The 57,671-nt window shown below is 55.6% G+C and carries 52 protein-coding genes (1 of these 52 running past the window's edge); 32 read left to right on the top strand and 20 right to left on the bottom strand.

Features of this window, described 5'->3' with window-relative positions; translation table 11 throughout:
- Together NC979_RS20195 and NC979_RS20190 are read right to left on the bottom strand one after the other, a co-directional pair.
- Positions 1–1,147 carry the 5' portion of a recombinase family protein gene (locus NC979_RS20195; protein WP_190521069.1) on the bottom strand. The gene continues 167 nt to the left of window position 1, outside the view, so the window shows 1,147 of its 1,314 coding nt (coding positions 1–1,147); the start codon lies at positions 1,145–1,147; its stop codon lies beyond the left edge, outside the window.
- Between the two features lie 3 nt (positions 1,148–1,150).
- Positions 1,151–1,495 (bottom strand): hypothetical protein, encoded by a 345-nt coding sequence (locus tag NC979_RS20190; protein ID WP_190521067.1) that lies wholly within the window; start codon positions 1,493–1,495, stop codon positions 1,151–1,153.
- A 194-nt stretch (positions 1,496–1,689) separates the two neighbouring features.
- Between NC979_RS20190 and NC979_RS20185 the strand changes: the two genes are divergently transcribed.
- Positions 1,690–2,652, top strand: coding sequence for a ribonuclease Z (locus tag NC979_RS20185; protein WP_190521065.1), 963 nt, complete (start codon positions 1,690–1,692; stop codon positions 2,650–2,652).
- 19 nt (positions 2,653–2,671) lie between these two features.
- Here NC979_RS20185 and NC979_RS20180 read toward each other — a convergent pair whose 3' ends face one another.
- Positions 2,672–3,109 carry a hypothetical protein gene (locus tag NC979_RS20180; protein ID WP_190521063.1) on the bottom strand — a complete coding sequence of 146 codons (438 nt, stop codon included), beginning with the start codon at positions 3,107–3,109 and terminating at the stop codon, positions 2,672–2,674.
- A gap of 454 nt (positions 3,110–3,563) precedes the next feature.
- On the opposite strand from NC979_RS20180, the gene NC979_RS20175 reads away from it, so the two are divergent.
- Positions 3,564–4,319 carry a HEAT repeat domain-containing protein gene (locus NC979_RS20175; RefSeq protein WP_190521061.1) on the top strand — a complete coding sequence of 252 codons (756 nt, stop codon included), beginning with the start codon at positions 3,564–3,566 and terminating at the stop codon, positions 4,317–4,319.
- 268 nt (positions 4,320–4,587) lie between these two features.
- Here the strand turns inward: NC979_RS20175 and NC979_RS20170 are convergent, their stop codons facing one another.
- The 5 genes from NC979_RS20170 to NC979_RS20150 all read right to left on the bottom strand — a co-directional run bounded on the left by NC979_RS20170 (position 4,588) and on the right by NC979_RS20150 (position 10,367).
- Positions 4,588–5,748, bottom strand: coding sequence for an LptF/LptG family permease (locus NC979_RS20170; protein WP_313887254.1), 1,161 nt, complete (start codon positions 5,746–5,748; stop codon positions 4,588–4,590).
- 109 nt (positions 5,749–5,857) lie between these two features.
- The gene (gene lptB / locus NC979_RS20165; RefSeq protein WP_190521059.1) at positions 5,858–6,586 is read right to left on the bottom strand and encodes an LPS export ABC transporter ATP-binding protein; all 729 of its coding nucleotides are present in this window, start codon (positions 6,584–6,586) and stop codon (positions 5,858–5,860) included.
- A 198-nt stretch (positions 6,587–6,784) separates the two neighbouring features.
- Entirely contained in the window at positions 6,785–8,032 is a 1,248-nt protein-coding gene (locus NC979_RS20160) for a glycosyltransferase (protein ID WP_190521057.1), read from the bottom strand.
- 145 nt (positions 8,033–8,177) lie between these two features.
- Positions 8,178–9,080, bottom strand: a complete 903-nt coding sequence (locus tag NC979_RS20155) for a hypothetical protein (RefSeq protein ID WP_190521056.1) — start codon at positions 9,078–9,080, stop codon at positions 8,178–8,180.
- 753 nt (positions 9,081–9,833) lie between these two features.
- Entirely contained in the window at positions 9,834–10,367 is a 534-nt protein-coding gene (locus NC979_RS20150) for an LptA/OstA family protein (RefSeq protein ID WP_190521054.1), read from the bottom strand.
- 202 nt (positions 10,368–10,569) lie between these two features.
- On the opposite strand from NC979_RS20150, the gene NC979_RS20145 reads away from it, so the two are divergent.
- A complete protein-coding gene (locus NC979_RS20145) occupies positions 10,570–11,631 on the top strand; it encodes a threonine aldolase family protein (protein ID WP_190521052.1) in 1,062 nt (353 codons plus the stop codon).
- On the opposite strand, the gene NC979_RS20140 is transcribed toward NC979_RS20145, so the two are convergent.
- Positions 11,620–12,156 carry a plasmid pRiA4b ORF-3 family protein gene (locus NC979_RS20140; RefSeq protein ID WP_206755264.1) on the bottom strand — a complete coding sequence of 179 codons (537 nt, stop codon included), beginning with the start codon at positions 12,154–12,156 and terminating at the stop codon, positions 11,620–11,622. The two genes, NC979_RS20145 and NC979_RS20140, sit on opposite strands and share 12 nt — an antisense overlap.
- Positions 12,137–12,493, bottom strand: coding sequence for a VOC family protein (locus NC979_RS20135; protein ID WP_190521048.1), 357 nt, complete (start codon positions 12,491–12,493; stop codon positions 12,137–12,139). Before NC979_RS20135 ends, NC979_RS20140 begins: the two co-directional genes overlap by 20 nt.
- Positions 12,494–12,570: 77 nt before the next feature.
- Between NC979_RS20135 and NC979_RS20130 the strand changes: the two genes are divergently transcribed.
- The 17 genes from NC979_RS20130 to NC979_RS20050 all read left to right on the top strand — a co-directional run bounded on the left by NC979_RS20130 (position 12,571) and on the right by NC979_RS20050 (position 33,224).
- Positions 12,571–13,161 (top strand): chromophore lyase CpcT/CpeT, encoded by a 591-nt coding sequence (locus NC979_RS20130; RefSeq protein ID WP_190521046.1) that lies wholly within the window; start codon positions 12,571–12,573, stop codon positions 13,159–13,161.
- 180 nt (positions 13,162–13,341) lie between these two features.
- Entirely contained in the window at positions 13,342–15,933 is a 2,592-nt protein-coding gene (gene leuS, locus NC979_RS20125) for a leucine--tRNA ligase (protein ID WP_190521044.1), read from the top strand.
- Positions 15,934–16,307: 374 nt separating this feature from the next.
- Positions 16,308–17,642 carry an ABC transporter ATP-binding protein gene (locus NC979_RS20120; protein ID WP_190521042.1) on the top strand — a complete coding sequence of 445 codons (1,335 nt, stop codon included), beginning with the start codon at positions 16,308–16,310 and terminating at the stop codon, positions 17,640–17,642.
- 33 nt (positions 17,643–17,675) lie between these two features.
- Positions 17,676–18,692 (top strand): UDP-N-acetylglucosamine 4,6-dehydratase (inverting), encoded by a 1,017-nt coding sequence (gene pseB, locus NC979_RS20115; protein ID WP_190521040.1) that lies wholly within the window; start codon positions 17,676–17,678, stop codon positions 18,690–18,692.
- 3 nt (positions 18,693–18,695) lie between these two features.
- The gene (gene pseC, locus NC979_RS20110) at positions 18,696–19,862 is read left to right on the top strand and encodes a UDP-4-amino-4,6-dideoxy-N-acetyl-beta-L-altrosamine transaminase (RefSeq protein ID WP_190521032.1); all 1,167 of its coding nucleotides are present in this window, start codon (positions 18,696–18,698) and stop codon (positions 19,860–19,862) included.
- Positions 19,859–20,596, top strand: coding sequence for a cytidylyltransferase domain-containing protein (locus tag NC979_RS20105; RefSeq protein WP_190521024.1), 738 nt, complete (start codon positions 19,859–19,861; stop codon positions 20,594–20,596). Before pseC ends, NC979_RS20105 begins: the two co-directional genes overlap by 4 nt.
- A gap of 2 nt (positions 20,597–20,598) precedes the next feature.
- Positions 20,599–22,113, top strand: a complete 1,515-nt coding sequence (gene pseG, locus NC979_RS20100; RefSeq protein WP_190521022.1) for a UDP-2,4-diacetamido-2,4,6-trideoxy-beta-L-altropyranose hydrolase — start codon at positions 20,599–20,601, stop codon at positions 22,111–22,113.
- A 12-nt stretch (positions 22,114–22,125) separates the two neighbouring features.
- Positions 22,126–23,178, top strand: a complete 1,053-nt coding sequence (gene pseI, locus NC979_RS20095) for a pseudaminic acid synthase (protein ID WP_190521020.1) — start codon at positions 22,126–22,128, stop codon at positions 23,176–23,178.
- 18 nt (positions 23,179–23,196) lie between these two features.
- Entirely contained in the window at positions 23,197–24,894 is a 1,698-nt protein-coding gene (locus NC979_RS20090) for an FkbM family methyltransferase (RefSeq protein ID WP_190521019.1), read from the top strand.
- A gap of 827 nt (positions 24,895–25,721) precedes the next feature.
- Positions 25,722–26,768, top strand: coding sequence for a glycosyltransferase (locus tag NC979_RS20085; protein ID WP_190521017.1), 1,047 nt, complete (start codon positions 25,722–25,724; stop codon positions 26,766–26,768).
- A gap of 176 nt (positions 26,769–26,944) precedes the next feature.
- Positions 26,945–27,415: a cupin domain-containing protein gene (locus NC979_RS20080; protein ID WP_190521015.1), complete on the top strand. Its 471-nt coding sequence runs from the start codon at positions 26,945–26,947 to the stop codon at positions 27,413–27,415.
- Between the two features lie 8 nt (positions 27,416–27,423).
- Positions 27,424–28,539, top strand: a complete 1,116-nt coding sequence (locus tag NC979_RS20075; RefSeq protein WP_190521013.1) for a DegT/DnrJ/EryC1/StrS family aminotransferase — start codon at positions 27,424–27,426, stop codon at positions 28,537–28,539.
- Positions 28,536–29,306: a methyltransferase domain-containing protein gene (locus NC979_RS20070; RefSeq protein ID WP_190521011.1), complete on the top strand. Its 771-nt coding sequence runs from the start codon at positions 28,536–28,538 to the stop codon at positions 29,304–29,306. Before NC979_RS20075 ends, NC979_RS20070 begins: the two co-directional genes overlap by 4 nt.
- Positions 29,303–30,559 carry a glycosyltransferase family 4 protein gene (locus NC979_RS20065; RefSeq protein WP_190521009.1) on the top strand — a complete coding sequence of 419 codons (1,257 nt, stop codon included), beginning with the start codon at positions 29,303–29,305 and terminating at the stop codon, positions 30,557–30,559. Before NC979_RS20070 ends, NC979_RS20065 begins: the two co-directional genes overlap by 4 nt.
- A gap of 7 nt (positions 30,560–30,566) precedes the next feature.
- A complete protein-coding gene (locus NC979_RS20060; RefSeq protein WP_190521008.1) occupies positions 30,567–31,472 on the top strand; it encodes a glycosyltransferase family 2 protein in 906 nt (301 codons plus the stop codon).
- 10 nt (positions 31,473–31,482) lie between these two features.
- The gene (locus NC979_RS20055; protein WP_190521006.1) at positions 31,483–32,403 is read left to right on the top strand and encodes a glycosyltransferase family 2 protein; all 921 of its coding nucleotides are present in this window, start codon (positions 31,483–31,485) and stop codon (positions 32,401–32,403) included.
- A gap of 332 nt (positions 32,404–32,735) precedes the next feature.
- Entirely contained in the window at positions 32,736–33,224 is a 489-nt protein-coding gene (locus tag NC979_RS20050) for a hypothetical protein (RefSeq protein ID WP_190521004.1), read from the top strand.
- 39 nt (positions 33,225–33,263) lie between these two features.
- Here NC979_RS20050 and NC979_RS20045 read toward each other — a convergent pair whose 3' ends face one another.
- On the bottom strand, positions 33,264–35,576 hold the full coding sequence (locus NC979_RS20045; RefSeq protein ID WP_190521002.1) for a ComEC/Rec2 family competence protein: 2,313 nt from the start codon (positions 35,574–35,576) through the stop codon (positions 33,264–33,266).
- Positions 35,577–35,796: 220 nt separating this feature from the next.
- Here NC979_RS20045 and NC979_RS20040 point away from each other — a divergent pair, with 220 nt between their 5' ends.
- From NC979_RS20040 to NC979_RS20020, 5 genes are all read left to right on the top strand, one after another.
- Complete coding sequence (locus tag NC979_RS20040; protein WP_190521001.1) at positions 35,797–37,215, top strand: SPOR domain-containing protein; 1,419 nt, start codon at positions 35,797–35,799, stop codon at positions 37,213–37,215.
- Positions 37,216–37,407: 192 nt separating this feature from the next.
- Positions 37,408–38,103 carry a PspA/IM30 family protein gene (locus tag NC979_RS20035; RefSeq protein ID WP_190520999.1) on the top strand — a complete coding sequence of 232 codons (696 nt, stop codon included), beginning with the start codon at positions 37,408–37,410 and terminating at the stop codon, positions 38,101–38,103.
- Between the two features lie 198 nt (positions 38,104–38,301).
- A complete protein-coding gene (gene codB / locus NC979_RS20030) occupies positions 38,302–39,594 on the top strand; it encodes a cytosine permease (protein ID WP_190520997.1) in 1,293 nt (430 codons plus the stop codon).
- Positions 39,595–39,705: 111 nt separating this feature from the next.
- Positions 39,706–41,028 (top strand): phospholipase D-like domain-containing protein, encoded by a 1,323-nt coding sequence (locus NC979_RS20025; RefSeq protein WP_190520996.1) that lies wholly within the window; start codon positions 39,706–39,708, stop codon positions 41,026–41,028.
- Positions 41,029–41,297: 269 nt separating this feature from the next.
- Positions 41,298–41,768: a GNAT family N-acetyltransferase gene (locus NC979_RS20020; protein ID WP_190520994.1), complete on the top strand. Its 471-nt coding sequence runs from the start codon at positions 41,298–41,300 to the stop codon at positions 41,766–41,768.
- An 11-nt stretch (positions 41,769–41,779) separates the two neighbouring features.
- On the opposite strand, the gene NC979_RS20015 is transcribed toward NC979_RS20020, so the two are convergent.
- Positions 41,780–42,745 carry a branched-chain amino acid transaminase gene (locus NC979_RS20015; RefSeq protein WP_431191097.1) on the bottom strand — a complete coding sequence of 322 codons (966 nt, stop codon included), beginning with the start codon at positions 42,743–42,745 and terminating at the stop codon, positions 41,780–41,782.
- A gap of 254 nt (positions 42,746–42,999) precedes the next feature.
- Here NC979_RS20015 and NC979_RS20010 point away from each other — a divergent pair, with 254 nt between their 5' ends.
- The gene (locus NC979_RS20010) at positions 43,000–43,467 is read left to right on the top strand and encodes a globin family protein (protein ID WP_190520990.1); all 468 of its coding nucleotides are present in this window, start codon (positions 43,000–43,002) and stop codon (positions 43,465–43,467) included.
- A 212-nt stretch (positions 43,468–43,679) separates the two neighbouring features.
- Positions 43,680–43,865 carry a hypothetical protein gene (locus NC979_RS20005; RefSeq protein WP_190520988.1) on the top strand — a complete coding sequence of 62 codons (186 nt, stop codon included), beginning with the start codon at positions 43,680–43,682 and terminating at the stop codon, positions 43,863–43,865.
- Between the two features lie 159 nt (positions 43,866–44,024).
- On the opposite strand, the gene NC979_RS20000 is transcribed toward NC979_RS20005, so the two are convergent.
- The gene (locus NC979_RS20000) at positions 44,025–44,261 is read right to left on the bottom strand and encodes a CDGSH iron-sulfur domain-containing protein (protein ID WP_190520986.1); all 237 of its coding nucleotides are present in this window, start codon (positions 44,259–44,261) and stop codon (positions 44,025–44,027) included.
- Positions 44,262–44,343: 82 nt separating this feature from the next.
- Complete coding sequence (locus tag NC979_RS19995; RefSeq protein WP_190520984.1) at positions 44,344–45,048, bottom strand: pirin family protein; 705 nt, start codon at positions 45,046–45,048, stop codon at positions 44,344–44,346.
- A 180-nt stretch (positions 45,049–45,228) separates the two neighbouring features.
- On the opposite strand from NC979_RS19995, the gene NC979_RS19990 reads away from it, so the two are divergent.
- Together NC979_RS19990 and NC979_RS19985 are read left to right on the top strand one after the other, a co-directional pair.
- Positions 45,229–46,107: a LysR family transcriptional regulator gene (locus tag NC979_RS19990; protein ID WP_190520982.1), complete on the top strand. Its 879-nt coding sequence runs from the start codon at positions 45,229–45,231 to the stop codon at positions 46,105–46,107.
- Between the two features lie 223 nt (positions 46,108–46,330).
- Positions 46,331–46,738 (top strand): L,D-transpeptidase, encoded by a 408-nt coding sequence (locus NC979_RS19985; protein WP_242024092.1) that lies wholly within the window; start codon positions 46,331–46,333, stop codon positions 46,736–46,738.
- A 185-nt stretch (positions 46,739–46,923) separates the two neighbouring features.
- Here the strand turns inward: NC979_RS19985 and NC979_RS19980 are convergent, their stop codons facing one another.
- Positions 46,924–47,046 carry a hypothetical protein gene (locus tag NC979_RS19980; protein WP_255524844.1) on the bottom strand — a complete coding sequence of 41 codons (123 nt, stop codon included), beginning with the start codon at positions 47,044–47,046 and terminating at the stop codon, positions 46,924–46,926.
- Here NC979_RS19980 and NC979_RS19975 point away from each other — a divergent pair.
- Positions 47,045–49,561 (top strand): cyclic nucleotide-binding domain-containing protein, encoded by a 2,517-nt coding sequence (locus NC979_RS19975; RefSeq protein WP_190520978.1) that lies wholly within the window; start codon positions 47,045–47,047, stop codon positions 49,559–49,561. The genes NC979_RS19980 and NC979_RS19975 overlap by 2 nt on opposite strands.
- A gap of 241 nt (positions 49,562–49,802) precedes the next feature.
- On the top strand, positions 49,803–50,660 hold the full coding sequence (locus tag NC979_RS19970; RefSeq protein WP_190520976.1) for a coiled-coil domain-containing protein: 858 nt from the start codon (positions 49,803–49,805) through the stop codon (positions 50,658–50,660).
- A 57-nt stretch (positions 50,661–50,717) separates the two neighbouring features.
- Here NC979_RS19970 and recN read toward each other — a convergent pair whose 3' ends face one another.
- From recN to NC979_RS19945, 5 genes are all read right to left on the bottom strand, one after another.
- A complete protein-coding gene (gene recN / locus NC979_RS19965; protein WP_190520974.1) occupies positions 50,718–52,448 on the bottom strand; it encodes a DNA repair protein RecN in 1,731 nt (576 codons plus the stop codon).
- 272 nt (positions 52,449–52,720) lie between these two features.
- Positions 52,721–55,288, bottom strand: coding sequence for a tetratricopeptide repeat protein (locus tag NC979_RS19960; protein WP_190520972.1), 2,568 nt, complete (start codon positions 55,286–55,288; stop codon positions 52,721–52,723).
- A gap of 9 nt (positions 55,289–55,297) precedes the next feature.
- Positions 55,298–55,762, bottom strand: coding sequence for a hypothetical protein (locus tag NC979_RS19955; protein ID WP_190520971.1), 465 nt, complete (start codon positions 55,760–55,762; stop codon positions 55,298–55,300).
- A 127-nt stretch (positions 55,763–55,889) separates the two neighbouring features.
- Entirely contained in the window at positions 55,890–56,375 is a 486-nt protein-coding gene (locus tag NC979_RS19950) for an REP-associated tyrosine transposase (RefSeq protein ID WP_190520969.1), read from the bottom strand.
- Positions 56,376–56,586: 211 nt separating this feature from the next.
- The gene (locus NC979_RS19945) at positions 56,587–56,844 is read right to left on the bottom strand and encodes a hypothetical protein (RefSeq protein WP_190520966.1); all 258 of its coding nucleotides are present in this window, start codon (positions 56,842–56,844) and stop codon (positions 56,587–56,589) included.
- 220 nt (positions 56,845–57,064) lie between these two features.
- On the opposite strand from NC979_RS19945, the gene NC979_RS19940 reads away from it, so the two are divergent.
- Entirely contained in the window at positions 57,065–57,442 is a 378-nt protein-coding gene (locus tag NC979_RS19940) for a hypothetical protein (protein WP_190520963.1), read from the top strand.
- The last annotated feature ends 229 nt before the right edge of the window (positions 57,443–57,671 follow it).

Genomic DNA, 57,671 nt, shown 5'->3' with positions numbered 1-57,671 from the left:
GCTGAGCAAGCTGCTGGTGCAGAGTGGAAATTTCGCCCCTTAGCTTGTAGCGGCGTAAAGCAGCAGTTTCAGCGTCCAGAACGCCAGATTCTTCTAGGGTGGGTAGCTGGGCGATCGCGGCTTCCTTAGCAGCGATCGCACCCTGCAAACTGGTGCCGGGGGCGGGAGCACCGGGGGGAATTCTGGCCGTGAATTGGGCCACCGCCGGGGGCAACTCCTGACAGATCTGATTCACGATGCGATGCAGGGCGTCGTCGTAGGGAATGGCGGGGCAGCGGGGAGCTTTAGGGCAGCCGCTAGATCGCAGGTAAAGATAGCTTTTGGCCTGGCCCCGGGGAGCGGTTTTTGAAATGGTCAGAGGTTGACCGCATGATTGACAGGTGACGAGGCCGGCTAGCGATCGCGGTGCCCCAGCGGTGCGCGGCGGCAGGGGGCGGTTGCGGCGCAGCAGGCGATCGATCTGGGCCGCCTCTTCGCGGCTGATAATAGCGGCGTGAGTGTCGCGCAGGACATTGCCATCCTGGTATTGCAGGTCGCCCCGATACACCGGGTGGGTGAGCCAGCGCCGCCCGGTAGACACCGAAATTCGCTTGCCCAGCTTGCCCTCGATGAACCGCACTGCCCCCCGCAGCGAGCCGTAGAGCAAGAATTCGTTGACAAAGGCGGTGACTACCGGAGCCGTGGCGCGATCGATCAGGTAACGGCCCTGTCCCCGACGGTAGCCGTAGGGCGGCTTGCCCGGGGGCGGTAGCGCCTGTAGGCGGCTGCGGGCATGACCCTCGCGCAGGCGGCGGCGGCGCTGATCGCTAGCCAAGTTGGCCCCCTGCAAGATGCTGTCTAAATCAACGGCATCATCGGTTAGAGTGACCACTTCAGCCCCAGCAGAGGCCAGTGCCTGCACCCAGTGGCAAATATCTTCGGGATTGTTGCCCAGGGCAGCAAGGTTGTCCACCAAAACCCGATCGGCGGGATTAGCTTGCAGGTCAGCCAGCAGGCGATCGCGCTCTGGCCGATACTCTAGCTCCGTCGGCAATGCTACATCGGTGTATACCCGTTCCACCGATGCCAGCATCTCTGCCCCTAGAGTCTCAAGGAAGGGAGCGGTTGGGGCCTCAATTTCTCGGTAGTAGTAGGCGACAATGCGCATGACCTAGAACGCTTGCTTCAGCGCTTCACGCAGGGCCAGCGCCTGTTCGTCGCTGTCACTGGCTACCACTACCATCACCGTGGTAGTGGCTGGTGGGTTCTCGACACACACAAACATCGCCGTTGCCGTCTCAGAGCGCCCCGCCACGCTGGTGGCATCGTTTTGCACCGGCTCTAATCCCTGAGATTCTAGCGCTTGTCGAGCCTGGCTCAGACACTGGGCAGTATCGATGCCTAAGACCTGCCAGGCGTAGTGCATGCTCGGCGGAGCCGCCTGCATAGCGGGAATCGTGGCCACCAGACCCAGCCCCGTCAGCATCGCCGTCAGCAAATAGGTCATTGAAATCATTGGTGTTTCCTCATCGCTGCGGCTTTGGTTTGTGGCCTTGGGCAGGGATGCCCCCCTGTGTCGATAATACTCTGCGGCTTTAGTTTCATACCGTTGGCTCCGGCCATTGGCTCTGGGTCGTGGCAAGATAGGTGGGTAAGCTGGGGCTATGGGCTTGCCCTCCTAGCTCCTCGCGTTTCCCAGAGGCGATTTCTTTGCAGATTACATTTTTGGGTACCAGTTCTGGCGTGCCAACCCGCGCCCGCAATGTGTCGAGTGTGGCCCTGCGGCTGCCCCAGCGGGCCGAGGTGTGGCTGTTTGACTGTGGCGAAGGCACCCAGCACCAGTTTTTGCGCAGCGAGTTTAAGTCGAGCCAGATTCGCCGCATCTTTATTACCCACATGCACGGCGACCACATTTTTGGCCTAATGGGGCTGCTAGCCAGCTGTGGCCTGGCGGGCAATCGGCAGCAGCGCATCGATATCTATGGCCCCAAACCCCTCAATGACTACCTGCAGGCCAGCCGCCGCTATTCCCAAACCCACTTTTCGCTGCCGATCAAAATCCACGCCGTGGAGCCGGGCTTGGTGTTTGAGGATGACGACTTTCGGGTGACCTGCGACCTGCTAGAGCACCGGGTGCCCGCCTACGGCTATCGCATTGAGGAGCGCGATCGCCCCGGCCACTTCGACGTCAAACGCGCCCAGGCCCTAGGCATTCCCTCGGGCCCCATCTACGGTCAGCTGAAGCAGGGGCAGCGGGTCAAGCTCGATGACGGTCGCACCATCAACGGGGCCGACCTCTGCGGGCCAGATCTGGTGGGGCGCAAGCTGGTGTACTGCACCGATACAATTTATTGCGATCGCGCCGTCACCCTCGCCACCCAAGCCGACGTATTGATCCACGAGGCTACCTTCTCTCACCGTGATGCCGACTTAGCCTACCAGCGGCTACACTCCACCTCAACTATGGCAGCTCAGGTCGCCCTTAGCGCCCAGGCCAAACAGCTAATCATGACCCACTTCAGCCCTCGCTACGCCCCCGGCAACGATATTCAGCTGCCCGACCTACTGGCCGAGGCCCGGGCCATTTTTCCCAACACTAACCTAGCCCACGACTTTCTGGTCTACGACATCCCGCGCCATGACGAGAAGGTGCTGGCGTCCTCTTCCGTCTAGGTCTGGCGAGAGATCAACTCTAGCGATTGGCGGCAGGCTTACTCGGCGCCACATTTAACCGCTGTCTCAACGCTGTTAAATGGTGCTGGTTATCCACCGCGGTGCGGGGCATGGGAATCTCTGTGTTGGGCCAGGTGGCCAGGTCATTGCAGGGGCAGAGCTCCGTCATCGTACCGGCCGTGGGAATAACAATCGGCATTTCACAGCGAGCACAGGGGGCTACATCCCAGGCGGGCGACAGCATCGCCGCAATGCTTTGGCTGGTGCCTTTGAGATAGCAATCTTGGCCACTGGTCACCATAATGCGGTGCCAGCAGTCTTCAAAGGCTTGGCTATATTGACCATTTTGAAAGATCGGGTCGGGCAGCTGTTCGCCTCGACCTTCGGCCAGCACGACTGGTTTGCCCAGCTGAAACCAGTGGGCTAAAAAATTTCTAACTTGGTCCTGGGATGCCATGGCGGTGAGGTTCCTAATTACTTTGGCGGAGGCTTCCTGGGGTCTAAACAGGCATTGATGACCTGACACAATGTGCTTTGCCAGGCAGAATGAAGCGTTGCCAATGCTCCTTTGCGCAGCCCCGGTCGAATGGTCTCATCCTAGCGGCTGCCTGGCTTGGGCCACAGGTATCTACTGATATTCTTCGGAAATCAAATCTGACAAACCTGCTTCGAGGTAGGTTATTTCGCCTCTCCAGGGCTAGAGAATCTACCCTACGGTCTGCTCAATGTAGTTTTTTACATAACAGCTAGAAAATTCAGCTGGCAGAGCTAGACCTGGGAACTGCTGGCGATCGCCCTCCTTAAACCACTGCCCAGCCGCATTAACTATGGCCCTTTGTCCTGCTTAACGAAAGTTTGCAGAGTGCCCTTGCCAGCGCTAAAAGTGCCGCGTAACCGGATAAAGTAGCCCTATGTATGACGACGATCTCTCCACCCTAAACCCCGACCTGGAGTTTGCTGACCCCCTCGATGCCCTGGGCCCCGTAGACGAGGAACAAGCTCCCCAGTTCGACCCCGAGGCGATGCTGCCCCTGCTAACCGCCACCGATCCGCAGCAGCGCATGCTGGCGGCGCGGGCATTTTGCGAGGTAGAAGACAGGCGGGCGGTGGGCCCCCTGACAACGCTGCTGAGCGATCCCTGCCCCCTGGTGCGGGTGAGTGCCGCCTACGCCCTGGGCCGCAACCCTGATCGCTCGGCGGTAGAGCCTATCATTGCCCAGCTGACCACCGACTGGAATGGTTACGTGCGCAAGGGCTTGGTATGGGCCCTGGGCAACGCCCACGATGCGCGATCGCTGCTGCCGCTGATCGAAGCCCTGCGCACCGATATTGCCGCCGTGCGGCTGTGGGCAGCCAGCGCCCTGGCTCAGATGGCCCAGGTCAACTACGAGTCGGTCATTGCCGCCATCCCCCCCCTGATCGAAGGGCTGCGCCGCGACCCAGTTCCGGCAGTGCGTAGCAACTGCGCTTGGACTGTAGGCCAGCTCTGCCGCGAGCTGCCCTCCAACGTGGTCTATCACACGGCGATCGATGCCCTGATCGAAAGCTTCGCCGAAGAAGATGACCTGGGTGTGCGCGAAGACGCCCGCACCGCCCTGCTCAAGGTAGGCGATACGCGCGGTCTACAAACCATCGAAGAAATCGAGCAGGATGGTTTCTTTTTTTAGCAAAGGATCGGATCAGGGGAGATACGTGAACTCAGTAGATCACAAAGTCCCCGCAGCCCTCGTCCTAAATCCCTCTCCCAAGCTGGGAGAGGGACTTTGAAAGTTTTCCGGCTCCCCTCTCCTTCCTGGGAGAGGGGCTGGGGGAGAGGGCTGGATTACGGCAAGAAAGCGTGTTTGTGATTTATTAAAGCTTACCGTTTTAGTTAAAAAGTTAACGGGTTAGAACGTTCCAACCTAAAACCAAATACTTCCTAATCCCGAACGAAGATTACTTAGACGCTCGAAACAGCAGATATAGGCCAATCGCCAACCCCAACAGCGTCGGCAGCCAGGCCGACATAAATGGCGACAGCGCCCCCACCTCGCCCATAGCGTTGGTAATGAACGAGAGCAGGTAGTAGCCAAAAATAATCACAATGCTGATGCCAAAGCTGGTGGCGCGGCTGGTGCGCTGGGGCAGCACCCCAATGGAGGCCCCCACCAGGCCAAACACCACGCAAACAAAGGGCAGTGCATACTTCTGCATAATGCGAATCTGCCAGCGGCGGATCATCTTTTCGTCACCGCTCTGGCGCACCAGTTCTAGTTGCTGGGTGGCCTCAGCAATGTTCATCTCAGTGTCATTTTTGGTGCGGCCTGCCAAATCTAGGGGGGTACGGGGCAGCTGCAGCTTCTGGGTTTCAAAGGTGATGATATTGCGGAAGGATCCGTCGGGAGCTACCACGTAGATAGTGCCGTTGTAGAAGGTCCAGGCGTTGCTCTCCACATCCCAGTTGGCTGACTCGGCGCTGACCACTTGGTTGAGCCCTTTCTGGGAAAAGTCAAGAATAGTCAGCCCGTGCATGGTGGTGCCGTCGAAGCGGCGGGCGTAGAACTGGCGCTTCAGCTCCTGGGCAGCAGGGTCGTCGCTGGCGGGCTGAAACTCCTGGTAAAAGATGTTGCGTTCCTGAAACGGGGGCCGCTCTGACTTCAGCGCCTGCTCTAGGGTGATGGCGGCCCGATAGTTGGCGGCGGGGGTAATCAGCTCGTTGAACACAAAGGTGAGCCCCGTCACCAGCAAGCTGAGCACCACGGCCGGGGTAATAATGCGGCGAATGCTTACCCCCACCCCCCGTAGGGCAATTAGCTCGCTGTCGCTGGAGAAACGGCTGTAGGTCATCATGGTGGCCAGCAGCGTCGACATGGGAAAGGCCAGCACGATGAACTCGGGCAGCTTGAGCAGAAAGATCTGCGCCGCCAGGGTAATGGCTAGCCCCGACTCGGTGATACGGCGAATTAGCTCAAACAGCGCCCCAATCGAAATGCCAATGGAAGAGAATGCCCCCACTCCAAACAAAAAGGGCATGGTCAGCTCTTTAGCGATGTAGCGATCCATCACCGTTAGCAGCGGGGAGCCGAGGCGCTTAAAGGTAGCAGGAGCTGAAGCCATAAGTTAACGGTAAGAGGCCTGACTCTACATTATGGGCAAAGGGGGCCAGGGATGCGTAGTACCCATTGCCCGTTGAGTTTTTGGACCAGGCAGTCGAAGGATGAGGTGGCTAAATAGCGAAGTCTTTGCCCAGGTAGTGCTCACGCACCAGGGGATTGTTGGAGAGATCGTCAGCGTTGCCCGAGGCGAGAATTTGCCCGTCGCTCATGATGTAGGCGCGATCGATAATGCGCAGGGTCTCGCGCACATTGTGATCAGTGATAAGGATACCCATGTCGCGATCGCGCAGTTTAGCCACAATCTCCTGAATCTCGTTGACAGCAATGGGGTCAACCCCAGCGAAGGGTTCATCCAAGAACAGAAAGCTGGGACCTTCGGGGCCAGAGGCTAGAGAGCGGGCCAGTTCTGTACGGCGCCGTTCTCCCCCTGACACCTGAATGCCAAGGGTGTTAGCTACTTTTTCCAGGCGAAATTCCTTGAGCAAATCTTGAAGGCGATCGCCATACTCCTCTGGGGGGACACGTGTCTGCTGCATTACCAACAAAATGTTGTCGGCTACCGACAGGTTGCGAAAAATGCTTGGTTCCTGGGCCAAGTAGCCAATGCCTAGCCTCGCTCGCTGATGCATAGGCAGGTCAGTAATATCGATCTGGTCAAGGCAAACCTTGCCTGCATCGGGTCGCTCCAGGCCAGTCGCCATATAAAAGGTTGTGGTTTTGCCTGCGCCGTTCGGCCCTAGCAGGCCAACAATTTCGCCCTGGGCTACTGACAAGCTAACCCGGTTGACCACCTGACGCTTGCCATAGGTCTTTTGAACGTTGTCAAGTACGATTTTCAAGGGCGCGCCTGGGCCAGTAGAGGTTGATTGAGCTGCATAAATTGTATCAAAGCTCTTCCCTACTCTAGGCAGCGACCCCCGACAAGCCAGTTCAAGGCACTTCGCCGAAATTGCTGGGCTGGGGGCTTTGCCAAGGCGTCCTTGAGAGCCCAGCCCTACACAACTACTGAGGGCCGGAGACAAACTTAGAAAACCTGCCTATCTTTGGCCACTCTCAACAAAAAGCTGGGCCAGATGGGCAGCCTCAAGGTCGACATTGTGCCGCTGCGCGACTTTTGCCATGCCTGATTTGCCCATCGTTTCTAGCTCTGCTGGGGAGGTATCAAGGGCAGTGCGCATAGCCTCGACCAGCGACTCCACCGATCCGGGTACGACCAGCCAGCCGTTGACGCCAGTTTCGACCAGCTCAGGAATGCCAGCGATCGAGGTAGTAATGACCGGTCGTCCTAGGGCCAAGGCCTCCATAATAACGACGGGCAAGCCTTCGGCAAAGCTGGGCAATACCAGCGCCTGAGCTTTGAGTAACTGGGCTTTGACAACTTCACTAGAAACCCACCCCGTAATTGAAACGCAGTTTTGCAATCCGTAGGCAGTAATTAACCCTTCGACCTGCGATCGCATTTCGCCATCACCCGCCAGCACAACGGTAAATCGATAGCCTGTATCGACAAGCTGCTTGACGGCCTCCAGCAGCAGCAAATGGCCCTTTTGCCCACTGAGTCGCCCCACACAGACCAGGTGGCGCTGCTCTGGAATAGGTGTAAACTCTTGGGCTAGAAAGTTTTGATCGAGTCCGCAGTGCACGACGTGGACTTTGGGCCAGTCTTCCAGGGCTGTCCAGCGGTACAGTTGGCTCTTGCCAAAGGAACTAATGGCGACGACAAAGGCAGCGCGCCTGATTTTTTCGGCTAGCGAAATCGCCCTCACTTTGTCAAACTCTTCTGGGCCATGCACCGTAAAGCTGTAGGGTGGCCCGCCTAGTACATGGCACAGCATGGCTACGGTCGTCGAGTTGGTGCCAAAGTGGGCGTGCACATGGTCGATATTGGCAGCTTCAAACCAAGCCAGCAGCACACAGGCTTCGGCCAGGTATGCCAAGTGATACAGCGGCCCCGACTCGTCCTTAAAGCCGAGCTGAAAGGCCAAGCTGAGGGCAGTTACAAACGCTATGGGTCGCTGCAGCACAACCTGGGCGATAGTGAATAGTAGCTCAGACCAGGGATGGTCTAGCACGATCTGAGTTTTGTCTAGCTCTTTGACGTCGTCTGGGTCTACCAGCTCATCAGCACAGGAGCGAATCGAAAACCTAGCTACCGTTAGCCCTTGGGTTTCAAGGGCAGCAATTTCACGGCGAATAAAACTATGGCTAACCTTAGGGTACTGATTAACCAGGTAAGCTATTTTTCTAGGCTCCTGCTCAGCAGCGTCAAGTTGAGCGATCGACATCTCTATATTTATTCCTAACGGATACGCCTTAACAATTGCAGGCAAAAATGATGTTAGCAAACGCCCTATTCTAAAGGTTAGTTGAGAATAATATGGGCCAAGCTCCTGAGGATAAAAAAATTAAGGAGCGCAAACATCACAAACCCTAAAAGTACCAGATGCGGTAGGGGGTAATGCCAAATTCTAGCTGTAGCAGCAGTCGAGGATTTTTGGTGGGTACAGTGCCCTTGTGTAGGCAGTAGGGATCTCCTGCAAAGCCTAGTCCAGCGGCACCGGTAACCACCTGAACGCGATCGCGGCCATAGGTTTGAACCAGGGTTTCGTCATCGATCGCCGCGCAGCGCTGACCCAGCCCCTGGTGGCTAAACTTTCTCGTACGGTGAGTGCCCTGCATATAGACATGGGGGCCTTCGTCCTCGCCCACTTCAGTGAGGTAAAAGAAAAATTTGATCGTTTTAAAGTCATTGATGTCACAGTGGTAAACCCGCGCTGTTTTAATTTTGTCGTCTAGGGTAGCAGGAGCCGGAAACCCCCACGCTAGCTCGCCTCGGAGGTACACCGCTGGGTGGTTGAGGTACTGACTAGCGATCGCTAAAAGGTAAGGATCATGCTTAATTTTTTGATAGGCCTGGCACGATTCATGGCTGTCTAAATAGCCAGCCACCAGCAGCGGTGTGTCCAGGTCTTTAACTATTTTGTCTTTGTTCTGAATGTAAAACGGTTGGGATGGATTGCGGTTGGCATAACAGGGCGTCGTCTTGGCAAAGGTTAACAACCCCTGCAGAATGCTGGGCTGTAGCGAAAACCCAACATAGTAGCCGTTGGTGCGAATCAGTTGTGCCACTTGGCCTGGGCTCATTAGAGGACAGGCCCCCTCCGTTGCGTGAATCACTGTCGCATCGAGCACCGCGGGGGGAAGATATCTACCGCGACGGGCAACCCACTCTCGAATTGCAATGAAACGAGCTAGCCAGCTCATTACTAAAAACTTAGGATCGCCCCAAAAGAGCCGCAGAATAGTCTTTAATTTGTTGAGCGAGCGTTGCATTAGCCTGACGGCAGAAGCTTCCGACAGAAATGGAACGCAAGGAAAGTGGGTAAGCATATCGATTAGCTCAAAGAAATACTATGCGTGACGATTCCTAGGAGTAAAGACAACTTCTAAGCGCTTACAAAAAAGCGCTAGAGCTGTCTTTAGGGACATCTACAAGCCCCTAAAACAATAAGACTTCATTAGTTTAAAAAAGTGTCAAGTCACCACAAGCTAGCCGACACTAAAGACAGATTTAGCATCAAGCTAATATCGCAATATCACGTACTCAACGGCCTAGAAACCACAAGTAATTTTTTCGGCCTGCGCAATTTCACCAGCGTTTCATTCTGGAGGAACCAACTTAGCTTGGTTAATCGTGCAGCAGTCTCTAATAATTCAGGGAACACTTAAAGCATAGCCAGTTTGAACATCAATACCGATCTGACCGATTTGGACAGAGCTACAATACGAATCTTCTACTGCGTGTGTGCATACTTATGTTAGCTAAATCGGGGGTAATAACCTGCGATCGCGCGAAAAGGCTTCTCAAACTATCCTTGATTCGTAAGAAATTGATAAAGTTTAAGGAAACAAATTTAGCTTTACGGTATTAGGCAATTGGTAATCGAAGCTAACGCTAAACAGCTTGTCGAGCGTAACATTGTGATTGTTTACGTCAAGTGGGCCAAACCCCTCACCAATCTAGATACAGCTTTTTGGTAGCAACTGATACTTCCAAAAAGCTTTTGAGAGTTAGGAAACAGCGTTTTATTGAGCCGGATTCAAAGGCTGAGCTCCATCCTCAACCGGGCTAACATCTAGCACCACCGGAGGGCGTGGGGCAGGAGGGCGATCGCCGGCCCCGCCGCTGTTTGATGTCGGTGCCGGCGGTGACTCAGGCAGAATATAAACCGCCTCAACCTGATCGTTGGGACGAGGGGTAGCCACAAAGCGATCTTCTTCGATCAGGTAAGTGACTACCTCGGCCCGCAGCGTGTTGCCCTTCTGCGTTACGACGACATTGCCGCTGAGCACAATGCGATCCTCATTGCTGAAATAGTCAGCCTGGGCCGACGTAGCCTGAATGCCGCGGGTTGGGTAATCGATCTGCACATTGCCCCGGGCGGTGATGATGCCCGTGGCTGCATTGGCTTCTTGAATGTCTGAGCGCAGGGTGATGGTGCCACCATCCTGGGCCTGGGCCGGTGCCCCACCCAACGGAGCTAAAGAACCTCCATCTAGGGCTACCGAAGCCCCAGCCACCGCTGCTACTATCCAAACCCAGCGAGACCTACGCGCCATAGCCCAATGTCCAGTTCTGTTGCGGTTCAATGCTTCCATAGCTCCCCAATCTTACTGCATCCCCCTTCTCCTCCTGCCATTCCTGGTCCACTCCCTAGCGCCGTCCACCCCTATCCCTCAGAAAAGCTGTAGCCCAGAATACCCTGCCTCACCCCCCGACTCCCTCACGCTATCCTCAAAACACTTCCACCCCAAAGCCATCATGCTCACCGCCCCGCCGACTACCCGCCCCCTCCAGTTCGCCAGCGACAACTACTCTGGCATCTGTCCTGAAGCCTTGGACTATTTGCTGCAGGCCAATCAGGGAGATGTGCCCGCCTACGGCGACGACGAATGGACTCAAAAGGCTTCGGATGCCTTTCGCAATATCTTTGAAATTGACTGCGAGGTATTTTTTGTCTTTAACGGCACGGCCGCCAACTCCTTAACCTTGGCGGCACTGTGCCAGTCGTACCACAGCGTTATCTGCCACGAGTTAGCCCATGTCGAAACCGACGAATGCGGTGCCCCTGAATTCGCCAGTAATGGCTCTAAGCTGCTGCTGGCCCAAGGCGACAACGGCAAGCTCGATCCCGCCGACGTGGAGCGGCTAATCACCAAGCGTACCGATATTCACTACCCCAAACCCAAGGTAATTAGCCTGACCCAGGCTACAGAGGTGGGCACTCTTTACACCACCGATGAGCTAGCGGCCCTCAGCGGTCTAGCGCGCCACCACGGGCTGAAGGTGCATATGGATGGGGCTCGCTTTGCTAACGCCCTAGCGGCCTCTGGCAAAACCCCGGCCGAGCTCACCTGGAAGGCTGGCGTTGACGTGCTCTGCTGCTGCGGCACCAAAAACGGCATGGGCATTGGCGAGGCGATTCTCTTTTTTGACCGTAGCTTGGCTGAAGACTTTGCCTACCGTTGCAAACAGGCTGGGCAGCTGTGCTCGAAGATGCGGTTTATCTCAGCCCCGTGGCTGGGGTTGTTGGAAACCGGCGCGTGGCTGCGCAACGCTGACCACGCCAACCACATGGCCGCTTATCTAGAGCAGCAGCTGCGGCAAATTCCCGAGGTGAAGCTTCTGTTTCCGCGTCAGGCCAACGGGGTGTTTGTGCAAATGCCTCAGCCTCTTATCGACGAACTTTACCGTCGGGGCTGGAAGTTCTACACCTTTATCGGCAGCGATGGGGCGCGGTTGATGTGTGGCTGGAATACGACTACTGAGGCGATCGATGAGCTAGCCGCAGACATTCAGGATTCAGTGCGCTTACTCCGCTAGGGCCTGCAATCGCCGGTTGGCAGCAGCCAAATCAAACCGTTCGGGGTCGAAATCGTAGCCGACTTTTTGCCAGAGAGCATCGATTTCCTCAGGATCATCGCCATCGCCCAGGCGATCGATCAGGTCAACGTAGTCCCACACGCCGTTGCAAAACTCCGGCGGGCATTGCCGCTCTCCGGCAGTGCAGTGGGGAAGGGGATGGTCGACGGGGGCGATCGCCTCTAACGTAACTTTATGCAGCCAGCCCTGGGCAGGGGCATAGTTGTAGATCAGCGCTTCGCCAGGCTGGGTGATGAGGGTAGAGAGCGATCGCTCTTCCCCAGCCTGCAAAACCTTACCCTGTCCCTTAAACACGTAGTCAGCCTCTCCTGACCACCCCATCGCCGCTGCCAACACGCGGTGGAGTTCTGCCAAGGAGGCATCGCCCCGCACAGTGACCTGTCGCCAGATGTAGGGGTCACTGTCGAGCAGTTCGACATGTAGGTGGTAGGTTTCAGCAGTCAAGTCAGTTTCCATGGTGTCCATTAGTTTCCTTGCCGCCCTCGACTCGATAATCTGTTCCCGGCCATAGGGCTTGAATCTCCTCGGCCTGGTGGCGGGCAGCGAAGCGCTCCCAGGTAATGCCGTTAACATCCACCTCGGCAGTAAATGCCTGCGCTTCGTCATCTTCCCAACCCAGATGGCGTAGCTGTCCTGGCGCTATCTCGGGGGCATGGCGAATTGAAAGATTCAGCGTCTCCGTGCGCCACAGGGCATAGGTACCCTCAATCACTAGTGCTGGACTGCATCCCAAACGAGCTGAATAATCCGCCACGGAGGCAGCAATATCACTAGATAAGAGCGCTAGGTGGAGCTTTTTCATCGCGGTCTTTTCTGACGGTCTCTCGTCAAACCTGTAAACTAGGGTCAACCTTACCACGATGATTTCTAAACCCATCCATGACCCACGCCACCGACATTCACACCCTGGCCCGCTGGATGGCGGCAGACTTTAGCAACCAGCAGCAGGCCTTCGAAAACCCGCCGCTATTTGCCCACATCCGTGTCTGCATGCGCCCCCTGCCCACCGAAACCCTAGGTGGCCTAGGGTTTTACATTGAGCAGGCCTACGACTTTATGATCCAGCAGCCCTACCGCGCCCGAGGCATGAAGCTCATCCCCCAGGGCGATCACATTTTGATTGAGAACTACACCCTCAAGGATGCCGAAGCCTTCTACGGAGCCTCTCGCGATCTCGATCAGCTCTCAAAACTCACTGCTGACCATTTTGAAAAAACCCCTGGCTGCGACATGATTGTCCACTGGACAGGCCACAGCTTTAAGGGAGCGGTTCAACCCGGCAAAGCCTGCATGGTTGAGCGCAACGGCAAGACTACCTATTTAGATAGCGAATTTGAAATCGACGCCGACCAATTCGTCAGCTGGGACCGGGGCCGCGACCCAGAAACCCACGAGCACCTGTGGGGGTCGCTGGCGGGGCCGTTTGAGTTTAAGCGGCGATCGAGCTTTGCTGAAGAAGTGAAGGAGTGATAGGAGTAGGAGGGGTAATGGAGTGATCGGGTAATGGGGTAATAGTGTTCCCATTACTCCCCACCTCCATACTCCATCACTCCCCTACTCCATTACTCCACAGCGCCAACTTTCCCCCCTGCCGCCACTGATCGCTATGATGGGGAACATCGCACCAGTGCAGCATTAGGAGTCAAGGACGTGGAGTCCAAATATATCCCCGCAGACATCGAGAAGAAGTGGCAGCAGGCTTGGGCCAAGCAAGGGCTAGATCGGGCGATCGAGAATCCCGATCAACCTAAGTTCTATGCGCTGTCGATGTTTCCGTACCCGTCGGGGAACCTGCACATGGGTCATGTGCGCAACTACACGATTACCGATGTGGTGGCGCGGGTGCGGCGCATGCAGGGCTACCGGGTGCTGCATCCCATGGGCTGGGATGCCTTTGGTCTACCAGCGGAGAATGCGGCGATCGATCGCGGCATTCACCCAGCCAAGTGGACCTACCAAAATATTGACCAGATGAGGGCGCAGCTGCAAGAACTGGGCCTTTCCTACGACTGGGAGCGCGAGGTGGCTACCTGTGCCCCCGACTACTATCGCTGGACCCAGTGGATTTTTATTCAGATGCTGCAGATGGGGCTGGCCTATCAGAAAGAGGCGGCAGTCAACTGGGACCCCATCGATCAGACGGTGCTGGCCAACGAGCAGGTAGACAGCGAGGGGAAGTCGTGGCGATCGGGGGCGATCGTCGAGAAAAAGCTGCTGCGCCAGTGGTTCCTCAAAATTACCGACTACGCCGAAGAGCTGCTGCAAGACCTGAATAAGCTGCCCGGCTGGCCTGAGCGGGTGCGCACCATGCAGGCCAACTGGATTGGTAAATCGACCGGGGCACGGGTAGTCTTCAAAAGCGAGGCGGGGGATGCCCTGCCCGTATTCACCACCCGGCCCGATACCCTGTGGGGGGCGACCTTTATGGTGCTGTCGCCCGAGCATCCACTGGTGGAGAAGCTAACTGCGCCCGATCGCGTTGCTGCCGTAGACGACTACCGCAAGGCCGCCGCCGCTAAAAGCGAGATCGATCGCACCGCCGAAGACCGCGAAAAAACCGGCGTGTGGACGGGCAGCTATGCCGTGAACCCCGTCAACGATGTCAAAATTCCCATCTGGATCGCAGACTATGTGCTGATGGGCTACGGTACCGGGGCGATTATGGCGGTGCCCGCTCATGACCAGCGCGACTTTGAGTTTGCCCGCAAGTTTGGCCTGCCCGTCAAGGTCGTGGTGCAACCGGTGGGAGAATCTCTCGACGGCAACACCATGACCGCCGCTTGGGCCGGAGAAGGCGTCATGATCAACTCCGGGCCGCTCAATGACATTCCAGCGGGCAAAGGTGAAGCCGAAAGCGTCCCAGCCGCCATTCACTGGCTCGAATCTAACGACAAAGGCCAAGGCGAAGCCAACTACCGCCTGCGCGACTGGCTGATTTCCCGCCAGCGCTACTGGGGCGTTCCGATTCCGGTGGTGCACTGCCCCGAGTGCGGCATTGTGCCGGTGCCCGACGAGCAGCTGCCGGTGACCCTACCCGAGGATGTGGAATTTTCGGGGCGGGGAGCCTCGCCCCTGGCTCAGTTAGGCGACTGGGTGAATGTGCCCTGCCCCACCTGCAACCGCCCCGCCCGGCGCGAAACCGACACCATGGACACTTTTATCGACTCGTCCTGGTACTTTTTGCGCTACACCGATGCCAAGAACCCCGAGCAGGTCTTTGCTCAAGCCCAGGCCAACGGCTGGATGCCAGTAGATCAGTACGTGGGCGGCATTGAGCATGCTATTTTGCACCTGCTTTACTCGCGGTTTATTACCAAGGTGCTGCGCGATCGCGGCCTGCTCTCCTGTGATGAACCCTTTGAGCGGCTGCTGACCCAGGGCATGGTGCAAAACACCACCTACAAAAACCCTAAGACCGGCAAATACGTCGCCCCAGAAAACGTCGCTGATCCTACGAACCCTGTGGATCCTGACACGGGCGACGCCCTGGAGGTGTTCTACGAAAAAATGTCGAAGTCGAAGTACAACGGCGTAGACCCCAAATCGGTGCTGGCCAAGTACGGGGCCGACACCGCCCGCATGTTTATTCTCTTCAAAGCCCCGCCCGAAAAAGACCTGGAGTGGGATGACGCCGATGTGGAAGGTCAGTTTCGTTTTCTCAACCGGGTTTGGCGGCTAGTCACCGAATACCTCGCCAGCGTAGGGGCGAACGGTGGTTCGTCCTCCGGGGATACAGCCGCCGATCTCTCCAAGGATGAGAAAACCCTGCGTCGCGCCATCCACACCGCCATTCAAGCGATCACTGAAGACATCGATGGCGACTACCAGTTCAACACCGCCGTTTCAGAGCTTATGAAGCTCAGCAACGCCCTCACGGATTCTGCTGCTAAGAATTCCCCTGTCTATACCGAGGGTGTGCGCGCGCTAGTGCTGCTGCTGGCCCCCTTTGCGCCCCACATGGCCGATGAACTGTGGCACCAGTTGGGTAACATCGACTCGATCCACCGCGCCCCCTGGCCTGTGTTTGACCCCACGGCCTTGGTGGTGGATGAGATCACGCTGGTCATCCAAATTATGGGCAAAACGCGCGGCACTCTAGAGGTGCCCGCCGACTCCGACAAAGCGGCGCTAGAAACCTACGCCCGCGAATCTGAGGTCGCCCAGCGCTACCTTGAAGGCAAGGAGATCAAGAAGGTGATCGTGGTGCCGGGCAAGCTAGTGAACTTTGTAGTAGCGGGGTAAAGAGCCTGTTTTACAGTTCACCTTATGCAATACAGCGGCTTTCGCTGCGTGGTGCCGTTATTTAGTTTGGTTTAGCCTCTACCATGTCACGGTGGGCTTTAGCACCAGCATCATTAGCGATCGCCATATTCCCTCAATCCTCTGGTAGGGGCTAATCGACAGCTTTCGCTGAGTTAGCATTTGTCGTGACGTATCGTTGTACTAGCCTAGTTTTTTGCTGATGCTGGTCATCGAAATATTGTATTTCTGCCGCATGGATCGCACCTTTGCTGACGTTATATAAACTCATGCAACTTTCATAAAGCCTAGGGGCACAATGAGCACAATGGCGGATGCGCCAGCTAGGTGAACTGCCCCCGTTCCACAGCCCCTTAATGTCAGACTCAGTCATTCAAGTCGAGAACCTCGGCAAGAAGTATGTCCTTGGCCAGCAGCAGGGCAGCTCTCGCTATGTAGCCTTACGCGATGTCCTTGCTGATAGAGTCAAATCTTTTAGCCGTCGCCTGCGCCATCCGCTCAAGCCCAGTGTCAAACATCAACACGACGAGTTTTGGGCGCTGAAGGATGTTTCTTTTGAGGTAAAGCAGGGCGAAGTTGTCGGCATTATTGGCCGCAATGGGGCGGGCAAGTCCACACTGCTCAAAATTCTTAGCCGCATTACCGAACCTACGACGGGGCGAGTACGCCTGCGGGGACGGGTGGCCAGTTTGTTAGAGGTGGGCACTGGGTTTCACCCTGAACTAACTGGGCGCGAGAATATTTTTCTAAACGGCGCAATTTTGGGCATGAGTCGGGTAGAAATTAATCGCAGGTTTGATGAAATCGTAGAGTTTGCAGAAGTCTCTAGGTTTTTAGACACGCCGGTTAAGCGCTATTCCAGCGGCATGTATGTTCGGCTTGCCTTTGCCGTAGCTGCCCATTTAGAACCTGAGATTTTAGTGGTTGATGAAGTGCTGGCAGTAGGCGATGCCGCTTTTCAAAAAAAGTGCTTAGGCAAAATGGGTGATGTGGCCAAGCAAGAGGGTAGGACCGTTCTCTTTGTGAGCCACAACATGACTGCAGTAGAATCTCTGTGTCAAACGGCTCTGATGCTGAGCGACGGGCAAGTGTCGTTTCGGGGCGATGCTCGTACTGCGATCGCTAAGTACGTCTCTGAGACCAATCTAGTTGCCTCAGCATACGTTGACCTCTCAACCCGCTCAAAAGAGCGGTACGGCCCAAGGCAGTATGCAACCCTAAAAAGCCTCAGTCTTCTAGATGGTGACGGCAACTGTGTCACCACGCTCCAAATGGGGCAACCGGTCAACTTTAGACTTGAGATCGACTTTAAGATGCCAAGCGACAGCTATGAGATTGGCATTGCTATCTGCAATCTGCACGGCGTTAGGCTGCACTACTTAGTTTCTAACTGGGAAGATGATCTGAATGTGACTACTTCAGGTCCATATACGATTGAGGCTTCTGTACCCTCCATTCATTTGTTTCCAGGAGAATACTTGATTAATGTCTGGGTCAAAAAGCAAGGAGAATCCTACGACGATGCCGTCCATGAGGCAACAGGATTTGCCGTTCAAGAGTCGCAAATTACCAATCGCTACGCTTATTTCGAGCGGTATTCCACCAACACGCAAGTTTATACACCTAGCCGGTGGCAAGCTTTTCAAGGCGACAATTTAGACAAGACCGTTCTTGCTCAAACCGAGCTGTAACAAAAGATCGCTACGTATCGAAACCATCTACCCATGAAAATTACTGAAGATACATCTATTTTGGTAACCGGCGGCACCGGTTCCTTTGGGAAAAAGTTTGTTGGCACTATCCTCGAAAAATTTCCTAATATCAAACGACTCGTCATCTACTCTAGAGACGAACTCAAGCAGTTTGAGATGGCACAGATATTTCCTCAGTCAAAATATCCAGGCATTCGATATTTCATTGGTGATGTAAGAGATCAGCAGCGACTAATTCGTGCCTTTGAACGGATTGACATTGTCATCCATGCGGCAGCCTTAAAACAGGTGCCCACCGCTGAATATAACCCGATAGAATGTATCAGAACAAATGTCTTAGGTGCTGAAAATGTGATCGAGGCATCCCTGAGTACCGGTGTTAAGAAGGTCATTGCTCTTTCTACCGACAAAGCAGCAGCCCCAATCAATCTTTACGGAGCTACTAAGCTTTGCTCAGACAAACTATTCATCGCCGCTAATAACATTAAGGGTATTCGCAAACTCAGCTTTTCCGTTGTCCGCTACGGCAATGTAATGGGCTCTCGCGGGTCGGTAATACCGTTTTTTCTAGGCAAGCGCAAGGAAGGTATTTTGCCTATCACAGACCCCGCCATGACTCGGTTTAATATTTCCCTTGAAGAGGGAGTTGATATGGTGCTTTGGGCGATTAAACACGCTTGGGGAGGAGAAGTTTTTGTGCCGCGCATTCCGTCTTATTTGATCACTGACGTAGCCAAGGCCATTGGCCCTGACTGCGAGTACCCAGTTGTAGGCGTTAGACCTGGTGAAAAAATTCACGAAGAGATGATTACAACCTCAGACTCTTTTACCACCGTAGACCTCGGCCATTACTACGCTATTTTGCCAATTCAGGGGGCGTACTCCATCGAAGAGTACTGCAAGAAGATGAATGCTAAACCTGTAGAACCAGGGTTTAGCTACAACTCGGGACAAAACGAAAAGTTTCTCAGCGTTGAGGAGCTGCAAAGCCTCATCAAACTGCATATTGATCCTCACTTTTCTGCTTAGCTGATGACACCTTTTATCCCCTATGGTCGGCAGAGCATTAGCCAGCAGGACATTGATGCCGTGGTTGCAGTGCTGAAGTCTGACTGGTTAACCCAAGGGCCTGCGATCGCCCAATTTGAGCAGGCCGTAGCTGATTACTGCGGCGTTAGCTATGCCGTAGCCGTCTCCAGCGCCACTGCGGCGCTCCACATTGCCTGCTTGGCTGCAGAACTCGGCTCTAGAGATACGCTTTGGACTTCACCCAATACCTTTGTAGCCTCGGCCAACTGTGGTTTGTACTGCGGAGCCACAGTCGATTTTGTAGACATTGATCCTAAGACTTATAATCTCGACATTGCCCTACTACAGCAAAAATTGAGCTGGGTGCAACAAGACGGCACCCTACCTAAGGTGGTCGTGCCCGTGCATTTTGCGGGGCAGTCTTGCGATATGGAGGCGATCTCTTCCCTCGCCCAACAGTACGACTTTACCGTGATCGAAGATGCTTCCCACGCTATTGGCGGGCAGTATCGGGGTAGGCCTGTGGGCTGCTGCCAGTTTTCCGACATGGCAGTGTTCAGCTTTCACCCGGTCAAAATTGTCACTACTGGGGAGGGCGGCATGGTGCTGACTAACCAAAAAGCTCTTTACGAAAAGCTGATTCGCTTCCGCAGCCACGGTATTACCCGAGAGCCTGAGCAAATGCAGGGCGAAAGCCACGGCCCCTGGTACTACGAGCAGCTAGAGCTGGGATTTAACTACAGAATGACCGACATTCAAGCGGCTTTGGGAACCAGCCAAATGCAGCGGCTGCCCGCCTTTGTGCAGCGTCGTCAGATGCTGGCCGATCGCTACTTCGAACTCCTGCAAGGTTTGCCGATCATGCTGCCTGTTCAGCCCCCTGAGACGGCCTCCAGTTGGCACCTGTTTGTGATTCGGCTCATGCTAAATACCCTTCAGCTGAGCCATCGGCAGGTGTTTGAAACCCTGCGGGACAAGGGTATTGGGGTAAACCTGCACTATATTCCTGTGCATACCCAGCCCTACTATCAAACCCTTGGTTTTCGGCCCGGCGACTTTCCAGAAGCAGAGCAATATTACCGCGAAGCTATAAGTCTGCCGCTGCACTACGAAATGAGCTTGGACGAGCAAGATTATATTGTCGATTGTTTACGGGCGTGCCTGACATGACGACAGCTATTATTGTGCAGGCCCGCATGACCTCAACTCGTTTACCCGGTAAGGTGCTTAAACCCGTGCTGGATAAACCACTGCTAGCTTATCAAATTGAGCGGCTCAAGCGGGTAAAAACCGCCGACAGCATTGTGATTGCCACCACTGAAAACGATTCTGACAACCCAATTGTTGAGCTGTGTAAGGCCTTAGAAGTTGATTATTTTAGAGGCTCTGAGCAGGATGTTTTGTCGCGCTACTACGGGGCAGCTCAGGCCGCCCAATCAGATATTGTGGTGCGTGTGACCTCAGACTGCCCGCTAATTGATCCAGAGGTTATTGATGAGGTCATACAGGTTTATGCGGCCGAGTGCGATCGCTACGACTATGTCTCTAACGCGCTCAAGCGCACCTACCCACGGGGCATGGATATCGAGGTTTTGCCGACTTGGGCCTTAGAGCAAGCCTATCGAGAAACCACCGAACCACCGGAGCGAGAACATGTGACGCCATTTATCTACAACCATCCAAAGCGCTATTCTCTCGGCCATGTTATCTATTCCGAAGACCTCAGCCACCATCGCTGGACAGTGGATACCCCAGAAGATTTTGAGCTGATCAAGCGCATGCTAGAGGAACTTTACCCCCTCTCGCCTAAATTCAATTTGCAAGACTGTCTGCGGGTGATCGAAAGCCACCCCGACTGGTCAGCAATTAATGGCCACATTGAGCAAAAGCTGTACGGAATGTAGCTATGCAGGTTTTGTTTCGAGCTGATGCATCTACACAAATAGGAACAGGTCACGTAATGCGATGCCTAGCCTTGGCTCAAGCCTGCCTTGCTGAGGGGGGGCAAGCTCATTTTTTGATGGGGTGTGAAGGGGCTACCCTAACGCAGCGGCTAACTAGTGAAGGAGTTGGGGTGAGCTATGGGTCTGTGCCATGGGCCAGCGAGGCCGATGCCCAAAACACCATTGCTCTAGCAAAAGATTTGCAGGCTGATTGGGTTGTCGTTGACGGCTACCACTTTGGTGCAGAGTACCAAAAATGGCTTAAGGATGTAGGGACAAAACTTTTAGTGCTGGATGATTATGGCCACGCAACGCACTATTGGGCTGACATAGTCCTCAATCAAAATATTACTGCTGAGGAAGAAATTTACGCTAGCCGAGAATCTTATACTAAGTTGTTGCTGGGCACTCGCTATGCATTGCTGAGAGAGGAGTTTTGGCCCTGGCGCAGTTGGAAACGGCAAATTAGTCCCATAGCATCAAAGGTGCTGGTTACTCTGGGTGGATCTGACCCCAACAACATTACTTTGGCCGTAATTCAGGCGTTGCAAGAGGCTAAGATTGCGGGGCTAGAGGCAGTTGTAGTAGCCGGAGCTAGCAACCCCCATTGTAGTGAGTTAGCCCAAGCAGTAAAAGGTTGGGAGAAAAGCATTACCCTGAAGCAAAACGTGACCAACATGCCTGAACTTATGGCTTGGGCTGATTTGGCAATTACAGCAGGCGGAAGCACCTGCTGGGAAACTGCCTTTATGGGATTGCCAAGCATGGTGATCACATTGGTCGAGAACCAGACTGCAATCGTGAAAACTCTCTCTAGCTTAGATGTCGTTGTTAGCATTAGCTCTCATGAAGCTTTTGAGATAAATTCTTTCGCTCATTGCTTAGAGAAATACCTTAAGCAGCAGGAGTTACGTTCGAGCCTATCGAAAAAATTCAGCAACTTAGTAGATGGATATGGCTCTGAGCGATTAGCGATGGTTATACAGGAGAGTCTTATCAGGCTCAGACCTGTAAATGAAGAGGATTGCTTACTGCTTTGGCATTGGGCTAATGATCCAGTAACTAGAGCTTCTTCATTCTCGTCAGAACTTATTTCTTGGCACCAGCATATTCAATGGTTTAATGCCAAGATTAAATCTGAGAATTGTACAATATATATCGCTCTAAATAATAGAGATCAACCTATTGGTTTAATTCGGTATGAAGTTGATGCCAAAAATGAAGCCGTGGTCTCAATTAACATCGCTAGTCAATATAGAGGGATGGGTTACGCCAGTTCAATCATTGAAAAATCTTCCTCAAAGATGCTGAAAAATTCAAAACTGCATCAGTTAAATGCATATGTTAAGCAAGATAACTTGGCATCTATTAAAGCCTTTCTAAAGGCAGGATTTAAGCAAACTGACAAGCCGTTTTCAGAGACTAGCAATAGCAAGCTAAGTGCAATTCATTTAATAAAACAAAATCACTATTTTTAATTTGGTAAACCCATGAAGACCATAAATATTTGCAATTATGAATTAGGTGATACTGCTCAGCCATTTGTAATTGCTGAAATGTCTGGCAACCATAATCAGTCTTTGGCTCGGGCGCTAGAAATTGTGGATGCGGCAGCCAAGGCAGGGGCACATGGTTTGAAGATCCAAACCTACACTGCTGATACTATGACTCTCGATATCAAAGAGGGTGAGTTCTTTATTAAAGACCCTAATAGTCTTTGGCAAGGGAATTCACTTTACAGTTTATATCAACAGGCTCATACCCCTTGGGAATGGCACCAGCCCATCTTCGATCGCTGCAAAGAGCTTGGCCTAGTCGGCTTTAGCAGCCCTTTCGATGCCACCGCCGTCGATTTTCTTGAAACTCTCGATGTCCCCTGCTACAAAATAGCCTCGTTTGAAAATACCGACCTGCCGCTGATTCGCAAAGTGGCCAGCACCGGCAAACCTATGATTATCTCTACCGGGATGGCAACCATTGCCGAACTGGACGAAGCTGTGCGCACAGCTCGTGCTGCCGGATGCCAAGACTTGATCTTGCTTAAATGCACTAGCACCTACCCGGCCAGTCCTGCCAACGCCAACATTATGACTATTCCCCACCTGCGCCAGCTGTTTGATGTGCAGGTAGGTCTGTCAGATCACACTATGGGCATTGGCGTTGCCGTTGCCAGCGTTGCCTTGGGGGCCACCCTGATCGAAAAGCACTTCACCCTTAGCCGAGCCGATGGTGGGGTAGACTCGGCCTTTTCCATGGAGCCGGACGAACTGCACCAGCTAGTCGTCGAGACTGAGCGGGCCTGGCAGTCGTTGGGCCAGGTCAGCTATGGGGCCACGAAAGATGAAGAAAAATCGGTAAGATTTAGGCGCAGTCTGTATGTGGGGCAACCTATGGAGGCAGGTGAGGTATTCACCGCCAATAACCTGCGCATCATTCGGCCCGGGTTTGGTTTGGCACCCAAATATTTTGATGATTTGATTGGCAAACCCGTCAAAAAAGCCACTCCAGCAGGCACCCCCGTCACCTGGGATTTGATTTTATAAACCAGCGGTTTTAAACCTATGGGCTACCCCCCTGACCTAGAGCAACAGATCAAACGCATCAACACTTTTGAGGAAAAATACCCTGCCCCAGATGCGCACCAGTGCTACGGCTTGGGTAAATGGCTCAAGCGTGATCTAGCCTTGCGCGAGGGCATTCCTCTGCACATTCATATGGATCATGGGGTTCGCATCAGCGAGGCCATGACTAATTGCGATCTGTTTGCTACTCAGCCCATCTTTTTCACCAGTGCTGCCCAGCGGAATGAGTACGTCAAGCAAACTGGCAAGCAGGCCTACGTTAGCGGTTCGCCCTTTGTCGCCTGCCGCATCCTTAACCAAATTAAATCAGACCCAAATGCTAGAGGCACCGTCGCTTTTCCCGTCCATTCCACTCACCTAATTGACGTGGTAATCGACTGGGAAAAGTATGCCGACGATTTGCTCAACCTGCCCGCCGAGTATCAACCCGTCACAGTGTGCCTGTATTGGAAAGATCTGCTGGCTGGGCGGCATACCCCATTCATCAAGCGGAGTATGACGGTGGTGACCACTGGGCATATGGCTGACCCTGACTTCGCCACCACTTTTTATGCCATCCTGCGGCAGCACCGCTACTGTACTAGCAATATGGTGGGGTCTTACACCTTTTACGCCGTCGAGATGGGGATTCCATTCTTTATTCACGGCATGCCGCCAGTTTTCAACAACCACGGCCACGACCACAACCGCCCAACCGGTACCTACACCGTTGACAATCTGGCAGACGATCGCGAGAAGCGCGACTTTTTAGAATTTCAAAATTTGTTTGAACTGGATGTAAATGCAGGAGTGACAATCAGCGATCGCGCTCGTGCCCTCTGCCTGAGCAAATTAGGCCTCGGCCAAGCCGATAGCAAAGCCACTCTGCGCCGGGTTATCTACCAGGCCTGGGCCAACCATGTGGCCCGGTGGCCCATCAATAAAGCCCATGGCGCTGTGAAAAAGCTGCGGCGGTTAGCCCAACCGACAAAATCGCGGCTGAACCAGGCACTCACCGGCAATATCCGTCAGCTCGAAGGAGTCGATATTCCTGCTAGCAAGATGATTTCGCCGATTATTCGGCAGACCATTAATTCAGGCGTCTACGAGTTTGGCGAGATCAGCCTGCTAAAAAAGTACCTGGACAAGCAAGATACAGTGATGGAAATTGGCGGTGGCATTGGCTTCTTGTCGGGCTATTGCGCCAAAAAAGTTGGTTCTGAGCGGGTGTTTACCTACGAGGCCAACCCGGTGCTGAAAGAGGCTATTCAAACCTTACATGCTAAAAATGGGGTTAGCCCAACGGTGGCGATCGCCATGGTGGCCAACACCAACGACACCAGCAAAACCGAAAAGTTTTACGTCACCCCAGACTTTTGGAGTTCGTCACCAATACAACCCACTACTGAAATTGTGGATCGGGTGATCGAAGTGCCAGTCAAATCTTTTAAGCAAGAGCTGGAAAAAAATCAGCCCACTCTGCTGGTGGTCGACATTGAGGGTGGGGAGTATGACCTGTTTGCCCAGGCCACCCTAAATACCGTACGCAAGCTCATTGTTGAGGTGCACTATGCGGTGCTGGGGCCAGAAAAAGTAGCGGCCCTTAAAACAACCTTTAGCAATCTAGGCTTTGAGCTGGTTGAGGCGATCACTAACTGTGATGATGAGATCTGGTATTTGCAGCGATCGCCCCTCTAAACGTTCACCTATAATGAAGCAGATTTCAGTCTGATGCTAAGCTAAAACTCTAAGCACTTAGCATCAAATTTTATTTATCTAAATCAAAAATTAAAGCCTATCAGATCAGAATAATTTGCAAGGTAAGCTTTCACTCTGCTCCAAGGGTGCTAATCATGGATACAGCTCCTACTCAAAGGCTAGAACTACTTTACAGAGAGTATGTGAGATTAAATGACAAAGCAGAAGATCTCATAAAAAGCACCTACGAAGACTTTAAGTCACTAGGTGTGGTAGGCGCAGTCATAATTATTTGGAAACCCATTTCGGAGATCATTCTACCTGCAATTCTAAGGCTTGAGTCTAGCCTATTCTTATTTCTAGGCTTTTTGAGCTTGCTTACAATCTTAGGATTGGTGGCATTCACAAATTTAATTAAGCAGTCTTATTCATGGCATTTTGTCCACAACTTACAAGCTTATGAATTAGAAATAAAAAAAGAGCTGAAAGAACTGGAAGGTTCTCGAATCTTTAATTTCAACATAGGCAAAGAAGAACCAAGATTTATCATAGCCTCGTATCGATTGGCTTTTAGATCCTTTCTCTTTTCAACGGCTGCGTTCGTTACGCTAATACCGTTCGTAATTCTTTGCTATTCGAGTATTTTGTACGCAATACTTTATTTTTTGGTGTCGGTTTTCGGTTTTCTAATCTATTTGCAAATTTTCAGAAGAGTTTTGAGGCAATACTCTAACAGTAATTTTCTTTGGTGGGCACAGCAACTTGCGAAGACGATAGATTCAATCAGTTTTGAAGAGTGTTTTTAAGCTTTACGGGTAACTTCGACCATGATTTCGGTCATCATTCCGACCCTTAACCGTGCCGACAGCCTAGCTCTGGCGCTTGAGTCAATGACTCGGCAGCAGGCTCCAAGTAATGACTTTGAGGTTTTGGTGGTGGACAATGGCTCTACCGACCACACCAAAGCAGTTGTCCAGGCCTTTGCGGATAAGCTGGCCTGGGCGCATCTGCGCTACATTTTTGAGCCTGAGCCGGGGCTGCTGTCGGGGCGGCACCGGGGTGCCCAGGAGGCCCAGGGCGACATTCTCTCGTTTTTAGATGATGATGTAGAGCTTGACCCGGGCTGGCTAGCGGCTATCCAAAGTGCCTTCACCGATGCGATTGTGCATCTAGTAGGCGGGCGAAACCTACCGCGCTACGAGAGCGAACCGCCCCCCTGGCTTCAGTATTTTTGGCAAAAATGTCCCGGTGGGCAGCTCTGCACCGAGCTAAGCCTACTCGACCTGGGCAACCAAAGCCGCCCGATCGATGCCAACTATGTCTGGGGGTTGAACTTCTCAATTCGCAAGGGCACATTGTTCGAGCTGGGCGGCTTCCATCCTGACTGTATTCCCAAACGGTTGCAGCACCTCCAAGGCGATGGCGAAACGGGGCTAACCCGTCAGGCCAACCAAAAGGGCTACAAAGCTATTTACGAACCGTTGGCCCTGCTGCACCACGTGGTGCCTGCCGCTCGCTTAACGCCTGAGTACTTTGAGTCACGCTACTTTTATCAGGGGGTGTGCGATTCGTACATGGCTATTCGCGATCGCCATCGCAGCCAGGATGCCGGAGCAAACGCCATTGGCCAAGCCCAATGGTTAAATTATTACGTCGGCAAGATCAAAGGAAAATTGACCAGTCTGGCCAAGGGCAGCGTTGAGTATAGAGCCATTCGGCAGCGCTGCAAGGTTGCCTATACCGCTGGGTTTGCGTTTCATCAACAGCAAGTAGCCCAGCACCCAGCTCTTTTGGAGTGGGTCATAAAAGAGGATTACTGGAATTATCAACTGCCCAATATTGTTGTTGCACCCCTCAGCCGAGGCGTTCAGTAGCAAGTGCGCCCAAGTCCTGTCGAAAAGTCGCCTTGGGTCGAGGGGTAGCCCCATCTGTTGATTTAGTTAAACAGGCTACGCGATCGCAGCCATCCTGGGCAGACTAAAAGCAGCAGGCCGCCTTGTTCTTCCGCAGGCGCTGCTCCTTCTATCCTTTACCCAAAGGCGCTGCCCCCATGCCATCCTCCTCCACCGTCACTGCCGCCCAGCTCTCCCCCGTTCAGCAAATTGTTCACAATAGCGAAATGCTGGCGCTGATTCTCTCCCACCGCTTTGCGGAGCCGGGCATTCACTTTTTTACCCCCAACGAGCTATCGCAGCAGCTCGCCTACATGAAGTACGACGCCGGCAAAACCATTCCGGCCCACGTCCACAACCCCGTGCACCGCGACGTGTTTCATACCCAGGAAGTGCTGTTTATCAAAAAGGGCAAGCTGCGGGTTGATTTCTATAGCCAAGAGCAGGAGTACCTGGAGAGCCGCGTGCTGGAAGGCGGCGACGTAATCTTGCTAGTAACGGGCGGCCACGGCTTTGAAGTGCTGGAAGACCTAGAGATGGTCGAGGTCAAGCAAGGCCCCTACATGGGCGATCAGGACAAAACCCGCTTCTCTGGGATATCGTCTAGCCAGGCCACTATTGCAGGCTAGGCAACACCATGGCGTTTATTCCTGTCAACGAGCCCGCCCTCAATGGCAATGAAAAAAAGTATCTGCTGGAATGCCTAGAGACGGGCTGGATTTCGTCGGAAGGCCCCTTTGTCGATCGCTTTGAGGCCGAGTTTGCCCAGCGGGTAGGTCGCCAGCACGGCGTGGCCGTGGCCAACGGCTCTGCCGCCCTCGATGTGGCGGTAGCTGCCCTAGGACTAGGGCCCGGGGATGAGGTGATCTTGCCCACGTTTACGATTATTTCTTGCGCGGCGGCGATCGTCCGTGCCGGAGCCAAGCCCGTCGTTGTCGATGCCGACCCCATTACCTGGAATATGGACGTGGGTCAGCTCGAGGCCTGCATTACGCCCCGTACCCGAGCGATTATGGTGGTGCACATCTACGGGCTGCCCGTGGATATGGAGCCGCTGTTAGCGATCGCCCAGCGCCACCACCTAGCCATCATCGAAGACGCCGCCGAGATGCACGGTCAGACCTACCGGGGGCAGCCCTGTGGCAGCTTTGGTAACATCAGCACCTTTAGCTTTTACGCCAACAAGCACATCACCACGGGCGAAGGCGGCATGGTGCTCACCGACGATGTGGAGCTGGCGGAACGCTGCCGCTCTCTGCGCAACCTCTGTTTTCAGCCCCAGCAGCGCTTTGTCCACGAAGAGCTGGGCTGGAACTTTCGCCTAGGCAACCTGCAAGCGGCTCTAGGAGTGGCTCAATTAGAGCAGCTCGACGGCTTCATCGCCCGCAAACGCGCGATCGGGCAGCGCTACACCGAGGGTTTGTCCAGTGTGCAGGGGCTGCAACTGCCGCTGGCTGCCACCAACTACGCCGAGAATGTCTACTGGGTCTACGGCCTGGTGCTCGACGACGGAGTGCCCTTCGATGCGATCGAGGCCATGCAGCGCCTCAAGGCCAAGGGCGTTGGCACGCGGCCCTTTTTCTGGCCCATGCACGAGCAGCCCGTGTTCCGTAAAATGGGGCTGTTTGAGGGCGAAAAGCACCCCGTGGCCGAGCGCATCGCCCGGCGCGGCTTCTACCTGCCCAGCGGCCTAGCCCTCACTGACGGACAGATTGATCAAGTAATTACCGCTGTGCGGGAGGTGATGGCGTGAGTGTATTTAATGCCTATGCTCAATACTACGACCTGCTGTACCAGGACAAAGACTACGCCCAAGAGGCCGACTTTATTCACCAACTGCTCAAAACCCACGCCCCTGCGGCTCAGCATCTGCTAGAGCTGGGCAGCGGCACCGGTCGCCATGCCGAATGTCTAGCTGAATGGGGTTATCACGTCACCGGGGTCGAGCGCAGTGAAGAGATGCTGGCCCGCTGTGGTGAACGGCAGGCCGAGCAGGCTAGCGAGATCGCCCAGCAGCTCAAATTCCTTCAGGGCGATCTGCGGGAGGTGAGGCTAGAGCAAACCTTTGACTGCGTGCTGTCGTTGTTTCACGTAATTAGCTACCAGACCAGCAACGCCGATTTGGCGGCGGCCTTTGCCACCGTAACCCAGCACCTCAAGCCGGGGGGCGTGTTTGTTTTTGACGTATGGTACGGGCCTGCGGTGCTGCACGACCAGCCCCAGGTGCGGATCAAGCGCCTGCAAAATCAAAACTTGGCCATCACTCGCATAGCCGAGCCGGTGCTACACCCCAATGACAACGTGGTGGATGTGAACTATCACGTTCTACTACAGCAGTTGGGCACCGACACCTGGCAAGAGCTGCGCGAGCTGCACCGCATGCGCTATCTGTTTAAGCCCGAGCTGGAGCTGCTGCTTCACCAGGCGGGGATGGATCTGGTGACCTGTGGCGAATGGATGACCGATCGCCCCGCCGGTCTAGACACCTGGGGCGTCTACTTTGTCGCTATGAAGTTATGAAGGTCGCTATCCCAGTTTCTGCCGCGTTTCCGTCAGCTGGGGGTGGTTACACCTTTGAGTCAGAAATTGTGGCAGCGCTGATCGACCTAGCCCCGGAAATACGCCATCAGGTCACGATTTTTAGCGGAGCCAAAGGCGACGGGCAGGAGACACCACACCCCAATCTCACCATCCTTCACCCGCCCAGCCAGTTGATGGCGGGCGCTGTTCCTACGGTGCTGCGGCAGGGGATGGGTCTGGCCCACGCCAGCGGCAGTCCCAAGCTGGCCAACCAAGCTGATAAAGTTCAGGCCGCCTTTGTGAGACGCTTTATTCTGAAAAACCGCTTTGACTTCGCCTGGGTGCTGGCCCCCGCCGCGCTGATTCAGTGCCCTAGACAGATTCCTTATGCCCTCACTTTATGGGATTTACAGCACCGCCTTCAGCCCTACTTCCCTGAAGTGAACCAAGGGCGCGAGTGGGGCAAGCGCGAGCGGTTCTACCGAGCGAACCTGCCTCGGGCGACTTATGTAGTCACCGGCACCGAGCGAGGCAAGGTTGAGACCGAGCGCTTTTATCAAATTGCACTGGAGCGCATTCAGGTGATTCCATTTCCAACGCCGAGGTTAGGGGATGCCATTGCCAATCACGCCTCCACAAAAGAAGAATTCCTAGCCCAGCACCGTCTACCCAGTCAATACTTCTTCTATCCAGCCCAGTTTTGGCCCCACAAAAATCACTACAATCTGCTCAAGGCATTCAAAATCTTGGTTAGCGAGCACAAAGATGTTGCCCTGGTGTTGACCGGCTCAGACAAGGGCAACGCGAGCTATGTCAAGCAGCTAATTCACGATTTAGATCTCGTTGCCAAGGTTCACATCCTAGGGTTTGTCTCAAAGGAAGACCTGGCTAACCTCTACAAGCACGCCCTGGCGCTGGTGTTTCCCACCCATTTTGGGCCAGATAATCTGCCACCGCTGGAGGCTTTTTCCCTAGGCTGTCCGGTGATTGCATCCCAAGTACCAGGGGCGGCAGAACAGTTGGGCGATGCGGCTCTGCTGGTCGATCAGCGCGATGCGGCCCAAATGGCATGGGCGATGAAATCTGTTTGCGAAGACGAAGCCCTGCGCCACGACCTGATTCAAAAGGGCTTGACGAGGGCGAAAAGCTGGCAACCCCAAGACTATGCGAGGCGGCTAATCGCGCTTTTGGATGAGTTTGAGAGCATTCGCTACTGCTGGCCCAACAGCACTAGCCACCCTAGCAATACCTAGTTTTCTTATGGATAATAAGGCCTATATTTTAATTCCGGTGCACAACCGTAGGGCAACTACTCTAGGCTGTTTGCAGGATCTTGATCGCAACGGTGACCTGACCCGCCATAGGGTAGTGGTAATCGACGACGGCTCTACCGACGGCACCAGAGCGGCCATTCAAGCCAGTTTCCCTAGCGTGACAGTGCTGGCGGGCGACGGTCACCTATGGTGGACGGGGGCAATCTGCTTGGGGATGGAGTATGCGATCGCCCAGGGAGCACAGTATTTAGTCTGGCTCAACGACGATTGCCGCTTGGCCCCCAACGCCCTGGATGGGTTTGTGCAGTTTTGCCATAACCATCCCAAAGCTATTGTTGGTGCCCAAGGGTTTGAGCAGAATGACCGCGATCGCCTTTCCTTTGGCGGCAAACGCAAGACCTGGCAGGGCTACCGCTTTTTGACGTTGTCCCCCGGCCAAACCCTACCCTGCGATCTGCTTAGCGGCAATCTGGTCTGTTTGCCCAGAGCGGTGGTAGAGGCAGTGGGCTATCCCGATGAGGCGGCTAGCCCCCATTACGGCGGTGACTCGCTATACCTGCTGCGCGCCCAAAAGGCCGGATTTCAGCTGTTTATCGATAGTCACTACCAAGTCTTTAATCAGGCCGCCGAGGCACGGCTCTGCCCCGCCGACTGGCTAATGGCCCCCGGCGACCCTTGGCAGCTAGTGCGGCTGGCCTTTAACCCTTACTCAGGGTTGAGCTGGCGGGTGTGGTGGCGGCTCAACTGGTTAGCCTACGGCCCCTGGGGTGTGGTGATGTTCCTCAAAAAATATCTCTCTATTCTCCCCATTACCCTGCTACGGCTACTACCCGTTGCCACCCGCCAGCGACTCTTTCGGCCGGGACAAGTTTCCTCCAATCAGCCCATCTGAGGCACGAGCAATGGCTAATTCACCCACCCTGAGTGTTGTTATCACCTGCTACCGCGAAGGCGACCTGCTGCTGGAGGCGGTGGAGAGCGTGCGCCAGCAGACTCAGCCGCCTCTGGAGATTGTGATTGTCAATGATGCTTCACCAAGCGATCGCACCAACCAGATCTGTCGCCAGTTCGAGACTGAGTCCGATGTTACCCTGGTGTGGCAGACCGTCAACGGCGGCCCCTCAGTGGCGCGCAACGCTGGATTCGCCGCCGCCCAAGGAGAGGTGTTGGTGCCCCTTGATGCCGATGACCTGCTGCCCCCCGACGCTCTAAGTCACATTCAGCAGGCGTTTTTAGATTATCCCGATGCCGGGTTTATTTACGGCAGCTACCTGTGTCAGCGACACCCTGGCGACACCCGCGTGGTCAAAGCAGCACCGATTTCGCTGAACTCTCTGCTACGGGCCAGACGATTTTCGCTCAGCACCAACTGGACGCTGATTGGCACTGCTCCGCTACGCAAGTCGCTGTGGGAGGCGGTGGGTCACAGCGACCCAGAGCTGGGTGCCGAAGACCTGCACGACCTAGAGTTTTGGGTACGGGCCATGGCCTTACCCTGTGGTTATTACAGCACCCCAGAGGTGATTTACATCTGGCGTAAATACTTAGGCAGCAACAGCCGCAAGGTCAACCCCACGTCGTGGTATCGCGTTGCTCAAAAGCACTTTGAGGTCTATCGCCAAAACGGGTTGGAATACCGAGCTCATGAACTGCTGCTGTTAGGCAGTAAGTGGAGTAATCAAGCGAAGGAAATTCGTCACCATCGTCGTGCTTTGCTAACCTGTGTTGCTCGCGGCAATTTTCAGCTCTCGTCGCTGATGGCTTTGGCAATACCCGCTGCTTTATTTCAGCCCATGGCTCAGCTGGCAAAACGATTTCGTTAATACCAAATCCGTGAAATAGCGCTACAGACTGTGGGTCCTCTGCGAGGCTCAGAGCGGGACGGACAGAGAGTTTATATCCCTAAAGTGGCGGTGCCTGTGAATGTGCAGGTCGATGTGTATACCCCCGCCGAACGCCTGCGGCAGTAGTAACTGTCTAGGAAAGGGAACCTGTGGGCCAGAGACGGTGTCTATCTAGCCTGGCTTGGTCAGGGCGCAAGCGCTGGTTTTTGAAAGCTGTTTCGCCTGTTTCTGGCCGTGCTACCCTGGCCGAGAACCCGCTGCTAGGGCTAGCTCTAGTACGGCTTTCCCCTTTTCCTGGAGATGTCATTGTTATGAAACATCCATCAGCCCTTGGGGTTTCCTTGTTGATCTTAGTGGCGGTTACCGCAGCGGTGGGGCCTTCCTCGGCCAACGGTAATCAGTCATTTGGGGTCTCCCATCAGGCTCTCAGCGCCATCTTGTCTAGGGCCAGCGCAAAGGATGTTATGGATTCATACCAACGACAAACCAACACGATTAGCCTCGATCGCGCCAATTTAGATGAGCCCCATCTGCTCTCGGTGAGCATACCGACGGGTTCATCCCTCCAAGGCTATATTGAAATCGATGGTCACACTCGGGTACCTCTAGGTGCCAACTCAGAATTTATCGACGTTAGCCCCTATCTGAGGGAGGCGATCACCCGCGTCACCATTGTGGGCAGCTACTCGCCCCCCTCAGGCTCAGTGGCGATCGCTTTCAATGGCCCCAATACGGTGGTGCAGCAGCAGACTGGCGGCACCGGCCGTATCAACTACCAGCTAAATTTGCTGGTGCAGTAAGTGCGATCAATATTGTGAGACGGCTGGCCTGATAGAACTCTACTCCAGCGCGGCGGTAGGATGCTGTCGCGTCGCCAGATAGGCTCGGTAGCCCTGGTGCGGGCTCCAGGTGATGGCGCCGTCGCGCTCAGTGCAGAAAACTTGAATGCCGCGATCGCGCAACAGTTGCTCAGTAGCCTCATCGATGCGGGGAGCAGAGGCGATCGCCACCTGCGCCCCAATGGCAGCAATTACCTCTGCCGTTAGGGCTTCCCCATGCCACCACAGCACCTCGCTTTGCAGCCCAGGGTGCGCCGCCACCCAAGGCATTTGCTGCTCGGGGGATAGCTTGGGCAACAACAGCCAGTTTTGCCGATTCAGCAGATCTAACCGCAGCCCGCGAGCGCCAGCCTGCAAGTACTGCACTCGCTGGCGGCTTACCGGCTGCATCTGGCCTGCGGTCAGCGGGTGAAACTGGTTAACTGCAGGAGCCTCTGCTAGAGCTGAACTGGCTCCATAGAAATTGCGAATCGGAGTTTTGTCGGCAATGGTGCGCCAGTTGTCGCTGTCACTATCATCGCCGTGAATGGCGCTGGTGAGCTGGTTGATGCCCGCCTGTCGCAGAAAGGGCACCACGGTATAGAAGGCGGTGTCGGCGGTGCCGCTGTTGATTACCAGTGGGGAACGCCCATCCTGCACCACCATCACTGCGTCATTGCCCGCCGCTAGCACCGTCACTTGAGAAAGCGTTGCCCCCCGGTAGAGCAACGGTCCCAAAGCCACCACCACAATTAGCAGGGCGACCAATCCCCGCCGCCGCACCGCACCCCAACCCCAAATCCAGAAAAGCCCATAGAGGCCAACCATCTGCACCAGCGAAATGTGGCCAGTGGCCAGGGCACTGCCGGGTAGACCTACCTCCCACTTCACCAGGGCAATGAGAATTTGGGTTGGCAGCCACAGGGGCCAGGCTAGCAGGCTCCCCAGCCAAGGCCAGGCCGCTGCCGCCAGCCCGCTGGCCATACCTCCCAGGCTGATTACCATGACTAGGGGCGTGGTCACAATATTCAACAGGATGCTGTAGGTGGTGAGGGTGTTGAAATAGAACAACGAGAGGGGAATGGTCCACAGGTAGGCCGCCAGGGGTACCGCTGCCACCGACGCCAGCGTAGTCGGCAGCCACTCCAGCTTTTCTGTAATTGGCGTCACCGCCACCATCAGCCCTAAGGTGGCCATGACGCTGAGCTGAAAGCCAATGTCGTCGATCCACGTTGGGTTAAACAACAGCAGGAGGGTGACCGCCAGCAGCAGACAGCCCAGAGGTTTGATGCTGCGCTCTAGGGCAATGCCCGCTAGCACCCCAGCCCCCATAACCGCCGCCCGCATGACGCTGGGCTGTACGCCGGTCAGCAGCACAAACACCACCAGCGCTGTTCCCCCAGCAATTACCTTGGTCGTCACTGGGTAGGGCAGCCGGGAGGCGATCGCCCGATGGCCCACAATCGCCAGCACCACCCCCAAGATCAGCGACACCTGAAACCCGCTAGCCGCCAGGACGTGGGCCATTCCGGCTTGCATGAACATGTCTTGAATGTCGTAGGGCACATTTACCGCCTGACGGCCCAGGGCCATGGCGCTAACCAAAGGCCCAACTGGACTGCCCAGCCGCTCAGCTTGGGCGCGGGCAATGCGCTGTCGTAGCCGCCACAGTGCCCACCGGGGAGGCGACTGACCCTGGTCAGGCAGAACGCGATCGCCCGCAAACCCGGCAAAACAGCGCTGGCTGGCTAAATACCGTCGAAAGTTAAACGCATTGGGATTTTTAGGCAGGGCCGGTTCGTAGAGATTGCCCTGTATCTGCACCCGCTGCCCTGGAAACAGGCCCTCACTTCGCTCCACCGGCACGGTGACGTAGAGCTTGCCTCGAACCAGACTGGGGATACCAAGGGGATTGTTTTCGGCATCCAACCGGCGCACCTGGTTGGTGGCTAGCCAAAACTGCCCTCGACCACTGCGGGTCAGGCGAGGGAGGGTTTGCACCTCGCCCCAGACGATCTGCTGTGCTCCAGCCGCTTCGCCCTGACTCAGCAGGGAACTGATATCGAGAGAGCCAGGGACTGGGTAGCGCAGGCCGTAGTTGAGGGCAGCTAGAAGGGCGATCGCTCCCGCCCCCAGCCACATAGCCGCCGTCGGCCCTCGCCGCCAGCGACGGGGCAGCACCAGTGCCGCCAAACTCGCTGCCGCGATCGCCCCGATACCGGCAACAGCCACCCCAACCCAAAGGTTCAATCCTAAATGACGCACCCAAAGACTGACCCAGAGTAGGCCAACGCAGTATGCGCTAGCCCACAGCAACCCCGCAATTCCGCCCATAGAAATTTCTCTGCACTCTGCACCCGGCTATTACCTTTAGAAATCCCGAACCCCAACTCTGACTCACAGCTCCACAAGCACTGCCACCGGCTAAATCTGGCTTTGCTCTTGAGCCATAGGAAGTCCCGTAGTTTGCTTTTCTCAATTTTTAGTTGCCAACTTTTGAGAAATCAGTAGTATTAATCAGTGCTACGTCGCTACATCCAGGGAGATGAGAACCATGACGCAATTGCCCTCTGGTCTATCCACCAGACCCGAGACTTTTGCCCCCGCCAGCGAGTCGAACCTTCGCCTGCAGCGGGCGGTAGAAAGTCTCAACCTCAACCTGGATGACGAGCTGCACCGCTACCGACAAGCGCGATCGGGTCAGGTTACTCCCACCCCGGCTCGCCTACAGCTGCGGACTCAGCGCAAGCCCATCGACCTGATCACTGTCAAATCCACAGCGGCGACAGCAACGGCGGCAGCCGCCGCTCCACCCCCACCCCCCAACGCCCGTCTGCAAGAGATTTTGGGGCAGTCATCAACACCTAGCGTGCAGGCGTACCCGCCGCAGGCCACTGTCAACCAAGTGCGCATGAGCCACGGCGGCACCCTAACCACCTATCGCCCGTCCCCAGAAGACTATCTAGAAAGTACTGAAGCGCTGTTGGGCAGCCTGCCCAACGCCGGCCAACAGCACCGCGAACCAGCATACGTGCCCTCTTTTGGGCGCCAGCTAGCCACCCCGCTAGGAGTCGGTGCTCTGCTGCTACTGCTAGTAACCAGCGCTGGGTTTGGCTACCTGGTCACGTCACCTCAGGCCATACAGCACCTGACTGACAATGCCATCACCCGCCGCCTTAAGGGCGACCCCATCCCAGCGGATAGTAATGCCGACTCCGTAGCCTTAGACGGCCTAGAAAGTCAGGCCGAATCAGGCTTCAAGCCCCTCGGTCCAGATCTGTCAGAAAAAGAGTTTGCCTCCCTCGATCTGAACAACATCAGCACTCTACCCTCCGCCGATTCGCCCAAGTCACCCGCCGCTGCAGCCGCGCCAGGGACTACTTCACCCACTATGGTCGGGGGGCAGCCCTTGCCTATCAGCGGCCAGCGCCCTGGTGAGCCCAGAACCACAGGCCCTCGCCCGGGCGTGCTTACCCCTGCGGGGGGTAGTGGCGGGGTGCTGCGCGCCGAAATTGTGACCGCTCCTAGAGCCGCAGTCAGCGCTCCTAGAGCCGCAGTCAGCCCTAGGTCGGTCGCAACCGCTGCCCCGGCGCGATCGGCCCCGGCCCCAGCCACCGCGCCTGCTGCTCGGGTAGCGCCCCCTGCTGCCAGTGCTCAGCCACCACGGCCCCTAGCCGCAAACCGAGCCCCAGCAGCGCCCCCAGCCCCGATAGCCCCGCCTGCTGTAGCACCGCCGGCCCCCATTACCCAGGCTCCACCCCAGGCGACAGCTCCTAGCTACTACGTGGTGACCGACTACAACGGCGCCCAGTCGCTAGAGTCAGCCCGCAGCGCGGTGGGTGATGCCTACGTACGCAATTTCTCCAACGGCACCCGCATTCAGATGGGTGCATTTTCTCAGCCGTCATCGGCCCAAAATCTCGTCAATGAGCTCCAGGGACAAGGGATTCCAGCCCAGGTAATTTCACCCTAGAGGGAGGAAGAGGTGGGGGAGACGGAGAGATAAGTTTTGGGTTTTGAACGTTGAGTTTTGACTGCTTCGTGTGCCACAAAAACTCGAAATTCAAAACTCAGCACTCAAAACTTTTTCCCTCACCTTCCTCATCCCACCACCCCTCTAGCCGCCTGTTATGCTGAAGCAAATCACCGTTGTGGGAGAGACTCGATGGGGTTGTTTGATCGGGTATGGCGAGTTCTGCGGGCGAATCTAGGTAGCGCCGTCAACCAGGCCGAAGACCCCGAAAAGGTTTTGGAACAGGCGATGGCCGATATGCAGGCCAATCTGATTCAGCTGCGCCAGGCGGTAGCCCAGGCGATCGCCACCCAAAAGCGCACTGAGCGCCAGAGCTCCCAGGCCAAATCAACCGCCCAGGAGTGGTACAACCGCGCCGAGCTAGCCATTCAAAAGGGTGAAGAAGACCTAGCCCGCCAGGCCCTCACCCGTCGCCAAACCTACCTGCAATCGGCCCAGGCTATGGACGCCCAGCTCAACCAGCAGCGCGACGTGGTCAACGGTCTCAAGGACAACATGCGGCGGCTAGAGGCCAAAATCTCTGACGCCCGCACGAAAAAAGACCTGTATATCGCTCGCGCCCGCTCTGCCGAAGCTTCCCAGCGCATTCAAGACATGCTGGGTCAGACAGGCACGGGCGGCTCGCTCGCCGCCTTTGAGCGCATGGAGGAGCGAGTGATGGAGCTAGAGGCTAAATCTGAAGCCCTCGAAGAACTCAGCGGCGACCCCTTAGAGCGCCAGTTTGCTGCCCTTGAGGGCGGATCGACTACGGTGGATAATGAGCTAGCGGCGATGAAAACCCGTTTGGCAGGCCAGGGGGGCACCCCAGGTTTACCGCCAGCCCCTTAGACCATGCTGGTCAGGCATCACATCTCACAATCTTAGAGATTGACCTGAACTGAGAAGGCACTTCTTCGGCTTCTGCTCTCTGCAAATTTTGCTCATCCAGCAGACGGTCAGCAATTACAGCTGGCTGAATGTTCTTCAAAACACTGTTTGCCCTTTGGACTGTCTCTACAATGCGGCCCAAGGCACTTTTCTACCCCCATGTCTACTACCACCGAACCCTCCCTTGTTCACGAAGGCAGCGTCAACGAGGACTATCCCCTTGAACCGGTTCCCCAGGCGGCTCGCCGGTCATTTGTTTCTCTGGCGGCCATTTTAGTGGGCTTTACGCTGTACTCTGGCACTCTGTTTGCTGGCGGGTTAATTGGTCCTTCATTTCGATTTTGGCCCGACCTGGTGAGCCTAATTGTGATTGGCAACCTCATCTTGGGACTGTACGCAGCGCTACTGGGCTACATCGCAGGCGAGACGGGTCTAACAACGGTGCTGATGGCGCGGTTTAGCTTTGGCAACGTGGGTTCGCGCTGGGTCGACTTTATTTTGGGTTTCACGCAGATTGGCTGGTATGCCTGGGGATCGGCGCTGATGGCGCAGCTGTTTAACAGCCTGGCCGGAGTGCCCGAGTCTTGGAACTGGCTAGTGATTTTGTTTTTTACCTACGCCTTTTGCTCTACGGCCTATTTTGGCTATACGGCGATGGACTGGCTAAGCCGGGTGGCGGTGCCAGCCATGGTGCTGCTAATGGCTATGAGTCTGTCGGTGGCTTCGCGGGATGTCGGTGGGTTTGCGGGATTGCAGGGGTTGGCGATCGCAGATCCCCTACCCCTAGGGGCGGCCATTACCATCATTGTTGGCACGTTCGTGTCAGGAGGCACCCAGGCTACCAACTGGAGCCGATTTTCTAAAAATGGAAAGGTCGGCTTTGTGGCCACGCTGATCGCGTTCTTTTTGGGCAATGGTCTGTTAATTTTTTCGGGAGCGTTTTGCGCCAAGGTCTACGGCGAGCCCGACATCGTCAAAGTGATGGCCCAACAGGGATTGGTGGTAGGCGGTCTGATTCTCTTTCTGCTGAACATGTGGACCACCCAGGACAATACTATCTACGCCTTCTCCATCGCCGGGTCAAATATGTTTCGCTCCAGCCGCCGCACTCTGTTTGTGTTGGGAGGCGCGACGCTCGCGCTGTTTATGGCTTGGGGCGGCATTTACGAAGGGCTGGTACAGTATTTAATCTTGCTGGGCACATTCATTCCACCCATCGGCGGCATTATTATGGCCGACTACTGGGTCAACCATCGAGGCCAGTTTCCATCGCTGGATGAACGTCAGCCTGCGTTTAACTGGGCGGGGGTAATCGCCTACGTGGGGTCCTCTGCGATCGCCTACCTCACCGGCCAAATTGGCTGGGGCATTGTGCCCATCAACGGCATTGTGTCAGCCCTGGCAACCTACGTTGTGCTGAGTCGGGTGCTGCCGTCATCGCGAGCAGCATAGGCAATTACAGCTCAAGTGTCTACGGTCATAGGGCTGTTCCTCTGGATAGAGATATTAGACGCAGCCAAGTGACTATGCTGGGAGCTTAGTGTCGTCACGGTAACAATTGCGATGCCTATCTCGCCCGAAGCCTCAGAGTCTGATGGAGAGCCTCCGCCTGTGTGGCTATGGTGGTTGGCGGTTGGGCTGTTGCTGCTGGTGCTAGTGGTGGTTAGCTATGGGTATCTCAGGGGCAGCTTTCGCCAAGCCTCAACCTGCACAATCGATAACGTACCCAGCTTAGATGACCCGTGTTTTGCCCTTTGTTTAGAAGGGTTAGCCAACTCCGCCGACACTACCGGGCGCCTGGTTGGTTTTTGGAGTGAGATAGACGATGTCTATGCCGCTCGCGATACCGCCATGGCCGGTGCCGAGAAGCTAATTCAATATGAAACCTACTTTATGACGCCGGGCCGCCGGGCCGATGCCTTTGCCGAGGTGGTTGCCGATCGCGCCATGGCCGGGGTGACGGTGCAACTCCTGCTCGACCACCAGGGCACCAAGGCAATGCCCGAAAAATACTGGCGGCGGCTGAGAAATGTCGGGGTTGAAATTCAGTTCTTTCGGCCCCTCGACTGGCGCGCGCCGCTGGAATACAACTCGCGATCGCACCGCAAACTGCTGATTATCGACGGCTGCCGGGTATTTATTGGTGGGGCCGGCGTATCCGACTTTTGGGATGGAGTCGCCTTTGACCACGATGATGGCCCCTGGCTCGACTTTGAAGTAGCCTACGAAGGCGAAGTGGTAAGCCTGCTCCAGGGCAAATTTTTGCAAAACTGGTCCTGTGCTGGGGGATGTATCGACCTCAAGCAAGGTCTACGTTCGGTACAAAAGCATGGGTCTACACCGCTTTACATTACCGACAACACCTCCAGCCTCAACGAATCTTCCATGCGGCTGCTGATGCAGCTCCACATTCTGGCGGCCAAAGAGCGACTGTGGATCGGCAGCCCCTACCTGGTGCCCGACGATGACACTACCCAAGCCCTAATCTGCGCCTGCAAAAAAGGCGTAGATGTTCGCATTCTCACCATGGGAGCCGCTACCGACAAAAAAATGGTGCACATGGCCAGCCGCGGCCTGTATGGCCCTCTGCTTGAAGCCGGCGTCAAAATTTGTGAGTATCAGCCCAGCATGATGCACGCCAAGTTTGTGCTGGTGGATGACGGTTGGGTTAGCACCGGCAGCGCCAACTTTGACCCCCGCAGCTATTTTCACAACGACGAGCTAAATATCTCAGGTGCCTACCCCGAGTTGGCCCGTCAAGTCGAGCAGTTTTTTATCGATGCCATGGCCAACAGCTACTGCATCACCTACACCGATTGGCAGAACCGCTCCACCTCCGAAAAGATCAAGGGCCAAATGGCGCTGCTGTTTAGGCAGTTGCTCTAGGGCTTGGGCGATCGCGATCGCTACCGCTGCGACCCAAGTTTAGGAGTTTGCTCAAAACTCAGGCTATTCTGAGCAAGCGCATGTAGCATCTTGTAGTATGAGCTGTAATCGTTACAGCTTAAGGCTGTGACGTATGCAAATGCGTCCTTACCAAGGTGGCTAAAGTCACTATTCCCTAGAAGCTAAACCGTTGCCCTGCGTTAGCTTGATGGGACGCAGAATTTGGCCACAACAGCTACCTATACTTTTGCAAAACCCTGAGTTTCTGAATGATTCGACCCACTGTTGCCGCTGACACCAGCAATTTGATATCCCTAGCTGACGCGACCGGCCTGTTTGAGCCCCACCAGCTCAAGGAATTGAGCACCCTGTTGGTCAACTTCTTTGACGACACCACCGCTAGCAAGGCATTTTGGCTAACCGACGACGACAGTGGGCCGGTGGGGATGGCCTATTGTGAGCTAGAACGCATGACCGATCAGACCTGGAATCTACAGCTGATTGCTATTCACCCTAGCCGCCAAGGGCAAGGGCGGGGGACAGCGCTATTGCGCCACACTGAGCAAACGCTAGTGGCACGGGGTGGGCGCATGCTGATAGTCGAAACCTCCGGTTCTGATGACTTTGAGCGCGTACGAACGTTTTACGCTAACTGCGGCTATCAAGAGGAAGGGCGGATCCGCGACTTCTACGCAACGGGCTACGACAAAGTGGTATTTCGCAAGGTTTTAGAGGTGTGAGTTGGGGAAATCTACCCCAAATCGATCGCAAATATCCAGTCTTTATACTCGTCGTCGCGCCCTTCGGTGATGGCAGTGAGCTTTTCACGCAGGCGATCGGTGATAGGGCGATTAGTGGGCAGGTTGTAGGACTCCACCTTACGAACCGGGGTGATTTTAGCCGCCGTGCCGCTGAGAAATACCTCGTCAGCAATTAGCAACTCTGACTTATCGACCGGACGCTCGACTACCTCAATGCCCAAGTTGCGGGCCACCGTGAGAATGCTGTCGCGGGTAATGCCTTCGAGAATGTCCTGCTCGTAGCCGGGGGTGATCAGCTTGCCGTAGCGGACGATGAAGACGTTCATGCCCGAGGCTTCGCTGACTTTGCCCTGAGAATTCATCAAAATCGATTCGTCAAAGCCCGACTCAACGGCCTCGGTTTTGGCCAGCGATGAGGTGATGTAGGCGCCGCTGATTTTGCCGCGCAGGGGCAGACTGCGGTCTTCTTGCCGATACCAGGAGCTAATGCGGCAGGTGACGCCCTCGGGTGAGAGATAGTCGCCCAGTTCTAGCCCGTAGACGAAAAAGCTTTTCTCAACGTTGTGCAGCCGAGGCGAAATGCCCAGGTCTGAGGTGTAGACAAAGGGACGAATGTAGAACGATTTGTCAGGACTGTTTTTGCGGACGAAATCTTCGATCACCGCCTGAATTTTGTCGCCGGGCAGGTCGTAGTTGAGCAGCCGGGCGCTGGTGCTGAGGCGCTGGCAGTGGCGATCGAGGCGAAAGAGCAAAATGCGTCCGCTGCCCGTCGGGTCAGGAATGCCGCGCAGCCCGCCAAAGGCCCCAGTGCCGTAGTGCAGGGCGTGGGTGGCAATGGAAAGCTTGGCGTCGCTAAAGTCGCAAAACTGGCCTTCAAAGTAAGCGACGGGTAAAAAGTTGTGCATGGCTACGGCTGGGCAAAATTCGGCATCTTTACCAGAATAGACCCAATCCACAGCCTATTAAACTAGTGCACAGCGACTTGCCACGACGAAAGCGGAACTGGCAATGCCTTAAATCGAGCGTCTACACCGCTCTAGGTGGGAAAGGGTAGCTCGCTGGTAGGCACAACTCACGAGGCTCTAAGCGGCGACGGCAGGGCACCTCATCTCAGTGCGAAGAATTATTGAGGTATCATGCCTTACAACGGTTTCCCTGGGCATCTTGGGAGGGAACCCATCCAGGCCGCGCGATCGCGCCTTTAGCTGCTATGAATAATGCCCTGCTTGCCTCTGTCCGTGAAGCCGACGGTCGCTACCTGAGTGATGTTGAGCTGCGCCCCTTCGAGCAAATGATGGAGGCCTTTCAAACCCGGGTGAATCTCTACAACCACGTTAGAGACCACAGCAAAGACATAGTGCTCAACACCCTGCGGCGGCTCATGCAAACCCCTCACCGCCAGGTCGTACAAGAGCACGCCCAGCAGTGCCAGCGCGATATGACCTATACCCTGGAGTACGTTGCCAAGGGTGTTTTGCTCCACGACGAAGATGGCTTTATGGAAGAATATCTGGTGTGGATGCAAAATATTATCCGCGCCTTCCATCGTCAGACGGCCTGTGTGGTGGCCTACCGTCTGCTCAAGGAAGAAGTACGCACTACGCTCCCTAGCGACCAGAGCAATCTTATGATGATGTATCTCGACAAACTCACTGAGGCGCTCGAGAGCGGCATTTAGCGCAATGGTCAAAGATCGATCCGAGAGGCGTTGGCGCAGCTTTCTAAGGAAGAATCGCATTCCCTGGGCGACTACATAGCCACTGATCGGCAAAGGGATCCGCTACCGCCCTAGTAACAATTCCTTGCTAGAAATCATTTGACTACCCAGGTGCCTGGTTTGAAATTAGACTAGGGTCAATCTCGTTCATTGATTTCTTGCAGAGCACCTCCATGGGAAAGTCTCACCTTAGCCCCCGTCAGCGGTCCTACGAAGCCGACCTGATCAACCGCCTGTCGGACAACCAGCAGCTCAATCAGGCCCAGCAGCGGATCAGCGGTCTCAGCGACAAGGACCGCAACCTAGTGTCTGAGCGCCTCAGCGGTCGCACCCGAGGACGTTTGCAGCAGAACTACTAGCCCATCGCCAAATTTCTATGGCCTCAACTGTTGGGCCTGGGAAAGTCGGACGATGGGTTTTGTCTTGGTAGCTAGGGTTGCCATAGGCAGGGCGATCGCGCAGTGTCTCCAAAGAAGAACCGCGCCCCAACCCTGACTCGACAGGGGGGCAGTTCTCACCTATAGCTTGACGTGGCTACCGTCGCAGAAAGGCGCGTTTTGCGTGTACTTGCAGGCGCACAGCGCCACTTGCTTTTTCTCCTCCAAGGTAAATTTCATTGGCGTGAATTCGGTACCTTTGTGGGCACCGTTGCAGAAGGGCTGGTTCGTTGACTGGCCGCAGGTGCACCAGTAATAATCGCCCGCCTCCAACTCCATCACCACGGGCTTAGTATCGGCAATTACAGGCTCAGCCATCGGTCTTTCCTCTCGTTAAGATCAGGTTTTGTTGCGGATATTCTGCGGCGGCAGCGGAAGTTTCCCTGCCGCCGCAAGTTTGTTAGGCGGCCATATCAAACAGCAGCACCTCAGTCTTATCAGCAGCCCCAGTCAGGCTCAGGGTGTCGAGGTCGCTGACGGCAGCGCCATCTCCGGCGGTGAGGTCATGGCCGTTGAGGTTAACTGCGCCACGGGCCACCTGCACCCAAGCCACTCGGCCCGGAGTCAGGGTGTGTGCCACTGCATCGCCATCGCTCAACGTGGTGGCGTAGAGACTGACATCCTGATGAATGGTGACGGAGCCGTCGCGGCCATCGCGGGAACCGACTAGGCGCAACTGACCTTGCTTGGCTGCGGGTGCGATTGAGATTTGCTCGTAGCCAGGGTCAATGCCCTCAGTCTCAGGCAAGATCCAGATTTGCAGGAAGTGCACCGGGTTAGTGTCTGAAGCGTTGAACTCGCTGTGGCGAATGCCCGTGCCCGCCGACATCCGCTGCACATCCCCAGGGCGAATGACGGAGCCAGTGCCAAGGCTGTCTTTATGCTCCAGTGCGCCATCGAGCACGTAGGTAATGATTTCCATGTCACGGTGGCCATGGGTGCCAAAGCCCTGGCTCGGTGTCACCTTGTCTTCGTTGATCACCCGCAGGCTGGCAAAGCCCATGTGCTTAGGGTCGTAGTAGTTGCCGAAGGAAAAGGTGTGGTGAGAATCAAGCCAGCCAAAATTGGCGGCACCACGTTCATTAGCAGGACGAACCTTAATCATTAGAGACACCTCCTATTAGCGTCAATGGATTGGAAACATCCGAATAAATTAAAGATATACTGAATCCAATTAAAGGACAATACCCAATATTAAAGACGCATTGTCGCCCAAATAAGGACAATGATTGGCGGCCACGCTCTAGTCAAAGCCTACTTCCCCTATTCCCCTCCTTCTCCCAAAATGGACAAACTTGAAAGCATGCGCGCTTTTACCCAAGTTGTTGAAGCAGGCGGTTTCGCTGCCGCTGCTCGCAAGATGGACCTGTCGCGATCGCAGGTCAACAAGCTGGTGATCAATCTAGAAGAGCACCTGCAAACCCAGCTTTTGCAGCGCACCACCCGCAAGGTCTCCCCCACCGATGCTGGCCGCGCCTATTACGATCGCTGCCTTGCCATCCTCACCGACCTCGAAGAAGCCGAACTGGCCCTAACTCGTCTGCACCAAGAGCCGCGCGGCAGCCTGCGCATCAACGCACCGATGACCTTTGGCACCCTACACCTCGCCCCACTGGTGGTAAAGTTTATGGCTCAGTACCCCGACCTCTACATAGAGCTGGTGCTCAACGATCGCCGCATCGACCCGATTGAAGAAGGCTTTGACATCACCATTCGCATTGCCGCCCAGCCGCCCGGCCCTGGGTTGATCGCTCATATGCTGGCCCCCTGCCCGCTGGTGGTGTGCGCGGCCCCCGACTATCTACAGCAACGCGGCATCCCGGCTCATCCAGACGATCTCAAACAGCACGACTGTCTACACTACGGCCACCGCGCCCAAGACAACAGCTGGACCCTGGTAGGGGATGAGCCGCATACGGTCACGATCAGTGGGCCGCTGTGCTGCAACAACGGCGAGGTGCTGCGAGCCGCTGCTCTGGAAGGCTTAGGCATCGTCATGCTGCCCGATTTCATCGTGGAAGAGGATTTGAAGGTAGAACGCTTGCGACCTATTCTTGCTGACTATCCGCCTCCACCAATCAACATCTACGCGCTGTATCCAGTGAATCGCCACCTATCAGCGAAGGTGACTCGGCTAGTGGAGTTTTTGGCAGAGAAAATTTAGGGGCTCGTCAAACTTGGCTGTATAAATATGGTGCAGCCTAAAGAATCATTACCATCTCCAGGATTTTGGCTGAAGGGGTTGAAGTAATAGTTATCTAGACAGTTGAGGTGAAGTGATGTTAGCCTCTCAGCGGCATTGGCTCAAACGCTTCGGAGCAGGTGCTTTTTTGAGTTTAATAGTTAGCGGTGCGGGGTTATTTTTGGCTCCAGGCACAGAGCCGGTCATGGCCCTCACAAATGAAGAAATAGCCGCGCGGGTGGCAAGTTTTCGCCAGTCGAACGAACGCTGGTTTCAAATTGATCTATCGAGCCAGCGGTTGACCGCTTGGGAGGGAGGCACTCCGGTCTATGCGGTCGTTGTCTCGACGGGGAAACGCTCAACGCCAACGGTAACGGGGGTGTTTGAGGTTCAGTCGATGCATCGAACGACCAGAATGCGGGGTGCAGATTATGACGTGCCCGATGTACCGTGGACAATGTATTTTTACCGGGGCTACGCAATTCATGGAGCTTACTGGCACCACAATTTTGGTACGCCCGTGAGCCATGGCTGCGTGAATGTTGCGGTTGACCATGCCCAGTGGTTGTACAACTGGGCCGATCTGGGAACACCCGTGGTTGTGCAACATTGAACCGCTAATCCAGGGCTGATGCTGAACGAAGTTTTGTTTGCAAGAACATCACGTTCTTCTGCACTAAATTGGTGTTAAAAAGCTAGCGCGATCGCCGTAGAGATACTTCTTCCAAGGCGGTAGCCGTTCCGTCTGAAATGGTTTCGCTCTTGTGGGGTGTGTCACATAGGGCGATGGACATAACCCTACTTGGCGCGGCTAAAGGCGATCGCCGCCGCAATGATTAAGCTGAGTAATGCCAGAGGCACCCAGAGGTCATTTGCCATCATCATGGGGCTACACCGTGTAGAGCGTGGGTGAACTGCCATGACTGTATCCGACCGGGTGATCTTTTTACAGGAGCGCACCCCCCTCAGCGTGCTGCCCGAGCCTACTCTAGAGCCCTTAGCTCAAGCCATTCAAACCTTGACCGTGGCCGCCGGGGAAACCGTCGTTGAGGCCGGCCAACCTCCCCAGGGTCTCTACATTCTCTGGGAGGGCAAGCTCGGCACCGAGGCTACCCTTGGCGGGGCCAGCTTCTTGCCCGGCGCAGTGTTGAATCTGGAGCCTCTGCTGCTCGATCAACCGGTTGAGCAAACCATTCAAACCCTCTGCGACAGCACCCTCTGGTTCATCGATCGCGACCCGTTCCAGGCCCTGGTGCAGCAGTACCCCGATATTTTGCAAACCTTTACCCGGCAGCTGGTAGACGTAGTCAAGCGGCTGTCGTCTGAGGCCGAGCTAGAGCAAGAGCGCCAGGCCATCCTACGCCCCTACCTGGTGGCCAAGGCTCGGCGGGGGGTGATTGGCCGCAGCCGCTATGCCACTCGGCTGCGGGCTCAGCTACGAGAAGCCGCGGGCGATCGCAAATCGGTGCTGATTTTTGGCGAGCCGGGGCTAGAGAAAGACAATCTGGCGGCGCTGATTCACTTTGGCTCTAAGCAGCGGCAGCTGCCAATTATCAAGGTCAACTGCGGCCAGCTCCAGGCCAACGGGGCCGATCTGTTTGGCCGGGCGGGGGGGCGCATGGGGCTATTGGCGGCTCTGGGCCCAGGCACCCTGGTGCTCAACAACCCCAGAGAACTAGGGGCTGAGCTAGCGGAGGCGATCGCCGAGCTAATAGAGACTGGCCAATATCGCCCCGTCAGCCGCGATGGCGAAATTGTTCCACCGGTCACCGCCGAAGCCCGCATTATTTTGCTGGCGGAACAAGCCGTGCCAGTTTTGGACGATGTGGTCGGCGAGACCATCAAGGTGCCTCCCCTGCGGGTGCGCAAAGCCGACATCGAAGACTGGGTCAACTACTACCTCTCACTGATCAGCCGTCGGCGCAGCACCGGACGGCTGACGCTCACCCCGGAGGCCGTCCGCCGCCTTCAGTCCTACGACTTTCCCGACAATCTGCGCGAGCTAGGGAATCTGGTGGAGCGGGCGGCGGCTCAGCTCTCGGGCGGTGGCCTGATTACCGAAGAAATTATCTGGCCCGCCCAGAGCAAAAAGAAACAGCTGCGGCTCAACCTGCTCAATCGCTACCCCGATCTGCGACGGTTCTTGCGCAGCCCTTGGTGGCCCGATCGCATCAACTACGGCATTACCCTTACCTTGTTCGCCGTCGTCATCGCCGTGCTCTGGTTTGGCCCTCAGCAGCGCCACGAGAATGTAGCCTTAACCGTGTTTTGGGCCTGGTGGTGGCCCCTGGTGCTGCTGAGTTTCCCCTTTGTGGGGCGGCTGTGGTGCGCCGTGTGCCCCTTTATGATCTACGGCGAAGTCACCCAGTGGATCTCGCAAAAGCTGTTCCCCGGCAGGCTCAAACGCTGGCCCCGCGAGGCGGCCGAGCACTGGGGTGGCTGGTTTCTCTTTAGCCTGTTCACCCTGATTTTGGTGTGGGAAGAGGTGTGGCACCTGGAGGATGCGGCCTACCTCTCCGCCTGCCTGCTACTGCTGATTACCGCTGGGGCAATGATCTTTTCGGCCCTGTTTGAGCGGCGATTTTGGTGCCGCTACCTCTGCCCCATCGGCGGCATGAACGGCATGTTCGCCAAGCTCTCGATGACCGAACTGCGGGCACAGCAAGGCACCTGCTCAGCGGAGTGCACCACCTACCAGTGCTACAAGGGCGGCCCCAAAAAAGGCGAAGGCCAGGAGACCAACGGCTGCCCCCTCTACTCGCACCCGGCCCAGCTCGAAGACAACCGCGACTGCGTGCTCTGCATGACCTGCCTCAAGGCCTGCCCCCACCGCTCGGTCGAGCTAAACCTGCGGCCCCCCGGCATTGAGCTGTGGACGACGCACCGACCCCGCGCGTCTGAGGTGGCGCTGATGTTTCTACTGCTGGGGGCGGTGTACCTGCATCGCCTGCCCGAGCTACAGACCCAGTTGGGTATTCAGCTGCCGATTGACACTGTAATGGGTCACAGCCTAGTGGCCTTTGGCGTGCTGGCGCTGCCCGCCCTGCTGCCCCTCAGCATCGAAGGCGCGCACTGGCTGTGGCGCAAAACCCAGGGGCTGCCTCGGCGGCCAGCGGTGCGACTGGCCTACGGCTATCTGCCCCTGGTGTGGGCGGCCAACCTGGCCCATTACCTGCGCCTAGGGCTAGGGGAAGGTGGGCGCATTTTGCCCGTGTCTTTAGCCACCTTTGGCGCCTCGGGGGGAAATCTGCCCGTTTGGGTGGCCCACCCCGCAGTAGTGGCCTTTCTCCAGGGCGTAACGCTGCTGTTGGGCATGGCGCTGTCGGTTTGGCTGACGGTCAAAATTTGTCGCCAATCTGGCCCCCAGCGGTGGATTCAGCATGCCTGCACCGGGCTACTGGGGCTAAGCCTATGGTGGCTAATTCCAGGATTTTAAGTAGATTAAGTTAGGGCTGTAGCCCCGGTCGAGTTGGTCGCACCCGCCATGTAAAGTTCAGTGTAGAATCCCTTCTAGGTAGTGCCACCCACAGTCACCCCCCGGTCAAGCCTGGTAGGGTACTGCTAACTCAGCACACGCATCTATAAACCTCAGCACACGCTCTATAGCGCTCGTCCGTCTGTCGGTCGTTCCCTCCAGGTCGTCACCTTGCCCCGAGTTCCTCTTCATCGGTTTCGCCATGTTCCAGGAAAGTTCGCTGGACTTCAAGCTGGTTCAGCGCGTCTGTTTGTTGCAGCAGGCCCTTGACCAAGCTAAAGAGTCTATAGAAGAGATGCAGGAGCAGGTGGAGAACCACCAGATGCTCCAGGCCCACCTTGCCCAGACCGAAGAATATTCAAACGTTCAGCAAAAAATTATTGTCAACCTCAAGCAGCAGCTGGATGCCAAGGACGAGTGGCAACATCAGGTGTTTGAACAGTTGTTGGTGGGGGTCAAAGGGCTAGTAGTTGATCAGCAGCTTGAGCTAGAGCGCCTGCGGGTGCGCATTCACCAGGGCCAGGCTGAGGTACAAGACTACCTGGTGCGGCTGAAGAACTACTACCAGAGTTTGGCCATGGGCCGCGCCCCCGGCCAAGACCTAGATTTGAACTCTGAGGTGATGATCGCGCGATCGCTCACCGTCAGCTTGAGCAGCCAGCTCCAGGCGGCCCAGCAGCACGTTCAGCACCTCGACAACACCCTTACCCGCCATCAGGTGACCCTGGCCCGCATGCAGGCCTACGCCAAAGGCGATAGTCAGAGCATGGGCGAGCCCATCGAGGCTTCTAGCGACCCCCTCGCCCTGCCACCAGCAGCCGAGGCGCTAGATGACGACCCCATTGCCCTCAAAACCATAGTTGAAGCCCAGCGGCAAAAAATTGCCGAGCTGAATAACCAGCTCGGCCAGCAGTTTCATCAGCAAACCAGCCTCAAGTACCGCTGCCAAGAGATCGCCGCCGAACGCGACGGCCTGAGGCAGCAAGCCACCGCCCTCAAACTAGAAAACGAAGCGCTACAGGAACAGCTTTGGCACCAGAATTTGGATAGCGTGGGGTGAACAGGGTATAAGGGTGCAGGGTTTTGGGTGTAGGGTCTACGTTACCCCTGCCGGCGGCTACAGTTTTTCGCGGATGCTGTCGGCCTGAGATAGCAGCGCCTCAGCAAAGGAGAGGGATTGCTGGTGCGACTCGCCCCCGGCTAGCTGGGCCAGCTCTTCGCGGCGATCGCTGGGCGACAGCGGCAGCACCCGCACCACCGTGCGCTCGGCCTCGCCTGCTTTGGCTCCCTTGGCCAGGGCGGCTTCGACTACCTGCTTACCGACTCGAAAGTGGGCATCGGCCAGAGCCGCCACCATGGGCTGGTGGGTGACGCAGAGCACCTGGTGCTGGCGACCGAGCTGGTAGAGCTTTTCGGCGATCGCCTGGGCCACCCGGCCCGACACCCCCACGTCGATCTCGTCGAACACCAGCGTGCCCACCGGGTCTACTTGCGAAAAGCAAGCCTTCAGCGCCAGCAGAAAGCGGCTCATCTCACCGCCCGAGGCGGTCTCGGCCAGGGGTTGCAGGGGCTCGCCTGGGTTGGGGCTAAACAAAAACCGAATGCCGTCGGCCCCGTTGGCGGTGGCGGTAATGGGCTTGAGTTCGACCTCGAACTGCACCCGATCCATGGCCAGGGGTTTGAGTTCGTCGACCAGGCGCGTCTCTAGCTTCTGGGCCACGCCCTGGCGCAGCTGGGTCAGTTTGGCGCAGGCTTCCGTCAAGGCGGTCTGGGTCTTCTCGACCTCGGCCTCTAGGGCTTCGATGGATTGGCCTTCGCCTGAGAGTTCGGCGAGGGCCTGGTTGACTTCGTCGCGATAGGCCACCAGCTCAGGCAGGGTGCGGCTAAAGCGGCGGCACAGGGCCTTGAGCTGGCGCATACGTTCTTCGACTTCTTCGAGCCGATCGGGGTCGGCTTCGACGCTGGCTCCGTAGGCGTTGATGGCGCGCCCAGCTTCTTCGATCTGGGTGAGGGCTTCGCTGACCATGCCCAAAATCGAGGTGATGGCTGGGTCGTAGCGCTCCATGTCGATCAAGATGGCTTCGGCTTTGCCCAGCAGGTCGGCGCAGGCGCTCTCGCCGGCATCGCTCTCGTAGAGAATTTGGTAGGCCGCGTAGCTGTTTTGTTGCAGGTCAACGCTGTGGTTGAGGCGATCGTGCTCTTGGGCGAGGGTTTCGAGTTCTTGGGGGTCGTCGAGCTGGGCTTGCTCTAGGTCTTGGCGGTGCATGCGCAGCAGATCGAGCTGGTCGCGGCGCTGCTGGTCGGCTTTGCGGCGGGTGTCTAGCCGTTTTTTGGCCTGGGCGGCTGCGTCGTAGGCGGTGGCGACTCGCTGGCGCTGGGTGACGAGGGGGGCACCGCCAAAGCCGTCGAGCCATTCGCGCTGGCGATCGGGGGAGCCGAGCTGCACGGTCTGCCCCTGGGCGGTGATTTCGACCAGCTTTTGCCGCAGCACTTCGAGCTGGGGTCGGGTGGCGGGGCTGCCGTTGAGAAATGAGCGGCTGCGCAGGGTCTTGCCCAGGGTCAGCTCTCGCCGCAGCACTAGGGCACCGTCAGCGGCGGGAAACTCCTGCTCGGCTAGCCAGGTGTGGATTTCTTTGGGTACGTCAAAGGAGGCTTCTACTAGAGCCTTTTGGCTGCCCGATCGCACCAGTCGCTGGTTGGCCTTGCCCCCCAATGCCGCGTCGATGGCGTCGAGAATGATCGATTTGCCCGCTCCGGTCTCGCCCGTGAGCACGTTTAGCCCGGCCTCGAGCCGCAGATCGAGGTGATCGATCAGGGCAAAGTTCTCGATGTGCAGGGCGGTTAACATAGGGTCGTTAGCATAGGGGCAATGAGCTAGTACTCACGTATTTTAATTGGAACCACTGTCGATACGCCTCTGAATGTGGGGAAGTAGGGTGGCTGCTGCTTAGATTGAGGCTTTCGTCATATCGTAGGGTGCATTGCTACGCGAATGCACCATAGAGAGGCAGAGTTGGAAGGAGTAGCTCCATATAGCGAGCAGTGCATTGCGGCCCCAAGGCAGAATCTGTGGGGCTTTGCGCGAATTTGTGGGCCGGGAATGCACCCTACGCGTGGAGCCTATCGCAGCCAGGCCACAAGCAGAACGAGGGCAACACCCAAGGCAAACCAGAACATCAATGGATGTACCTTCAAACGTTTTTGGAGCCAGATAAGCGGTGAAAACGCTGTGCGGAGAATGAAGAGGAAATAGCCCAGTGGTAGAAACAACCACTCCATCCTTTTTTCATTAGCGATCTGCTGTTCTGCCCAGTCATCACTCAGGTTCTGAATTATATTTTTCGTCCAATTTGGAAAGGGAGCTGCGGCTAGGGGTAGCTGCATATCGTGCCAGGCGCGATATGCCTGACGCCGATGCTCCATAGCGAGCTTGAGACGTCCGCGCTGCTGGTAAGCATTAGCTAAACTCCAATGGGAGCTGGCTTCACTACCACGATCGCCAATTTCTCGCTTGATTTTCAATGCCTGCTGATAGAACTTGATAGCCTGCTGGTATTGCCCGAGAAACTGGTAGGCAACGCCCAAATTGCTCAGGGATTTGGCTTTGCCACCACGATCATCAATTTCTCGCGCAATGTCATGTTGCTGCTGGTGGAACTCAATCGCCCGTTGGTATTGCCCCAGAGATTGGTAGGCACTGCCCAAATTGCCTATAGATGCAGCTTCGCTATCGCGATCACCAATTTCTCTCGCAATTACCAAGGATTGTTGGAAGAACTCAATCGCCTGCTGGTATTGCCCCAGAGACTGGTAAGCATTGCCCAAATTACCTAAGGATTTGGCTTCGCCACAGCGATCACCGATTTCTCGCGCAATCACTAAGGATTGCTGCAAGAACTCAATCGCCTGCTGGTATTGCCTCAGAGAACGATAGGCAACACCCAGATTGCACAGAGATGCGGCTTCACTACCGCGAGCACCGATTTCTCGCGCAATTACCAAGGATTGTTGCAAGAACTCAATCGCCCGCTGGTATTGCCCCAGAAACTGGTAAACAGCGCCCAGATTGCTTAGGGATGCGGCTTCGCTACCACGATTGCCGGTTTCTCGCGCAATGTCATGGTGCTGCTGGTGGAACTTAATTGCCTGCTGGTATTGCCCCAGAGAACGGTAAGCATTGCCCAGATTGCCCAGGACGGCGGCTTCGCCATCTCTGTAGGCAATAGATGTAAATAGGACTTTGGCTCGTTGATAGATCTCGACAGCTAATTGATAATCTCCTAGATTCAGATGCAGACCAGCGAGTTGATTCCATACCCAACCCAAATCCTGGGTTTCCTTTTCACTTTCAGGTTGCCAATGCTGAGTCAGCATCTGGCAAATAGGCACCAAATCGCGCCAGTATCCTGCTCTTTGCAGTAAATCAGCACAGCGATCAAGAACTTTATACGCCCAACCATATTGTCCTAGTTCAACGGCATGGTAAAAGGCCTCTAATTCTTCTTGACAACTGGCAATAGCACCATCCCAGGATCGGTAATGGGCTTGGTAGTAGGCAATAGCCTGCTCGTGAGCCTCTTTTTTTACTGTGTCCGAAACCCAATCTTGTACTAATTCTGCAATTAGGGCATGTAGGGTAAAGCGCTGATCTTCCTTCACTAAAAGCGCCTGAGCTACCAAACCCTGTAAGTCTTCTAACGTTACCGTTTCTTCCATCGCCTGGGCCATGGCTAGGTCAAACGGTAGCCGATAGACCGATACCCGCAACAACATGTCTTTCCAGGGTTCGGGCAATGCCTCAAACACCTGTTCAAAAATTAGCTCTACCTTAGCTTCAGCCAGACTGGTAGCGTCTCTCCGGTACGGCTCAAACAGTTGGCTAAAGAAGGTCACGGCTGAGTCATCCACCTTGGCTCCTGGAGTTTGTCGCACCCAGGCCGCCGCCAGGTTAAGCAATAGGGGATGCCCATCGGCCAGCTCAACCAGCTCAGCAATGCAATCTCCGGTTAACCCTTCTCGCTGTAAAAAAGCTGTGCCTTCAGTCAACGACAGCCCACTTAGCTCAAAGGACATCGATGTGATAGATGCTGGTCGCGTCGTCACCAACAAGCGACTGCATTGTCCCTGCCTCGCCCAAGTTTGCAGAAATTGCTCAAACCAGGGCCAATCGGTAGACTGCCGCAAAGATTCCACATTGTCCATTACCACCAGGGTTTTGACCGGGCGGTTTTGGTCGTTGAGCCGGTAGGTTAACTCCCGCAGCAGCAGATCTTCTTTTGCAGCAGGGTCTTTTTGCGGGAAGCCAATTTCTTGCAAGATCCAGCGGGCAAAACGATCGAATCCGTAAGCTTGCCACAGCTCTCGTCGAAAGTTGACCCACAACCGCTTGTCAAAGTCTGTTGCTAATTCAGCATAGGCCCAGGCTGCCAGCCAAGATTTGCCAAAGCCCCCCACCGCCACGATTTCGGTCACTGGGTCGCGGGTCAGGCGATTCCGCAACTCAACCTGCACGGCCTCGCGATTTACCCAGGTCGCTTCAAAATTTGGCGGCGACTCTCCTACCCCAGACACAATAATTTCCTGGGGACCGATGTACGACTTCATCTCAACCGAGACATCCCCTATGGAGATATCTCGACCCGCACTTAAATCCTTAAGAACTTCTTGAGACTTGTCGGGGCTCACCATCGGCTTTTCTTACTGCTTCGCCGACACATTACCTAGATCTACATCCTCAGTTGCCTCTAAAGTGGAAGCCACTCTTTGATGAGTCGCTTCACCAGATTTGACTTCTGCGGTTACATCTTTAGCACGAATATTGCGCGCTTTTATGCCCACCAACACATCCTGTAGCCGCGTTGGTGCTTCGGTTTGAATTTGCTTAACGATTTGCTCCAACTCGTTGCGAAAGTCGTCATCTTCAAATATCTCCCCGTCCAGCACCCGCACCAAGTTGGCCTCGGCTTCTGGCGCTTGTCCTTGGTTGGCTTCAAGTTGAGCAAGGGCAGTAGCGGCATTCTTGCGCCCCTTAAAACGATTGGCAATGGTTTCCCAGAGCTGATTTACCAACTTCTTCCCAGCCTCACTCGCTGCGCCCTCTGTAAATTTTGTGATCGCTAACCCTACAATCACTGCTGCTGTAATAGTTACTGGTTCTACCACCGGTTCAACCTTGTAAAACTTTCAATGCCACCCCTTTCTAGCAGATTTTTCGTGTGACAGCCCATAGTAGGGTGCATTCGCGCAGCAATGCACCACTCCCCAAGCAACACCGAACACCCCACCATTCCTATTCCCGCAAATATCGATGCACACTCGAATACGCCCAATCCCTCGGGCTCTTCACCAACCCATGCTTCACAGGGTTGAAATGAATGTACTCACAATGGTTCACGAAATCTCGCTCATTCCGAATAGCATGCTCCCAATAGCGCCGCTGCCATAAATTCCCCTCCCCCCGACGTTCCCCCGATGCGCTTTTCCCCAATGGCAGCGCCAGATCCTTGGCGCAGGCTTTCGTCACCATGAGCTTGATCAAGCGCCAGCGTTTGGCATAGTCGGCATCGATTTCTGGCAGCGTCAAAATGCAGTGAAAATGATCAGGCAACAGCACAAAGGCGTCGATCGCGAAGGGGTGTTTTCGGCGTACGGCAATGATGGCTTCTCGCAGGGCTTGTCGGCCAAGCTCAGTGCAAAGCCAGGGGTGGCGCTGATAGGTAACGTGAGTAAAAAAATAGCTACCGCCAGATCGGTATAGGCGTCGGTAATTGGGCATTAACGTGAGGCGAAGAATTTCGCTTAGGGTGCCCGCGTTGTGGTCGGGATCTTGGGCGGGGGCAGGTTGTGTATTACTTCGGAGGCGATGTCACACCTCAGCGCAATGGGCATTATCGGAGGCGATCGCACCAAATTTGGGTGGTTTTGTCTGCGGGGGAGATTGGTGGGTGGCGGGAGTGGTGGTGCATTGCTGCGCGAATGCACCCTACTCAATAAAAAATCAGGTCTTTGGGCAAAGTTTGATTTATCTTGCGATCGCGTAGGTCAAAGGTGGGCGATGCCCACCCTACAGCTTGATACCCAGGCAGAGCATGGGCACCAGACACATGAAGCAATCGCGACCTGGTAACAAACAATCGCATCCCAGTGATTAACAATCGCACCTCGGTAACAAGCAATCGCACCTCGGTAACAAGCAATCGCGCTCCGGCAACAAACAATCGCACCCCGGTAACAGACAATCGCATGCCGGTAACAAGTAAGTACGGGGGTGGTTATGCTTCACCATCATCGCTACTTCATTCAGCAGCGCCTGTCCATATCTTTTTCATAAAGCTGCGCCGTTTTTTCCGGGTCGGCGATCGCAGCGGGCACATTGCCCTGAGCGACAGGCAAGCCTCCCCAGCCCTACCGCCACCCCGATGCTTTAACCACCCTTTTGTATTGGCATCAAGGAGCACTACACCCATGCTCAGCACCGATACCACCCGCCGTTTGCGGCCCGACTACCTCGATCAAGATGTTGCTTCCCATCAAGATGTTGCTTCCCTGCGCGGTGCGCGCACCATCGCCGACTACACCTCCGCCCGCCCCAAGACCACCCTCGAAGGGCTCCAGAAAAGCTACGCCGAGATGATGGCCGCCCAGGACGAAGAGGCTGCGATCATGGTGCGCGCCAAAGCCGCCGCCGACAAGGCCCGCCTGGCCGAGTGGCAGTTCCACCAAAACGTGCTGGCTATGAAAGAACTGGTGTGCGGCGTCTACGGCTCCGACAGCAACGAGGCCCAGGCCATCGGCTACAAGAAAAAGTCTGAGCGCAAGCGTCCCCGGCGATCGGCTGCGTAGTCATTTAGTCACTTATTTTGGTCCAAACCGCTGCCCCTCAAATCCTTTGAGATTTGGGGGGCATGCCATTGGGTGCGTCCCACGTCTGTGGCCCACCCTACGGGAAGCAAGCTACACCCTTGTATCTTAAGCAGCGGGACGGTAGACCGATGTCTCCCCGGTTTTAGAAACCGAGATTTAGTCCAGGTCACCGTTCTGCCATTGGTCAATAGCTCGAAAAATCGCCAGG

The organism is Leptolyngbya subtilissima AS-A7, assembly GCF_039962255.1.
Taxonomy (GTDB): Bacteria; Cyanobacteriota; Cyanobacteriia; order Phormidesmidales; family Phormidesmidaceae; genus Nodosilinea.
Note: the sequence above shows the minus strand (reverse complement) of the source record. Positions and strands in the feature narration are given on the sequence as shown.

Coding starts and splice junctions, on each gene's coding strand:
- NC979_RS19985 (WP_242024092.1), top strand. CDS start 46,331: ATGGCCCTCACAAATGAAGAAATAGCCGCGCGGGTGGCAAGTTTTCGC.
- NC979_RS19980 (WP_255524844.1), bottom strand. CDS start 47,046: ATGGCAGTTCACCCACGCTCTACACGGTGTAGCCCCATGATGATGGCA.
- NC979_RS19975 (WP_190520978.1), top strand. CDS start 47,045: ATGACTGTATCCGACCGGGTGATCTTTTTACAGGAGCGCACCCCCCTC.
- NC979_RS20155 (WP_190521056.1), bottom strand. CDS start 9,080: ATGCAACGCTCGCTCAACAAATTAAAGACTATTCTGCGGCTCTTTTGG.
- NC979_RS19995 (WP_190520984.1), bottom strand. CDS start 45,048: ATGATTAAGGTTCGTCCTGCTAATGAACGTGGTGCCGCCAATTTTGGC.
- NC979_RS20005 (WP_190520988.1), top strand. CDS start 43,680: ATGGGAAAGTCTCACCTTAGCCCCCGTCAGCGGTCCTACGAAGCCGAC.
- NC979_RS20025 (WP_190520996.1), top strand. CDS start 39,706: ATGCCTATCTCGCCCGAAGCCTCAGAGTCTGATGGAGAGCCTCCGCCT.
- NC979_RS20020 (WP_190520994.1), top strand. CDS start 41,298: ATGATTCGACCCACTGTTGCCGCTGACACCAGCAATTTGATATCCCTA.
- NC979_RS20190 (WP_190521067.1), bottom strand. CDS start 1,495: ATGATTTCAATGACCTATTTGCTGACGGCGATGCTGACGGGGCTGGGT.
- NC979_RS19940 (WP_190520963.1), top strand. CDS start 57,065: ATGCTCAGCACCGATACCACCCGCCGTTTGCGGCCCGACTACCTCGAT.
- NC979_RS20145 (WP_190521052.1), top strand. CDS start 10,570: ATGCTCACCGCCCCGCCGACTACCCGCCCCCTCCAGTTCGCCAGCGAC.
- NC979_RS20135 (WP_190521048.1), bottom strand. CDS start 12,493: ATGAAAAAGCTCCACCTAGCGCTCTTATCTAGTGATATTGCTGCCTCC.
- NC979_RS20035 (WP_190520999.1), top strand. CDS start 37,408: ATGGGGTTGTTTGATCGGGTATGGCGAGTTCTGCGGGCGAATCTAGGT.
- NC979_RS20120 (WP_190521042.1), top strand. CDS start 16,308: ATGTCAGACTCAGTCATTCAAGTCGAGAACCTCGGCAAGAAGTATGTC.
- NC979_RS20075 (WP_190521013.1), top strand. CDS start 27,424: ATGGCGTTTATTCCTGTCAACGAGCCCGCCCTCAATGGCAATGAAAAA.
- NC979_RS19990 (WP_190520982.1), top strand. CDS start 45,229: ATGGACAAACTTGAAAGCATGCGCGCTTTTACCCAAGTTGTTGAAGCA.
- NC979_RS19945 (WP_190520966.1), bottom strand. CDS start 56,844: ATGCGATTGTCTGTTACCGGGGTGCGATTGTTTGTTGCCGGAGCGCGA.
- pseG (WP_190521022.1), top strand. CDS start 20,599: ATGCAGGTTTTGTTTCGAGCTGATGCATCTACACAAATAGGAACAGGT.
- NC979_RS20090 (WP_190521019.1), top strand. CDS start 23,197: ATGGGCTACCCCCCTGACCTAGAGCAACAGATCAAACGCATCAACACT.
- NC979_RS20060 (WP_190521008.1), top strand. CDS start 30,567: ATGGATAATAAGGCCTATATTTTAATTCCGGTGCACAACCGTAGGGCA.
- pseB (WP_190521040.1), top strand. CDS start 17,676: ATGAAAATTACTGAAGATACATCTATTTTGGTAACCGGCGGCACCGGT.
- NC979_RS20140 (WP_206755264.1), bottom strand. CDS start 12,156: ATGGACACCATGGAAACTGACTTGACTGCTGAAACCTACCACCTACAT.
- NC979_RS20085 (WP_190521017.1), top strand. CDS start 25,722: ATGATTTCGGTCATCATTCCGACCCTTAACCGTGCCGACAGCCTAGCT.
- NC979_RS20010 (WP_190520990.1), top strand. CDS start 43,000: ATGAATAATGCCCTGCTTGCCTCTGTCCGTGAAGCCGACGGTCGCTAC.
- pseC (WP_190521032.1), top strand. CDS start 18,696: ATGACACCTTTTATCCCCTATGGTCGGCAGAGCATTAGCCAGCAGGAC.
- NC979_RS19950 (WP_190520969.1), bottom strand. CDS start 56,375: ATGCCCAATTACCGACGCCTATACCGATCTGGCGGTAGCTATTTTTTT.
- NC979_RS20055 (WP_190521006.1), top strand. CDS start 31,483: ATGGCTAATTCACCCACCCTGAGTGTTGTTATCACCTGCTACCGCGAA.
- NC979_RS20150 (WP_190521054.1), bottom strand. CDS start 10,367: ATGGCGCGTAGGTCTCGCTGGGTTTGGATAGTAGCAGCGGTGGCTGGG.
- NC979_RS20180 (WP_190521063.1), bottom strand. CDS start 3,109: ATGGCATCCCAGGACCAAGTTAGAAATTTTTTAGCCCACTGGTTTCAG.
- NC979_RS20130 (WP_190521046.1), top strand. CDS start 12,571: ATGACCCACGCCACCGACATTCACACCCTGGCCCGCTGGATGGCGGCA.
- NC979_RS20105 (WP_190521024.1), top strand. CDS start 19,859: ATGACGACAGCTATTATTGTGCAGGCCCGCATGACCTCAACTCGTTTA.
- NC979_RS20000 (WP_190520986.1), bottom strand. CDS start 44,261: ATGGCTGAGCCTGTAATTGCCGATACTAAGCCCGTGGTGATGGAGTTG.
- NC979_RS20040 (WP_190521001.1), top strand. CDS start 35,797: ATGACGCAATTGCCCTCTGGTCTATCCACCAGACCCGAGACTTTTGCC.
- pseI (WP_190521020.1), top strand. CDS start 22,126: ATGAAGACCATAAATATTTGCAATTATGAATTAGGTGATACTGCTCAG.
- NC979_RS20160 (WP_190521057.1), bottom strand. CDS start 8,032: ATGTCGATCGCTCAACTTGACGCTGCTGAGCAGGAGCCTAGAAAAATA.
- NC979_RS20175 (WP_190521061.1), top strand. CDS start 3,564: ATGTATGACGACGATCTCTCCACCCTAAACCCCGACCTGGAGTTTGCT.
- NC979_RS20080 (WP_190521015.1), top strand. CDS start 26,945: ATGCCATCCTCCTCCACCGTCACTGCCGCCCAGCTCTCCCCCGTTCAG.
- NC979_RS20050 (WP_190521004.1), top strand. CDS start 32,736: ATGAAACATCCATCAGCCCTTGGGGTTTCCTTGTTGATCTTAGTGGCG.
- NC979_RS19970 (WP_190520976.1), top strand. CDS start 49,803: ATGTTCCAGGAAAGTTCGCTGGACTTCAAGCTGGTTCAGCGCGTCTGT.
- NC979_RS20065 (WP_190521009.1), top strand. CDS start 29,303: ATGAAGGTCGCTATCCCAGTTTCTGCCGCGTTTCCGTCAGCTGGGGGT.
- codB (WP_190520997.1), top strand. CDS start 38,302: ATGTCTACTACCACCGAACCCTCCCTTGTTCACGAAGGCAGCGTCAAC.
- NC979_RS20045 (WP_190521002.1), bottom strand. CDS start 35,576: ATGGGCGGAATTGCGGGGTTGCTGTGGGCTAGCGCATACTGCGTTGGC.
- NC979_RS20170 (WP_313887254.1), bottom strand. CDS start 5,748: ATGGCTTCAGCTCCTGCTACCTTTAAGCGCCTCGGCTCCCCGCTGCTA.
- recN (WP_190520974.1), bottom strand. CDS start 52,448: ATGTTAACCGCCCTGCACATCGAGAACTTTGCCCTGATCGATCACCTC.
- NC979_RS19960 (WP_190520972.1), bottom strand. CDS start 55,288: ATGGTGAGCCCCGACAAGTCTCAAGAAGTTCTTAAGGATTTAAGTGCG.